This window comes from Vibrio maerlii, from assembly GCF_003415655.1.
Lineage (GTDB): Bacteria > Pseudomonadota > Gammaproteobacteria > Enterobacterales > Vibrionaceae > Vibrio > Vibrio maerlii.
Genome location: NZ_QRHC01000006.1, coordinates 57,672 through 115,342 on the forward strand (window position 1 = coordinate 57,672; position 57,671 = coordinate 115,342).

Here is a 57,671-nt window from a genome sequence, read left to right on the forward strand (position 1 = left end):
CTGCGAGTTTACAGGGCGGAATACTATATCTAGATGGCATTGCTTTAGATATAGTTGATGGCAAGGTGACTATAACTAACTTAACCGTTGATGTGGGCAACCCCCTGCTTGTTGTTCCCGATGGTGTATTGACCTACAGACCTGCAGAGCATCAATCTAACACCACCTTAAATCCATCGCCAATCTCTTTGATAGTAGGTGCGGTTATCACTGCGGATAGCGGAACTCGTGATTTAAGCGAGGATTTGGATGTATCAGTATTACCCGTTGCTGACACACCAGAGTGGGGAAGTTCAACCTTTACCTACGAAATGATTGAGGATGATGAGTCTGGTCTCAATCTTGATATTACCGCGAATTTAGTCGATGCAACCGACGGTTCGGAAACGTTGAAGTACTCGATCTCAGGTGTCCCTGAGGGCATTACTATTTTCATCGATGGCCAACCGATTGAAGAAGGTAAAAACTACTCCCAGTCCAAACTGGACAAGATGGTGATCAAAACGGATGAAAACATCGCCGGCCAGTTCACCTTTACGATCACTGCAATTGCTATTGAAGATGGCAATGAATTTGCTTCCAATGATGACAAGCGCGCAGAGACGACTGAAACAGTTATCGTCAATGTACGTCCGGATGTAGATGAACCTTTCTTATCTGTAAAAGATATCAAAGGGCTAGAAGATGAACCGATCAACCTTAAAGATCATATTTTTGCTCACCTAACCGATACCGATGGCTCTGAAAGCCTCAGGATTCTTATTGAAGTTCAGGATGGCTGGGAAGTGATAGGTGGTGCTAAGACAGGTGCTAATTCCTACACTGTCACCGCTGAAGACCTTGAAAGCGGCTCGGTATTTTTGGTACCGAAGGAAGATATAAGCTCATTTACCGAAACCTTAGAGATCCAGGTTTCCGCAATTGCAACAGAGTCGACGCAAGACGGGTTGATTCCAAATAATCCGCAAGCGATCAGTCCAAAAGAAACGATCACGATCTTCTTAAAAGGTGTGGTTGATGAACCTACGGTTGTTGATGGTGGACAAGGGCATTGGCAGTACGATGATTCAACTAAGGTGATCAGTAACCTTGCTGACCTCAATGAAGATGAGCTTATTGCTTTAGATTTTGTTGTTCAAACCAGCGATGATGATGTGTCGGAAGAGATAAATATCCTACTGACTGATATCCCAGACGGTACTCAACTGGTGGATTCGTCTGGATCTCCAGTGGTACTCACTATCGCTTATGTTGATCCTATTACAGGACCAGTTTATCAGGTTTCAAACGCTGATCTCGCTAATATATTCCTCAAACCACAACAAGATTTTAGTGGCAATTTAACCTTAGATGTCATCGCTATTTCTACTGAACCGGACGGGGATTCGGGTGAGTTCCCAATGACGGTTGAGATTGAAGTGCTTCCTGTCGTCGATCAGAGTGATGGTGTTGCTGTGACAACATCGGGCGTTGAAGATCGTACCATTGGCCTTAATCTGATGCCTAGTATCAATGCCGATATCGATGGTAGTGAAAGCTTAACCGGCTATACGATTGTCGGGCTTGATGCAGACTTAACCCTGCTGTTTGATGGTGTTGAAGTAGCGGTAGAGGCTGGTGGTTTAGACTTATCAACGCTGCTTGATACCACATCCCCAACTCTTGAAGACCTCTTGCTAAGCGGACGTTTGAGTGTACAAGCGTCCGAAGATTTAAGTGGAACGTTTAATCTAGATATTAGCTATCAAGTTACCGATACATCGCCAACAGGTGCTGTGGATGTGAAGGATATTTCCGGTACATTGACCGTTGATGTTGCGGGAAAAGTTGAACTAGATACACGCCTCGAAAGTTCTGGTCAAATCTACACCAGTGATGATGGCTCACCGGTGAATATTTCTGATGCCGTTACCTTTTATGATGCGGATTTAGATGGTTCAGAATATCTCGATTACATCGTTATCTTTGTCCCCGACGGCGTCACTCTTATTGTCGACCACCCAAATGGCGCGAGCCAGAATGCGAATGGTGATTGGATTATCCCAGCAGATGGGCTAAGTAGTGATTCAGTAAAAGAAACGGCGGCTCGAATCTTAGAGAATGCCACAATCTCGAGTCCTCAAGACACTGAACTACTTGATATATTAGTGCGTGCTCGTGTAATCGATGATGAAGATGCTCGTTTTATTGATGCCACCTTCCAATTGCAGATTACCGGTCATTCAGGCGGTGGTGGAAGCTGTGATCCTGTTGGATCCCCTGGCGATATTCAATCAGATGACATTAAGCAACCTGAGGGTGAAGATATTGATCTTTCTGGGCTGCTTAATACTAATGTGGGTAGTGACCCTGACAACGAACTTTCATTCTACATTCCTGCAGATTCATTGCCTGAAGGCGTGACCATTGAGGGGGATGGCGTCACTGTTGAGTATGATCGTTTGGGTAATGTTATCGGTTACTCCATAACCCCTGAAGCATTGGGTAACCTAAAGCTTACCGGTATGGACGAGGACTTTGCTGGTTGCTTAACCTTTACGATAGAAACGATAGAAACGTCACCATGTAACGGTGATAGCGTCACAACAGAACAGACGATCACTATTCAAGTCACCCCGGTTGTCGATGACATCTCTATAGGTGCCGACTCGCTAACCATCGAAGAAGACACTCAGTCTAATCTCAACCTATCGTTGATTTTGGGAGATAGCGTTGAAGATGGGCAATTGATTACCGGAGAAGGTAACTCAGCGACGGGTAAAGAAACCGTGAACTCTTTGACGGTTTCTATAACTGCAGGTGCGAGCTTAGTCGGGCCTAATGACGTTCTTTCAGATAATGGGGATGGCACTTGGACCATTCTTGATCCTGCTCGATTAAATGAAGTTGAATTAGTACCCCCACTTCATTTTAGTGGAGAGCTGACGTTAACCTTTAGCGCCAATATTACGGATGCTGCTGATTGCGTCACGGAAACTGACACCCAAGATAAAACCACATCTATCACCATTGATGTTGCCCCCGTTACCGATTTGGCCAATCTCGTGACCAGTGATGTATTAGGGAATGAGGATGAGTATATCTCGCTATCTTCCATGACGGCAGAGCTGATAGACCAAGATGGCTCTGAGAGTATGTCGTTAAGCTTGAAAGGAGTACCGGAAGGGGCTGTTGTTGTCTACAAAGTGGGAGAAAGCTATGAGTTAGCACCAAACAATGGCGCTGATGGTGGCAGCTTCAATGGGGCAAATACTTATGAGTGGCAAGTCGATCCATCGCGAATCGCTGATCTATATATATTGCCTCCGCTAGACTTTAGCGGAGATATTCCACTGGCTTTAGAAGCCATTACTCAAGAAATTGAGAGTGGAGAGGTGAACTTTACAGAGTCTGAGTTTGTTGTTGGTGTATTACCCATTGGTGACAGAGTCGAGCTCGTCGACTTACCAGAAACAATTACTGGTGAAGAAAATGATGGTGTTGCGATTAACCTGGAAGCGTCTAGCTTTGAGACAAACAGTGACGAATATATTTCATTGACCGTTATTGTGAATGCGACCTCAGATTCAACCGCTTTATTCGGCTTAGATAAGATTCGTATAGGTATCAGTAGCGCCGCTTTTGTCACAAATTCAGACGGTAGTGCATCTGCGTCATTATTAGTTAGAGCCGATGAGATAGATAAGATCACCTTCTTCCCTGGTGATGCATACGGAGAAATGGATGTCACGATTCAAGCTCGTAGCTACGACGAAAATACTGTATTGGGTAATCTAGAGTTCGATTATGGAGATCCAGTGAGTGAAGACCTCACTATCATTATTGAACCAGAGCCAGATGAACCCATTCTGACAGTGGATTATGCGTCGATAATCTCAGAAGCTGACGGTGCGATACCACTAGGGTTGGATCTGTCCTTAATCAACCCTGCTCCGGACGAATCTGGCTTTATTGTTCTGTCTGGCTTGCCATCTAACTTGGAACTTAACGCTGGAGCCAAGAGCAATGGTAAATACACGGTTGATCTGGCTGATATTGAGGACCTTGCGATTATTAGTGGATACGATGGTGCTGACAGTTTTCAGTTGACTATCGAGCCAAGCGCCACGCTGGGAGGCTCAGAGGCGACAGGTATTGCACAAACCGTTGATGTGACATTGTTAGTGCCAGGAACCGACTCGATGGGCACCGGTGACAATGATCTATTTGTTATCAATAACAGCACGGGAACTGACAATATTGTGGACTTCGACTTCTCGGCTAATAGCGATGCCATAGATATCAGTGCGATTGTGAGTGGTGTAACGAACGGAACAAGCGCCGACGGACAAATTGATCTGGCTGAATCTGGTGCAGATGTGGTGATCTCTTTGAAACCCGATAGCAGCAATGTGCAACAAGAAGTGGTACTGAAAGGAGTGACCTTAGATAACCTCTATGGCGCAAGTGCGAATGGAGTCAGCGAAGCTGATATTTTGCAAAAGATGATTGATGACCAAAACCTAATCGTGCAGTAAGAGATGGAATCAATACATGGAAGGCAATGAAATAAAAGATCCTTGGATGACGAGCTTAATGTGGCTCAATGATCATTTTGATGTGCGTATGCATCAAGATAAGCTGTTGTCTGGCTTGCCATTATCACAAGGTCAGCTTGATCAATCTCTATTCCTAAGAGCGGTAGAGCGTTTGTCTTTAAGCGTCGTAAAAATTGATAGGAAGAATCTTGCGGAGGCCCAGTTTCCTGTCATCGTCTCTCTGCTAGATACAGGAACACCCATCGTAGTCACGTCACATCAAACGGGTACATTCCGTGTGATCGGAAGCAATGGACAAAGCGCCGAAATCGCCGACCTGAGTTCTCAAGTGGAAGAGTTTGGTTGGCAGATCGGTTGTGAAGCAAAATTGGATGCTCGAGTCGAACACGTAGAAAAGAAAAAAGGGCATTGGCTTTGGTCAACGGTTAGAGAGGTGAAACCTTGGTATCGAGACCTTCTTGTCGCGTCGTTAATGATTAATGTCCTTGCCTTGATTGTGCCTCTGTTTACCATGAATGTTTACGACCGCGTGGTCCCTAACCAAGCTTTTAATACCTTGTGGGTGCTCGTGATTGGTGTCTCCTGCGTGATAGTTTTTGACTGGTTACTGAGAGAAGCGCGAAGCTCCGTCACTGACTCTGCAGGCCAATATATCGATAACAAATTGTCATCCGTGCTTTTCAGTAAAGTACTTGGCATGAAACTGGAAAACCGTCCTCAATCGGTTGGGGCATTTGCTCGCCAAGTACAAGATTTTGACAGCGTTCGAGATTTCTTTACCTCAATCACTTTAGTGACCCTGGTTGATTTACCTTTTACTCTGTTATTTCTCGCGCTGATTGGCTGGTTAGGTGGGGCAATGATGTTCGTTCCTGTCGCGGTTATGTTCGCCTTGCTGCTTCTCAGTTTGACGATGAAAGGAAAAATAGAGCAAACCCAGACAGAGAGTGCTCAGTTATCCACTCAAAGACAAGCGCAACTCTTTGATTGCTTGAGCTCTTTGCCGGAGATTAAGCAGGGTAATGCACAGGGGGAGATGCAAAAGCGTTGGGAGCAAACCTCCGCCTCGTTATCCAACTGGCAAAATCGTTCCCGTCACTACTCAAACTTAGTTTCTCATTCGATCCAGTCCAGCCAACAGATTGTGACGATCTGTTTGATCGTGTTTGGTGTCTATCAGATATCGGAGGGTCTGCTTAGCATGGGGGGATTAATTGCGATTGTCATGCTAAGTGGCCGAGCAGCGGGTTCTATTAATCAACTCTCTATCCTGATGCTTAGGTACCAGCAAACTAAGACGGCAGTAGAAGGTTTAACCAATATTATTGAATTGCCACAAGAAGATGAACTTGGTCATCAGCTATCAAGTGGCTCTTTTAATGGCTCAGTGCGATTCCAGGATGTGAGCTATCAGTATCCTGATAGCCAAACTTTGAGCCTTAATTGTATTGAATTGAATATTCGTAGCGGAGAACGTGTTGGGGTTGTTGGTGCTGCGGGCTCAGGGAAATCGACTTTGCTATCCCTGATGGCAAAACAGTTGTCTGCCGAACAAGGTCGAGTGTTATTTGACGACATTGACGCTCAACTGTGGCCAAGCAGTGTGCTGAGGGCTAAAACTGGTTGGGTTGGACAAAACTCACAGCTTATCTACGGCTCTGTGATTGAGAACATTACCTTGGGTGATAAGTACATCGATCAGGAAAGAATCACTCACGCGGTTAACTTATCTGGGCTCAGTGGTCATATGGAGCGTCTAGAAAATGGTTTGGAAACTCAGGTTGGCGAGGGAGGCCGTTTTCTATCGGGTGGGCAACGCCAGTCTGTTGCCATCGCGAGAGCTCTGTACCGACAACCTAACCTGCTTTTAATGGATGAGCCAACGTCTTCTATGGATAAGGTGACAGAAACTCGCCTTTTCAATGGGCTGCAGAGTATGCCGAGGGATATCACTATGGTGATTACCTCTCACAAACCTTCGTTCCTTGCACTCTGTGACCGAATAATTGTGATGGATAAAGGCAAGATAGTTGGTGATGGTTCTCCATCTGAAATCTTCACATCATCGTCAGCTAAACAAGGCGGGCGTAGTCGAGTGCGTTCTATTTCCGTCGTTCAAGGTGGTCAAGTCGCTCAAAGCAGTCAAGATGTGCTGGGAGGTCAGAATGAGTAGTACGGCTTGGAATCCAGCATACGCTGCTAAGAAATCACGTAAGCTTATTTGGTTAAGTGCTGCGCTGATCGTTGCTGTGATTGGTTGGGCAACATGGGCAAAGCTTGAAGAAGTCGTCGTTGGGGAAGGTAAGGTTGTACCAAGCCTATCCGTCCAAACGATTCAAAGCCTTGAAGGTGGCTTAGTGAAAGAGTTATTGGTCAAGCAAGGCGAACGTGTGAAAGCTGGCCAAACTATTGCGGTTCTTGACGATACTCGATTTAGAGCTAGTTACTTAGAGACCGCTCAGCAAGCGGATTCGTTGTTAGCACAAAGAAAACGTTTAGAGGCGGAACTTGCCACGATTGTTGTAGAGCCGCTCAACGAGGCATGGCGTGAACAAGTGACAATTGTTCCTCAGAGTTTTGAACTGAATGAAAACAGCCACCCGGCGCTCATCAACGCCTGGGCGAATTATCAAGAACGCTTGGGACAACTGAAAACAGAGCTTGAGGAGTCTCAATTACGTATCGAGCAACAAGCTCAAGCATACAACGATACTCAACATTCGCTACGCACGCTTCGTAGCAGCCTCAATGTGGTTAATAAAGAACGAGATATGCTCAAAACGGTTGTTGAGAGTGGGGCGGTAGCTGAAGTTGAATTACTCAAGTTGAATCGAGATGTAATTAAGCTGGAAGGTGATATCGCTAGCTCTCAAGCCTCAGCACAAAAGCAGCGCGCGGCCTATTCAGAAGCAATTGCTGACCGACGCAGCACCGCTATCGATTTCCGAACCAAGGTGCAGGGCCAGTTAAATGAAGTGACAGCACAGTTGGCTCAACTTGGAGAAAGCCGACAAGCCATTGCTGATCAGCTGCAGCGAACCCAGCTTATCTCTCCAGTAGATGGACGTGTAAAAGAAGTCTTTGTCCGTACTATCGGTGGGGTAGTAAAACCCGGCGAACCTATCGTTGAGTTGGTTCCGGAAAACAGTGCGCTGATTGTTGAAGCAAAGATCGCACCTCAAGATATTGGCTTTGTCTCACCTGGATTAGAGGCAACAGTAAAATTTTCTGCCTATGATTTCGTTATATACGGAGGCGTAAAAGGAATCGTGACCTATGTCAGTGGGGATGCACTGCAGACGGAAGATGGTCATGCCTATTATCGCGCACATATTGAGTTAGATGGTGACACGCAACCGGAAGCTTTCACAGTTATTCCGGGTATGCAGGTCGCGGTCGATATTTTAACTGGGGAAAAAACGGTACTTAGCTACTGGCTAAAACCAATTCTGCGAGCGAAAGAGAGTGCTCTAAGAGAACGATAAAATAAGGAAGTAGAATGCGTTCTAAAACATTGTTGTTGGCGAGTATGTTGCTGTCCGCGCATACTCAAGCCGTTTCTCTGGAGGAGTCGGTTGCGTACGCTATCGATTACAGTCCAGAGATATTGGCACAATACTCGCGTTATCAATCTGTAGTAAGAGATGGAGATGCTGCTAGTGGGGATTATTTACCTCAGGCAAACCTCTACGGTGCGATTGGTTATCAGGGGACGAGATATGATAGTGATAACTATATCGATTCCGGAGACCGCAACGAAACCCGTTCAGAATTGGGATTAAGAGTCTCTCAACTTTTATTTGATGGCTTTGGTACCAGCGCCAATATTGATCGACTTACTTATGAAGCAGAAGCAGAAAGGCTTACGCTGATTTCTCGTGCAGAGAATGTTTCGCTTGATGTCGTACGTATTTACTTAGATCTACTCAAAGCGCAGACCTTATTAGAGCTCTCTGAACGAAATGTACGTGAGCACCAAGAAATCTATCAAGATGTGTTTGATAAGAAGCAGAAAGGGTTAAGTAGTAACTCGGACCTAGCACAAATTTCGGCTCGTGTTGCGACGGCGCAGTCATCGCTTATTTCAGCACAAAATAATCTCTATGATTTGCAGGCTCAGTTCTTACGCCTTGTCGGTAAAACACCAACGGATCTCGTCTATCCGATTTTCGATCAAGGTTTGTTACCGAGCAGTGTTGATGTCGCGAAATCTCAAGCTATTAATAACCATCCAGAGTTAAAAGCCGCGATGCTTGATCTTGACGCTGCTCGTAAAGAGGTACGTCGAGAAAAAGGGGATTATTACCCAGAGGTGAAATTAGAACTCGTTGCGAACAAAACGGATGATGTGGGTAATCAATCTGGTAAAGATGAAGATGCCAGAATTATGTTGACCGTTGACTATGACATCTTTAATGGTTTCTCAACCAACTCTCGAGTGGAGTCTTCCGCATGGCGTGTTGAAGAAGCCCGTGCGATTCGCTTAAGAACAGAACGAGAAATCGAAGAAGGGACGCAACTGGCGTGGAATGCTTATGACATGCTCGAGCGTCAAAAGGGTTTACTACAACAGAACGTAGACTCAGCAAAAATTGCCGAGCTTGGCTATATTCAACAGTTCCAAGTTGGCCGAAGAAGCTTATTGGATGTACTTGATGCGAAAGTCGAGGTATTTCTGGCGCGCCGGAATTATGTCAACACCCAGTATGACCATACGTTAGCTGCGTATCGACTATTGAATGCAATGGGAATGCTCACCTACGCATTGCGCATAGAGCACCCAGACGAGTGGCAGGAGAGTAAGTGATGAAGTACAAAAATCTAATGCTAGTGCTCTTTTCGCTCATCCTTCTTGGCTGTGCCCAAGAACCTGATTTAAATACGCATCGTCATCAGATTGATGATTTATCTGATGATGACAAAGATGGTGTGATTAATCAGCGTGACCTCTGTTTTGGTACTCCTGATGGTGTGCGCGTAGACACACAAGGTTGTGCAGATTGGGAAGTGAAAGAGCAAGCGAATGTTATTAGCTTCTTTTTCGCGATGGACCAAGACAAGGAAACGGTAGAACATCAGTCACCGCTCGAAGAGCTAGTGACGTTATTGAACGATAACCCAGAGGCAAGTGTCGTACTGATTGGCGATACTAGCCCTGAGGCGAGCTTAGCGTACAACCAAGCTCTGGCTGAGCGTCGCACTCATACCATTCGAGACATGCTTATTCGAGAGGGTATTGACCGTAACAGAATCTCAGAGCAAGAGTTTTCTCAAATTACCAACCTAACTTCCCATCTACATAAACGTAAGCGCCGCGCGATTGCCGTTGTCATGACAGATGATATGAGCGTCAAACCAAGTTGGACGATTTTTAGCTCGGAAGAGGTTCTAACCCCTGGCTCTCTTATTGAGAATCAAACATTCGTGGAGATTGATGATGAGAAGTAAACAATCAGCCTTAATGTTAGGGGTAATGCTAAGTTTATCGACATCAGTTTTTGCTGATGAAGAGCGAATTATAAGTTCTGTTGCCGTTGAAGAGTCCTTGTTACCTCTCATGGAGAATCTGGTTTCTGAAAAGCAAGCTGGTTTGGACCTAGTTGGAACTCACAATATCCCGATGATGATGATTAACGGCCAAGTACAAGTTGGGATCAGTTCGCGAAAATGGACGGACAAGGAAGTAGCAAAGTTCCAAAATGAAATGGGCTACAAGCCCACAGAACTTTATTTCACCGCTGACGTTGTAGCGGTTCTCGCGAACAAGGACAATCCCAACAATTTCGTTACCATGGATGAGGTGATTGATGTCTTTGGCTGTAACAAAGAAATTATCCCAGTTCGTTGGCAAAAATGGCAAGAGGGTGATTCACCCGTAATGGAGCCATATGCCATTGATGGTGGTTTAAAGCTTCATCAAAAAATGAATCAATGGGTGACTTGTAAGCCGGATTATTATGCCGCTACACAATATGTCGTTGATGGCGATGAGCTGGTGGAGAAAATGGATAGTTCTGAAGCTTCAATCGCTTATGTTACCTATTCAAGTGATTGGGATGAATATAAGCTTCTATCGATTGTAGATAAGCGTGGTGACCGATTCAGCGTTAATAAAGAAACCATCTTATCGGGTCGCTACCCACTGTCGAGCGTTTACTACATGTACCTCGACTTACCGCCGCATCGTAATTACTTCTCTGATAGTGAAAAGCTATTTATTAATTTGGCTTTGAATAGTGAGCTCAAAGCACAGCTTAATGAGTACGGCTTTATTAGCTTGCCTGAAGAAGCAATACGTCGAAATAAGGTACGACTGGGCTTGGAGCAACCAACCATTGAGGGTGGGTATAAGTAACAAAACTAGAGCGCTTCGCGTCTAGATACCTAGATAACGAGATCGCTTCGCTGCTGGAGATCTAGATATCGATATTTTCAGAAGCGTCGATAGTAAAAAGGGTTGACGTCCTAACGTCAACCCTTCAACATTCTCTAGCTCTCTAGCTCTCTAGCTCTCTAGCTCTCTAGCTCTCTAGCTCTCTAGCTCTCTAGCTCTCTAGCTCTCTAGCTCTCTAGCTCTCTAGCTCTCTAGCTCTCTAGCTCTCTAGCTCTCTAGCTCTCTAGCTCTCTAGCTCTCTAGCTCTCTAGCTCAATCGCCATATTGGCTGTGAATAAACTTGAGCTTACGCCACCCCCGCCTGCGATGAACACGCGTTGACAGTCCATGTCGAGGATATTAATACCTTGATTATCCAGTACGTGGGTGATTTCGTTAACGATACCAGCGCGATCATTGGAGTCTAAACGCACTTGGAATACTTGGTCTGGATTATGTGCTTTTGAGTCGCTATCGACAAACTGAACCATCAAACCATCTTGGGTTTCAAAGGCTTGTTTCACGATGGCTTCATTGTGTTTAGGGAGTTCTACTTTAATCACCGCGGCTACTTGGTTTTCAATAAAGTTTACTTTACTGATCAACCATTTACCGTCGTTTTCATGAGTGATAGCAGAAAGTCGTTTGATGGTAGATGGAGATGCGGTGCCGACAAAGTTCACAATAAAAGTGCTGTTCATAACGATAACCTCCAAAGGAAACACATTCACGTGGGTATATTCTCAGTTTAGGAGTTAGCGCAAAACAATGTTTGATGAGAGTCAACTTTCTGAACTAAGAATTACATGAAATCCTAAAAATCAAAGCCTTAGCACAAAAAAGGCGACCTTGAGGTCGCCTTTGACATGAATTTGGTGTTTAAAACGATATCTTCAGGGTCGCACCGTAGTATTGAGTGTCGTAATCAGCGCCAGCATTGAGTGCGTATTGCGCGGCATCTTGGTTGCCGTACCATGGGTCGAGATTGAAGTTTAGCTCGGCCTCACCGCCCCATGCATCCGTTACCCAATAGTGAATGTGTCCAACAGGGTTTAAGAAAAAGAGAGACACATCACCCATGGTGCGAGAGCCCCAAACTTCACCACCAGAGGCGATGAGATCTTGCTCTGCTTCAAACATCATTTCACCCACAACGGCACCGAAGAATGGTGTGATGAACAAGTCCTGCCAAGATGGAACTTCAGCGAAAGCTTCTACACCGTATTCCCAGAAGAAAGCAGACATGGTGAACGAGTACAGGAATGAGTCGAACTCATCGTAGCCCGCATGACGAGCTGCCGTATAGTAAACGCCACCAAAATAAGGGTGCATGATATAGTTTAGGAAGTGTTCATCGCGGTCCCAAACAGGGCCGTCTGATACGTTATCTTTCCATTTTTTACCTAATTTACTTAGGTCACGCTGATCCTCATCCCATTTTGTGATGCTTTCAGGTAAAAAGGTCATTAAACCTACGGTAGCGACACTAAGGCCTAAAATGGTATAGGTTTGTCCCATTAGGTAATCCCAGTCTTCTTCACTGCTTGGATTAAGGTGAAGTGGCATTGGGTTCGCATCTAGGTCTAGGTTATTATCGTCAGACAACGATAGTGTGGTTGCTTTGTAGCTGTAGGTACTGTCTGAGATACAATACTCAAGATTACAATTACTTAAGCTATCAAGGTTTAGAGGCATTGTGTTGTCTAAAGTGATAGCACTTGCAGCGCCAGAGGCTGCAAATAATGATGTAGCAATGCATCTTTTGAGCACTGTGTTCTCCATTAACAATACAAAGAATGATCTAGCGCACAATTATCTACTAAACTGTGCGTTAAGCAAAGCTAAGATATTAAAAAACAAATGATAGTTGCCTGTTTTTCTGATGTTTAAGCGCAAAGTTCTCCAAATCCTATTAATTGTAGGTTAGATTTTAGTTTCGTTGGAACCAACAACTAAAAATGTGCACTAAGTAGTGACTCGCACTCGATGTCTTGAGGTTTAAGAATGACAAAAATAGCAATGCTAAGTACCGGTGAAGAGGTGTTACTGGGTGATATCGTCGATACCAATGCGTCTTGGTTATCTGCGGAGTTTTATCAACAAGGTTATGCATTAAATAAACGTTCTACAGTTGGTGATAAATTAAGCTCTCTAGTGGAAGAGATGCTGAGCCTGAGTTTCAACCATGACGTAGTGATTGTGAACGGCGGACTAGGCCCTACGAGTGATGACATTACCGCCGAAGCTGCTGCTGTACTGTTGGAACAAGAACTTGTGCTTTTTGAGCAATGGTTAGAAGTGTTAGAAGAACGCTACAAAGCTTCGGGTAAAATCATGCCAGAAAGCAATGTTAAACAAGCGATGCTGCCAGAGAGTTCGGTTTTGATTGATAACCCAATTGGGACAGCCTGTGGATTTATGTTGGAGATCAACGATGCTCGCGTCTATTTCACACCAGGCGTGCCGAGCGAATTTAAGTTGATGGTCAGTCAGCAGATCCTGCCGGATGTGAAAGAGCATTTCCCAGTGAAGGACGAACCGTTGTGCAGCAGACTTTATACGTTTGGCCTCTCCGAATCAGGTATCTCGGATGTGTTGAATAAGTTCACTCTGCCCGATGGGTTTGAGTTTGGATATCGCTCATACCTTCCATTTATTGAAATTAAGCTATTTGGACCAAAGTCGGCAAATGATGAGCGTTTGCAGCTAATGAAGTTGATCTATCAGCACTTGCAGCAAAATGTAGTCAGTATTGATAAGCCTATGCTTGAACATGTGGTCAATTTGGTTGAACAATCTAAAACGACCATTGCCGTTGCCGAGCAATCTACAGGTGGTTGGCTCACCTCTTGGCTGCATAGCAACGAATCGCTAGAACCTTATTTCCAACAGTCTTGGTTTTTAAGCCATACGCTCGATAATTCTTTAAAAGAGAAAGATACCCTAGCTTCAGCATTTGCTTTGGCGGGTGCAACTCGCGAGAAGTGCAGTGTAGAGATCGCTGTCGTGACTGGGCAATGCGAGAACAATCAGTTCAGTGTTGCCATCTCAACCTCAAAAGGAGAGTGGGGCAGAGTGATGGAGTTCTCTCGTCAATATTCGCGTGAAAATCAACGCATGCTCATTTCTACTCTAGTTGTCGATATGATGCGTCGTTATCTGGAAGGTAAGGCCGTGTTTGCAGAGTATTCTTCATTGAAGAGTATTCGTGACATGCATATTCCGGTAACAAGTTTGGTTGACTAGAGTTATGAGCCTGAAATAACCATAAAAAAAACCAGCGAACAATCGCTGGTTTTGAGTCTAGATTGTGAGTTCTTGCTTAAGCTCGGCGCTGTTTCAATGAATATTGAACCTTATCGATTTCTATATCGGTTTTCGCTTTGCTGATGCAAGGTAAGATCTCATCTGGCTGAGTGTATGCCATAGCAAAACCAACAGTCTCGGTCTCTCCTGAGATAAGCTTACAGCGACAAGCGCCGCAATGCCCATCCCGGCAGTGATATTCTGCCTCAAGACCATTTGTCTCCATCGCATCCAAAATCGTCTGAGATGGGTTAGTGACGATCGTCACTTGACCGTTGATTTTTACTTGGCTCATTACAGCTCGAATCCTTCGAAGTCGTCTGCGTTTACTTCGTTGTCAATCTGGCCAACTAGGTAAGAGCTGATTTCCGCTTCCTGTGGTGCAACCTGTACGTTATCAGAAGACAACCAAGCGTTGATCCATGGGATTGGGTTCGACGTTGCTTCTGGGTAAGCCATTCCTAAGCCAACCGCTTGCATACGGATGTTAGTGATGTATTCAACATACTGACAAAGGATGTCTTTGTTCAGGCCGATCATTGAACCGTCTTTGAATAGGTATTCTGCCCACTCTTTCTCTTGCTCAGCGGCCGCTTTGAATAGGTCGAAACACTCTTGTTTACACTCTTCCGCGATTTGCATAAAGCTAAAGTCATCTTGACCGTTGCGCAGTAAGTTGATCATGTGTTGAGTGCCGGTAAGGTGTAGCGCTTCATCACGAGCGATCAGCTTGATGATCTTTGCGTTACCTTCCATCAGCTCGCGTTCGGCGAAAGCAAATGAACAAGCAAAGCTCACGTAGAAGCGGATTGCCTCCAATGCGTTCACTGACATCAAACACACGTAGAGTTTTTTCTTCAGTTCGTACAAGCTTACCTTGATTGTCTCGCCATTGACTTCGTGTGACCCCTCGCCGTAGCGGTGGTAATCGTTTGTCAGCTTGATCAGGTCATCGTAGTAGTGTGCGATATCTTTTGCACGCTTTAAGATGTGCTCGTTTTCTACGATGTCGTCAAACACGATTGCAGGGTCGTTCACGATGTTACGAATGATGTGCGTGTATGAACGTGAGTGGATCGTTTCTGAGAAAGACCACGTTTCAATCCATGTCTCGACTTCTGGAAGAGAAACCAGTGGAAGCAGCGCAACGTTCGGGCTACGGCCTTGGATTGAGTCCAGCAGCGTTTGGTATTTTAGGTTTGAGATGAAAATGTGTTTTTCATGCTCAGGCAGCTTGTTGTAGTCGATACGGTCACTAGAAACATCGACCTCTTCTGGACGCCAGAAGAACGACAGTTGTTTCTCGATCAGTTTTTCGAAGATCTCAAATTTTTGTTGGTCGTAACGAGCAACATTGACTGGTTGACCTAGGAACATTGGTTCCTTGAGTTGGTCGTTCTTTGTTTGAGTAAAAGTACTGTATGCCATGATACCTTAATTCCTTTTATACTCTTCATTCTAGAAATCTCAGCGTCGTTGACTGCATCAATTCGCCCTAATCAAATAATGGACTATGTTCAGAGGGCCGAATTGTCTTGTCGCCTAGCTGAGACTCCTATTATTTTGAGTATCGCCTTCTTAGTTACCTGCAACTGCAAAGGCTGATTAATTACATCTAGTTACGTTGAGCGTTAACTAGGTGATTAAATTTTACAACCGCCACCTGCGCAATCGTCATCTTGTGCTTGTACAGACTCGCCTTGCTCATCTTTCGCACCGTCACGGGTGTTGTGGTAGTACAGCGTCTTAACACCGAACTTGTATGCTGTGAGTAGGTCTTGAAGAAGCTTCTTCATAGGTACTTTACCTGACTCGTATACGCTTGGATCATAGTTTGTGTTTGCTGAAATCGCTTGGTCAACAAACTTTTGCATGATGCCCACTAGGTGCAGGTAACCGTCGTTAGAACCGATATCCCACAGTAGTTCGTAGTTATCTTTCAGGTTTGCGTAGTCTGGAACCACTTGCTTCAAGATGCCGTCTTTCGATGCTTTAACCGATACATAGCCACGTGGTGGCTCAATGCCGTTGGTTGCATTCGAGATTTGAGACGATGTCTCAGAAGGCATTAGTGCCGTTAGTGTAGAGTTACGCAGGCCGTGCTCTACAATCTCGCTGCGTAGAGCATCCCAGTCGTAGTGCAGTGGTTCTTCACAAACAAGGTCGATATCTTTCTTGTACGTGTCGATTGGCAGTAGGCCTTTCGCGTAGTTAGTTTCATCGAAAGAAGGACACTTGCCTTGCTCTTTCGCTAGACCCACAGACGCTTTCAATAGGTAGTATTGAATCGCTTCAAAAGTACGGTGAGTAAGACCGTTAGCGCTGCCGTCAGAGTACTTAACACCGTTCTTTGCTAGGTAGTATGCGTAGTTGATAACACCAACACCTAGAGTACGACGGTTCATTGTTGACTTGTACGCGGCTGGCAGTGGGTAATCTTGGTAATCAAGTAGTGCATCCAGTGCACGAACCACTAGCTCAGACAGCTCTTCTAGGTCATCCAGAGAATCGATAGCGCCCAGGTTAAACGCAGATAGAGTACATAGCGCGATTTCGCCAGAGTCGTCTTCAACGTTCTTCAGTGGCTTGGTTGGCAGTGCGATCTCCAAACATAGGTTTGATTGACGAACTGGCGCAACTTTAGAATCGAATGGGCTGTGTGTATTACAGTGATCCACGTTCTGGATGTAGATACGACCCGTCGAAGCGCGCTCTTGCATCAGTAGCGAGAATAGCTCTACAGCACGAACCGTTTCTTTCTTGATTGACGGATCGTTTTCGTATTGAACGTAGAGTGCTTCGAACTTCTCTTGGTCTTCGAAGAATGCATCGTATAGACCCGGTACGTCAGATGGTGAGAACAAAGTAATGTTGCCACCTTCTACAAGACGTTGGTACATCAGCTTGTTCAGCTGTACACCGTAATCCATGTGACGAACACGGTTTTCTTCAACACCACGGTTGTTCTTAAGAACCATCAATGACTGAACTTCGCCGTGCCATAGTGGGTAGAATACCGTTGCTGCGCCACCACGAACACCACCTTGAGAACAACATTTTACCGCTGTCTGGAAGTATTTGTAGAATGGGATACAACCCGTGTGGAATGCTTCACCGCCACGAATTTCAGAACCTAGAGCACGAATGCGACCTGCGTTGATACCGATACCCGCACGTTGAGAAACGTAACGAACGATAGAGCTTGCTGTCGCATTGATAGAATCAAGGCTGTCGCCACACTCAATCAGTACACATGAGCTGAACTGACGAGTAGGAGTACGTACACCCGACATGATAGGCGTAGGTAGAGAAATCTTGAACTGAGATGCTGCATCGTAGAAGCGCTTAATGTAATCAAGGCGCGTCTCTTTTGGATACTTAGCGAATAGGCATGCAGCAACCAGAATGTACAAGAACTGAGCACTTTCGTAGATCTCTTTCGTTACACGGTTCTGAACGAAGTATTTACCTTCAAGTTGCTTCACCGCGCCGTATGAGAAGTCTAGGTCACGCTTGTGGTCGATAAAGCCATCTAATAGGTCAAATTCTTCTTTGGTGTAATCTTCAAGAAGGTGCTGATCGTACTTGCCCATATCAACAAGTTTAGCCACGTGATCGAATAGTGCCGGTGGCTCATATTGACCGTAAGCTTTTTTACGAAGATGGAATACCGCTAGCCGAGCTGCTAGGTATTGGTAATCCGGTGTTTCTTCTGAGATAAGATCCGCTGCTGACTTGATAATCGTTTCATGGATATCAGTCGTCGTGATGCCTTCATAAAATTGGATGTGAGCTTTAAGCTCAACCTGAGAAACTGAGACGTTTTGAAGACCTTCGGCAGCCCACGTGATGACACGGTGGATTTTCTCTAGATCAATACTTTCTTTGCGCCCGTCACGCTTAGTGACAGTGAGTTGTTGGTTCATTCTGTTTGATTTCCCTAACAAAGCTGGGTAAAGCCGCATTTTGGTGTAATTTTTGTAAATCGTACGCTGGCTTTGTGATCCAAGTCGACCTATATCTAGGAGGGTAAACACTACATATAGGGGTGCTTTACATTTCGGATTACAAGATAGTGGTTAGACCGCACTTTTTCAAGTTTACGAATTGTGCCTACTTGTGGATAACCGTTGGAAAGAAAAAAATCAGTTAGTGTTTACTTACTGATGGCAATAGTTGCGAATTGATTGTAAGAAATATCGGCTTTGAGATCGGTTTAGATTTAACCGCAGCGAAAAATATTTTTCTTGATCTTTGACAAAAATTTACCTGAAAAATTGGCAGTTCAAAAATTGAATCAAGCGCACAGTTACAGCACAAAAATCGGTGTAAAAGTGTGCTTGCTAACATTTTATTTACTTCTATAGACGTTCAATAACGTTCGGTTCGGAAGCTGACTATTCAGTTAATGAATGTACTTATTTCATCTATCTTTTTTACCTGATAAACAAAAAGGCCAAGCACCGATAAGATACTTGGCCTGGAAAACGAGTTGAGCGACTAGTGAGCGTTAACTTTGAATGAAATGACTCTAGCCAAGGTTACTTCGGTAGTTGAGTATGCACGATGTAGTTGACATCGACATTGCGACCAAGTTTGTACGTGTCGGTCAACGGGTTGTAGTGCAGACCCGTGATACCAAGCTCTTGTAGTGGAGTAGCATCGATCATTTTCATCATCTCTGCTGGGCGGATGAACTTGTCGTGGTCGTGCGTTCCTTCAGGGACAATCTTAAGTAGTTTCTCGGCACCCACTATAGCAAATAGGTACGACTTGATGTTGCGGTTCAAGGTTGAGAAGAAAACTTGGCCACCTGGCTTGACCAACTTAGCGCAGGCTGCAATCACGGATTGAGGGTCGGGTACATGCTCAAGCATTTCCATACACGTTACCACGTCGTAGCTGCCAGGGTGTTCTTCAGCGTGTTGCTCGATGGTGTTTTGAATGTAAGTCACATTCTTAGTCCCAGTTTCTAATGCATGCAACCTGGCGACCTCTAATGGCTCTTTGCCCATGTCTAGGCCAGTCACTTCTGCACCTTCACGTGCCATGCTCTCTGCTAAGATACCGCCGCCACAGCCAACATCTAGCGCCTTTTTACCAAATAGGCCATTAGCCTGTGAAAGCACGTAGCCAAGACGCAGCGGGTTAATTTGATGAAGGGGTTTAAACTCACCCTCGAGATCCCACCAGCGAGAAGCCATGTCTTCGAATTTCTTGATTTCTGCAGGGTCGACATTGTGTTGTGTATTGGACATAGTGCTTTTTCTCAATGGGTGCTTCTTGATTACAAAGTTTTCTGCATTATAACCAGTTCCTAATATGAGACAAACTAGACTTTTTCTGGCTGAAAATTAGCCGTTTATCAGGTGGATATGTATTGAACGTGCAATTTCTCATCAATTGATTCACAACCAAGGTCACAACCTGATAAAAGGAGAGGGAAAGTGATGCCGTAAGGCTGGATTGTGTGTTATATTTTTCCGACTTATACGTATCGAAATAACGATCAAACTATAGAGGGACAATGGCTCTATGAGCGATCTAGCTAAAGAGATCACGCCCGTAAACATTGAAGATGAGCTTCGAGGTTCATACCTAGACTACGCGATGTCAGTTATCGTGGGTCGTGCTCTTCCAGATGTGCGTGACGGCCTAAAGCCAGTACACCGCCGCGTTCTATTCGCGATGAATGTACTTGGTAATGATTGGAACAAAGCATATAAAAAATCTGCCCGTGTGGTAGGTGATGTAATCGGTAAATATCACCCACATGGTGATAGTGCGGTGTACGACACAATCGTACGTATGGCTCAGCCATTTTCGCTTCGTTATATGCTGGTTGATGGACAAGGTAACTTTGGTTCCATCGATGGGGATTCAGCGGCGGCAATGCGTTACACCGAAGTACGCATGGCTAAAATTGCTCACGAGCTTTTGGCTGACCTCGACAAGGAAACGGTGGACTACGTACCAAACTATGATGGTACTGAGCAAATCCCAGCCGTTCTTCCAACAAAAATTCCTAACCTATTGGTAAACGGTTCCTCTGGTATCGCAGTAGGTATGGCGACAAACATTCCACCTCACAACCTTACTGAAGTTGTTGAGGGCTGTTTGGCGCTGATTAATAACGAAGACATCACTATCGATGAGCTCATGGACTACATCCCTGGTCCAGACTTCCCGACAGCTGCACTGATCAGTGGCCGTAAAGGCATTATCGATGCATATAAGACGGGTCGCGGTAAGGTTTACATGCGCTCAAAGGCGGATATCGAAGTAGAGAAGAACGGTAAAGAAACTATCGTTGTTACTGAGATCCCGTATCAAGTGAACAAAGCTCGCCTCATCGAGAAGATTGCAGAGCTTGTTAAAGATAAGAAAGTAGAAGGCATCAGTGCACTACGTGACGAGTCTGATAAAGACGGTATGCGTATTGTTATTGAATGTAAGCGCGATGCAGTGGGCGAAGTGGTTCTAAACAACCTTTACGCTAACACTCAGCTTCAAACGACTTTCGGCATCAACATGGTTGCGCTAGACAATGGCCAGCCTAAGCTATTCAACCTAAAAGACATGTTGAAGTGCTTCGTTGATCACCGTCGTGAAGTTGTAACCCGTCGTACTATCTACGAACTAAGAAAAGCACGTGATCGTGCACACATCTTAGAAGCGCTATCTTTGGCTCTGGCTAACATTGATGAAGTTATCGAGCTAATCAAGAATGCGCCAACGCCAGCTGAAGCAAAAGTTGGCCTAGTGTCTCGTGGTTGGGATCTGGGTGATGTTGCTTCTATGCTTGAGCGTGCAGGTACTGACGCAGCACGTCCAGATTGGCTAGAGCCAGAGTTTGGTATTCGTGACGGCAAGTACTACCTGACTGAAACACAAGCGCAAGCAATCCTTGAGCTTCGTCTACACCGTCTAACGGGCCTAGAGCACGAGAAGATCTTAGACGAATACAAAGCACTTCTTGATGAGATCGCTGAGTTAATGCATATCCTTGCAAGTACTGAGCGTCTAATGGAAGTGATCCGTGAAGAGCTAGAGCAAGTTCGTGACACCTATGGCGATGCTCGTCGTACTGAAATCACAGCGGCTAGCCATGATATCGATCTTGAAGAGCTGATTGCTCAAGAAGACGTAGTGGTAACGCTATCTCACGAAGGTTACGTCAAGTACCAAATCCTAAGCGACTACGAAGCACAGCGCCGTGGTGGTAAAGGTAAGAGTGCAACGAAGATGAAAGATGAGGATTACATCGAGCGTCTACTTGTTGCGAATACTCACGATAATATCTTGTGTTTCTCTACGCGTGGTAAGACTTACCGCTTGAAGGTATACCAATTGCCTCTCGCGAGCCGTACCGCTCGTGGTAAGCCGATCGTTAACATTCTTCCTCTAGAAGAAGGCGAGCGTATTACGGCTATCCTACCTGTTTCTGAGTTCAGCGATGACAAGTTCATCTTCATGGCAACAGGTGACGGTACCGTTAAGAAGACGTCTCTGGATCAGTTTGCAAATGTTCGTGCAAACGGCCTGATTGCGCTTAACCTGCGCGACGACGATGAGCTAATCGGTGTAGACATTACTACAGGTGCAAGCGACATCATGCTGTTCTCGAAAGAGGGTAAAGTAGTTCGCTTCAATGAAGATAAAGTACGTGCGATGGGTCGTACAGCGGCAGGTGTTCGCGGTATGAAACTAGCAGAAGCTGACCAAGTTGTTTCACTGATTGTTCCTTCTAACGAAGGTGACATCCTAACAGTGACGCAAAATGGTTACGGTAAGCGTACTGAGCTTGCAGAGTACCCAACTAAAGGTCGTGCAACTCAAGGTGTTGTCTCTATCAAAGTCTCTGAACGTAATGGCCCAGTAGTTGGCGCTATTCAGGTTGAAGAAGGCGATGAGATGATGATGATCACCGACGCAGGTACGTTGGTTCGTACTCGTGTAGCTGAAGTTAGCCAAGTCGGTCGTAACACTCAAGGTGTAACACTTATCCGTACTGCTGAAGATGAAAATGTTGTTGGTCTGCAGCGTATCGAAGAAATTGAAGAAGCTGAAATCATCGACACTGAAGTAGCAGAAGGCGAAACAGCTGAAGCGCCAGCGGCGGATGACGCGGCAACAGAAGAGGGTGGCGAGGAGTAATCTTCCCACTTCCAATCTGAATAATAAAAGCCGAGCAGTAATGCTCGGCTTTTTTGTAGGGAGCGCTTACGCGTTCGACTCGCACTCATGAATCTAGGCTGATGTCTGAACTGGTTGTGATAAGGTGGCCAATCATTCTTTACCTTGCCACCCAAATGTTACTTCAACTGTTCAACTCTATGATTTCGTATGAATTAATGACTTTTTTAGGCTCTGCCATTGTATTGTTCGCGAGCTCTAGGGCGAGTGTTGAGAGTGTGTCGCCGGCCAAAGAAAAGTCTTGGTAGTAACATAAAACCGGGACATCGAGCATTTGTAACAGGTTCAATGTCGCGGTAGAGGTACAGATCGTGATGTCCTCGCCGACTTTTTTTCCCTGGGCAATTGCTGCTCTTTTGAGCTGATGGGTGAGATGAACCGAAACCGTGATCACCGCATCACTAGTTGCTACGACCTCGTTGAGCGCTGATTCCACCTTGGCCTCGTCGGCTAAATCCAGCTTTATTGTGTTTAGGCGGATCCCTTGTGCAAGTTTGTTGTTTGAGGCTGCCTCAAACCCTGCTAGCTGGTTGATATAGTGCATATAATTATCATTAGCAGAGATGTAAGTGATGGACTTCTTTCCTTGGCTAATCAAATGTTCAACTGCTTCTTTGGTAAAAGCATAGTTATCGAAATCGAATTGATGGGTTGGGATTTTGAGATCACTTTGCCCAAAAGTCACCATCGGGATCTGCTTGTTCGCCAGCTTTGAAATCCTAAAATCTTTTGGCTCTAGTTGGGTTAAAACAAAGGCGTCAGGTCGAAATTTTGCCAGGTAACTCTCAAATACATCCTTCATCTCTTTGCGGCTGGTATAGGGCAGGAGTTTCATATTGTAACCGCAACTGTGAAGATTGCTCGAAAAGCCAGCGATGAGGTTGTACTGTGCGGCACCCATAGTCGATGCAGCACCTAGTCGGTCAAATGGGAGCATAATCGCAATCTCATAGGACTTGCCTGTTCGAAGAGCTTTTCCGGCCAAATTAGGTTGATAGCCTAGCTCTTTTGCGACTCCCATTACTCGTTCCAATGTATCTGGCTTTACCTGTTCAGGGGAAGCGAATACGCGGCCTACGGTAGCCACTGAGAGGTTCGCTTGGTGAGCGATTTCTTTGATGGTAACTCTTTTCTTTTTATTCTCTGACGTCATAAAAACTACTTATTGATCACACATTTAAAGATTGATAGGGGACGACAAGTTGACAGTCAAGATTATACAGAATATTTTTACAAAACAAATGAGAACGTTATCATTTTTATGAGTTCTCGTTTTTTATGATGATAAATGAGAACGTTCTCATAATAACTATTTAATTTAACGTGAAACATTACTCTACGTGGAGAAACCAATGAAAGGGAAAATGACCAAGCTTGCACTTGCCAGCCTCCTTGCTTCTAGTGGCATGAACGTATTTGCAGAAGAAGTATCAGTTGTTCATTTTTGGGTAACAGGAAGTGAATCCAAAGCGCTATCTGTGATATCGGATGATGTAAAGGATCAGGGCTTTGAGTGGAAAGACATATCGGGTAATAACCGCAGTACGGCGATTTCACTGTTTAACAATATGCGTGCAGCCAACCAACCTGTAGAAGCGGTAATTTGGCAACCAGGCCCTGGTCTTCATGAGATGGTTGATGCAGACCAGGTACGAAACCTTGATGGGCTTGCAGAAAGGCTTGCGTGGGATGAGAACTTCTACTCTTCGGTTCAAGAGTTAAGTAAGTACAAAGGATCATATTACTCCGTGCCGACCAACATTCATGGTGCTAACTGGATGTTCTATTCAAAAGAGGTGCTAGAAAAAGCTCAAGTAGAGCCACCAAAGAGTTGGCAAGAGTTTATGGAAGCTGCCCCTAAAATTCAGAAAGCGGGTTATATCCCACTGGCTTTAGGGGGCGAAGCTTGGCAAGAGCGCATTTTGTTCATGTCTCTCGCTTTAGGTGAAGGCGGTAAAGCTTGGTTCGATGATGTTTTCCTCAACGGAAATATCGAACAGCTTGACAGTGAAAAAGGTCGAAAAATCGTCTCCATGTTCCGCGACTTGAATCAATTTGTTGATAACGGCTCTCCGGGTCGAAACTGGAATGATACGACGGCGTTGTTAATTCAAGACAAAGCCGCGTTCCAATTCATGGGCGATTGGGCAAAGGGTGAATTTGCCGCTGCAGGGCAGAAAGCTAATGTTGATTATGGCTGTTCGGTCGCTCCTGGTTATGAAGCGTTAATGGTTCAGGTGGATAACTTTATTGCACCTGTTGGCGCAAATCAAACCGCTCAAGATGCATTTATCAAAGCCGCAACTTCAGCGGAATCTCAAGAGCAGTTTGCGTCATACAAAGGCTCGTTGCCGATTCGAAAAGATGCCAGTGTCGACCACTTAGATGCATGTGTCGGTTATGCCTTCAACTTACTTGAAGACAGTAACAAGCAAACATTGAATCCAACTCAGGTCATGTCGCCTGATGCGATGGGTGCCCTAATGGATGCGGTGACTAATTACTGGAATAACCCTCGTGTATCCGTAGACCAGGGTGTTAGTTCTATCATCGCTTCTGTAAGGATGGCTCAGTAATATGAAACGCTATTTAAAAAGCCAACATGTGGTTTTAGCCCCCATCATAATTGCCATAGTTTTGGTCTTTTATGGTCCGCTTTTGTGGACGCTGTTGATTTCCTTTACTTCATCTAAAGTATTGCCGACATATGACTTTGTTGGGTTTGCACAGTATGAGAGGTTGCTAGCGAATATCCGTTGGCAGACCGCAGTCGACAACATGTTCATATTCGGATTCTTATATGTGTTCTTTTGTCTAGCTATTGGCTTTTTTATAGCGGTTCTCATTGACCAGAAAATTCGAATGGAATCGGGTTTTCGCACGGCTATGCTGTATCCACTTGCCATTTCATTCATCGTAACGGGTTTGGTATGGCAGTGGATATTGCATCCTGAAATAGGCTTTCAAACGATTGTAAGGAGTATGGGTTTTGAATCCTTTACGTTTGATTGGTTAGCAAGATATGACAAGTCTATTTATGTCGTCGTCATTGCAGCAGTCTGGCACTCAGCAGGGTTGGTGATGGCACTCATGTTAGCGGGTCTACGTGGTGTTGATGACGATATATGGAAAGCCTCACAAGTGGATGGTATTGCTCGTTGGAAGATGTACCTTTTTATCATCATTCCAATGATCAAAGGCATGTTTATTACCGCCACGATCATACTTATTACGCACGTATTGAAGTCTTATGACCTGGTTGTGGCATTGACTAAGGGTGGCCCTGGGTTCTCCTCAGACATACCGAGCAAGTTCATCGTTGATCATTTATTTGATAGGGCAAACATCGGTTTTGCCAGCGCGGCAGCGGTATACATGTTGCTTATTATGGTCGCGATACTGACACCTTTCGTTTTAATTAAAAAGCTAAAAAGGGTTTAATGCATGAGCACGATATCTTTAGCGTCATCCGAGGCACCCATTGCCGTTCCGAGGAAGAAGAAGAAAATAACCACTCAGAAAGTGGTGGTGTATATTTTCTTATTCCTGTGCTCTATCTATTTCTTATTGCCTCTTTACATCATGGTCATTACATCATTTAAGGAGATGGAAGAAATCAGGCTAGGCAACATCCTTGCATGGCCACAAGAGTTTTCATTTTATGCGTGGGATAAAGCATGGAACAGCTCCTGCTCAGGCACATCTTGTCAGGGGATCAAGGTTGGGTTTATCAACTCATTAAAGATTGTGATCCCCTCGACTATTATTTCGGTTGTCCTTGCTGCAATCAGTGGTTATGCACTGGCACTTTGGAAAGTTCGATGGGGGAATTTGATTCTTTCCGCCTTGATGTTAGGCGCATTTGTACCGTATCAAGTCATCCTATATCCGTTGGTTAAGTTGATGGCGCTAACCGGACTCTATGGAACACTCCCTGGTGTGGTGCTTATTCACGTGATGTTTGGTTTACCCATTCATACGCTTATTTTTAGAAATTACTATGCAGCACTGCCAAGTGATTTGATTAAAGCGGCTCTCATTGATTCCGGGGATTTCTTTAAAATTTTCTTCCATATTATTTTGCCTCTGTCATCCAGCATCTTAATCGTCAGTACTATTTTGCAGGTGACCGCAATCTGGAATGACTACCTGATTGGTCTTACGTTTGCAGGTATAGATAACTTACCGATGACCGTGATGCTGAATAACATTGTTAATTCAACGTTTGGAGTAAAAGAGTACAACGTCGATATGGCAGTGACGATGATTACAGCTTTGCTGCCACTTGTTGTGTATTTATTTGCGGGCAAGTTCTTTATCAGAGGCATTACCAGTGGCGCAGTGAAAGGTTAGATAAAAATTATGGCAACTATAGAACTCAAAAACATCGATAAAATATACGCTGGAAAAACACACGTACTAAAAAATATCACGCATACGATTAAGTCCGGTGAATTTACCGTTTTGCTGGGGCCTTCTGGCTGTGGAAAATCAACGCTGCTGAATATTATTGCGGGTTTGGAAGAGGTGGAAGGAGGTTGTGTTTATATTGATGGCAAAGACGTCACAGACTTGCCCCCTAAGGAACGAGACATCGCCATGGTGTTCCAGTCCTACGCTCTATATCCGACCAAAAGCGTGAGAGGCAACATGGAATTTGGCCTCAAAATGGCGGGGGTTAAGAAAGAAGTGAGAGAGGCAAAGGTAAAGGAAGTGGCTGAGTTACTTCAGATCACCGAATTGCTTGATAGAAAACCCTCTCAACTTTCCGGTGGGCAAAGGCAACGTGTCGCCATTGGACGTGCATTGGTTCGGGATGCAAAGGTCTTCTTGTTTGATGAGCCGCTCTCGAATCTTGATGCGAAACTGCGAGCAGAAATGCGCAGTGAAATTAAGCTCCTTCATGAAAAGCTTGGGAAAACGATGATCTACGTGACTCATGACCAAGTGGAGGCAATGACGATGGGAACGAATATCGTTGTGATGAATGAAGGCATTATTCAACAATCAGACAGTTCAAAAAATGTCTACATGCAACCAGAAAATCTTTTTGTTGCAGGCTTTTTAGGGTCGCCTCCGATTAACAAAATTAACGGCCAATTTATCAAGGAAAAGCAGAACAAGTATTTTGAATTTGGCAATGGTACGCGCATTGAATTGTCCGGTTATGACTTTTCGAGAGAACCTTACGATGGCGAAGAGTTGGTACTTGCGATACGACCAGAGAATATTAAAGAGCCCGATAGTGCGGAGAAAGCAAAGACCTTCACATTTGATGTAGAACTGGCCGAGCCTCTGGGTTATAGCGCATTAATTAAATGCAATTTGGGTCAAAATAAAATCATATCGCGCGTTTCATATGATTACTACGAAAGTGTTCAAGACAGTAAAAGCATCGACTTAGCTTTTGACTTGGACAAGTTACTAATTTTCGAATCTCAATCTGGAAAGCTGTTGAAAGCGAATCTGGCATAAATCATAACTATAGGCTAATTATGCAACCGACTATTATTACCGATATTGAAGTAATTTTTACTAAACCTAAGGACCACAATTTAGTGGCGGTGAAAGTCTACACGGCAAATGATGTGTATGGGTTAGGATGTGCGACCTTCCAACAACGCCCTCTAGCTGTAAAAAACGTTATTGAGGAGTATTTGAAGCCACTCCTGATTGGCAGAGACGCCAACAACATTAGTGACCTGTGGAATATGATGATGGTCAATGCGTATTGGCGAAATGGTCCAGTGCTCAATAATGCCATCAGTGGGGTTGATATGGCGCTGTGGGATATTAAGGGTAAGTTGGCGAATATGCCGCTGTATCAACTGTTGGGTGGTAAAGCGAAAGACGCCATCGACGTTTACTATCATGCCGACGGCGCGACACCAGAAGAAGTGGAGGCCAATGCTAGAGCGTTAATGGATAAGGGCTTTCGTCATATCCGTTGTCAAATGGGTTTGTATGGGGGGAAAGCAGCTATCCCTCATTTGAATAAAGAACAAACCCATGGCGCTTATTATGATCAGAAGACATACATGCGCAGTGTTGTGACCTTATTTAAGCACCTGCGTGAAACATTGGGCTACGAGGTTGAGTTGCTTCATGACATTCATGAACGTTTACCACCTATTCAGGCCATCCAATTGATTAAAGATCTTGAACCCTATAAGCCGTACTTTATTGAAGATCCATTACCTCCTCACCAGACGGAATGGTTGGAAAATGTTCGAAGCCAATGTGCGACGCCGATTGCAATTGGAGAACTTTTCAACAATCCAATGGAATGGAGAAGTATCGTTGAGAAACGTCAACTGGATTTCATGCGTGTACATATTAGCCAAATTGGGGGGATCACTCCCGCGCTCAAGCTTGCAAATTTATGTGAGAATTATGGCGTCAGAATGGCTTGGCATGGCCCGCAGGATATGACTCCAATCGGGCATAGCGTTAATCTGCATTTGAATATTGCTCTATCGAACTCTGCCATTCAAGAATGGGATGCCCCGAACGACAACTTACGTCAGATCTTCCCGGGAGTGGTAGAGGCGGAGAATGGCTACCTATACGCATCTGATATACCGGGTATTGGTGTCGATCTTGATGTAGAGTTAGCAAAGCAGTTTGAACTCGATTGGGGAGTACAAGAGTGGACTCAATCCCGAACTCCAAATGGTGCGATACATACTCCATAATTGTTGTTTGAGCCGGAGTTAACCTCAGCTTGCTTTCAGAAATGCTTGGCATTAATCATGGCATGACTGGAGGCAAAGCTCGGCTCTATCAGCATGTTTTTTAATTGCCTACCTGATCTTGATTTCATTATAAAGCGATCATATAAAGGGTTTGATGATGCATCAGACTCTTTTTATCCCGCGGGCCTTCTAGCTAATTTTTCTCACTCCGAAATATTCCTTTTTATGCCAGTAGTTCATCAAAACTTTTATGCGGCCTAGCAATAAAAAGCTTCGATATCGCGACATAAGCTACACTTTTACCGTAAAACTGAACCCTAATTTCTAGAGGCTAGTTAATGGACTATCAGAGTAAAACATATAAAGAAGTTTACTTTTGGGCTTACGCTAATTTGGCAATGGCTCATATTGCATTGAAGGAATCGGCTGTTGAGTATCACCCACGGCATTATGGTCTTAGAAAAAAAATTTACAATGATTTATCAAATAGTCAGATCAGAATTCGTTCATTGTTTGATGATGAAAAAGCAAAAATAATGCAATCGAATATTTGTAGCTACTGCGGCTGTAATGAGTCCATAGCGATTGACCATTTATTACCTAGAGACAGAGGTGGTTCTGATTCGGGTGACAACTTAATACCGGCCTGTAAATCGTGCAATAGTTCAAAAAGCTCGAAAGATATGTTGAGTTGGGTTAGAGCAAGAGGAAAGAAACCTTCCATATTGCTCTATAGACGATATTTGAAGTTAGCTATTTCATACTGTAATGACCATAATTTGATGGAAAAGGCCGTATCTTCTTCAATATCGATCCCGTTTGACATTGAAGCGTTGTACGAAAGTGAAATACCGTTGTTAGGTTTAAAGCTTGAGAGTTGTTCCGATGAGAGAGCGGAGAACCAACAGCTTCTGGGTATTCCAATGCGAATAGCAAACTGGAACTTAGAGCGAGCCAATAATAAACGGCAACTCGTTCGAGCTCTTGAGCAGATAAAACTGATTGATGCCGCAATTATTGGATTAACGGAGTTAACGCCAAGCGTTGAGTGTCCTGATTATGAATACTCTTTGCTCTCTATCCCCTTTGAATCAGAGCCGTCAGATATATCTGCTGGAATATTTTCAAAATGGCCCATAGTTGAACCCATAGATACATATGATTCAAGGCTAGCTGTTTGCGCAAGGATCAGAACTTCGTTGGGCGACATATTGGTTTACGTGTGCATTATTCCATATGCTATGTCTGCTGTGCGTGGTGGGAAGTTCGGTAATCAAGGTTACAAGCCATGGCAAATGCATCGCGAACATGTTGATATGCTAAATAAAGACTGGAGAAAAATTCAACGTGAGAATAGTGATGCTCCATTGATTGCTTTAGGGGACTTTAATCAAGTTCGTGATGATATGCCTGGCGGTTATGGGCCCCAAGACTGCAGAGACAAATTAACCACTGTATTAGAAAACAACGCATTGGATTGTTTGACAGATATTAATTTTGCAGAGTTGGGTTATCTGTCACCTGATCCAAAGACCGGAAAAATAAGAAGGAACATAGACCATATATGTGTGCCAAAAGCGTTAGTCGATGAGTTAAAGAAAATCGAAGTTGGGGCTTGGGATCACTTCAACGAGAAAATGCAAAAGATGTCTGATCATAATGGTACTTATGTCGACCTATTTATCGATTAAGGTTAGTGTCTATCACAAGGGCTCATTACCGCAAAAGGAATAAGCGTGCGTTACATGGCGTGCAATGCGTCTGTTTTGCCCACATAAATGTTCTTCGATGGTTAAATCACGAAATTGTGAAATGCTTGTATTTTTATCCAACTAATACTACCTACGTAGTTTTTACACATCTATGTTGGTCTTTGATTATTACTCATTGATTTTAATGCCTTAATTTATTGGGAAGCATATTTCCTACGTAAAACTACGTAGAACTAAGGTCTAATGCTGTTTGCATTTACATCGAGATTGTCGGTGTTAGTGCTGATGTTAAATTGCTTTTCTTTGTCCATAGTGCATCTTGCAAGCCCGAGCAGGCGACTTGGGATAGTCATAAATGTAAATGGACGATAACGATGAATGTAATCAATAAGACAGTAGCGCGCGCGTTTAAACGTGTAGCGATTACCGCAGCAACATGTCTAGCACTAGTGAGTACCGGTTCTGTAGCAGCAGACAAGGTATACCGGTTAAAGCTTGCAGAGACCTGGGGGCCAAACTTCCCTATTTTTGGTGATGCGACCAAAAATATGGCGAAGATGGCGGAAGAGATGTCTAACGGGCGTCTACAGATCCGAATTGACTCAGCAAATAAACACAAAGCACCACTGGGTGTGTTTGATATGGTGAAATCGGGTCAGTACGATATGGGTCACTCGGCGTCTTACTACTGGAAAGGTAAAGTACCTAATACGCTTTATTTCACATCTATGCCTTTCGGTATGCTACCTACAGAACAATACGCATGGTTCTACTACGGTGGTGGTATGGAGCTAATGGAGAAGGTGTACTCTCCACACAATCTAATGTCATTTCCTGGTGGTAACACAGACGTACAGATGGGTGGTTGGTTCCAAAAAGAGATCAACTCAGTCGAAGACCTTCAAGGCCTTAAAATGCGAATCCCTGGTTTTGCGGGTGAGATCCTAGCAGAGCTTGGTGCTAAACCGACTAACATCGCTCCGGGTGAGCTATACACCTCTCTAGAGCGTCGTACCATTGATGCACTAGAATGGGTAGGCCCTTCACTTGACCTTCGCATGGGTTTCCACAAAATCGCACCTTATTACTACACAGGTTGGCATGAGCCGGCGACTGAGCTTCAATTCCTTGTGAACAAACGTACTTGGGATCGTCTACCAGCAGATCTTCAGGCTATCTTAAGCGTCGCGATGAAAACCGCTGCTTACGACATGTACACACAATCTAAGCATGAAAGTGGTAAGAACTGGGCTTCAATCCAGTCTGAATACCCAGATGTGAAGGTTAAGAACTTCCCTGATGAGGTGATGAGTGCACTTCGTGAAGCAAATGATCGTTTGCTAAAAGCGCACGCAGATAAAGACGCAATGGCGAAAGAGATCCAACAATCTCAAGCGGACTACCTAAATCAGGTTCGCCCATGGTCCGACATTTCTCACCGTGCGTACTTAAACAGCCAAGCACAGTAACCCACAATCCAACAGCAGAGTAAGTCCAAAGTGGATTTGCTCTGCAAAGCCCAAGAAAATTCATATAAAAACTAGCGCCACCTGTTTGAGTGGCGCTTTATTCAAATTCCATGGAGTAGGGAATGAGAAGCCTAATCTATATTGAGCGCCTATTTAATCGCTTTGGTGACTTCCTCGGTTGGTTATCGAGCATATTATTTATCTTGCTGCTTGCAAATGTCGTGTATGACGTAGTCATGCGTTACGTGTTTAACGATGTATCTATTGCATTCCAAGAAATGGAATGGCACTTGTTCTCTGCAGTATTCTTACTTGGTGTTCCTTACGCGATTAAAGCGGGTGGCCACGTGCGTGTGGACCTATTTTATGAGCGCTTATCAAATAAAGCTCAAGCTATTATTGATGTGCTTGGCACCCTTTTCTTTCTTCTTCCATTTTGTCTATTGGTCGCTTACTACGGGATTGATTTTGCCAAAGAGAGTTACGCACTGGGTGAAACGTCGGGAGATCCAGGCGGCCTACCTTATCGCTGGATAATCAAAGCGATGATCCCTCTTTCGTTTCTCTTTATGGCGTTAAGCGGCATTGGATTGCTTCTTCACTCTATCAACAAAATCGTCAATCCACATTTAATCTACCAACAAGAGCAGAAGTAAGGAGGCAGGGAAATGGTCGGTATTGTAATGTTTTTCGTAGCCTTGTTTGCTTTGCTACTTGGCTTTCCTGTGGCGTTCACCTTTGGTGGTATCGCTCTGATATTTGGAGTTTGGGCAGAAGGCATGGATATGTTTGCCTTCATGCCATATCGCATCCAGTCGATAATGGAAAACACCGTGCTAATGGCGGTGCCTTTGTTCGTCTTCATGGGTTTAGTTCTGCAAAAGACCCGTTTGGCAGAGCAGCTATTAGAATCCATGGGTAAGTTGTTTGGTGGCGTCCGAGGGGGAATTGCGATCTCGACGGTGCTAGTAGGCGCGCTTCTAGCTGCATCGACGGGCGTAGTTGGTGCATCCGTTGTTGCAATGGGCCTTATCTCATTGCCTGTTATGCTCAAGTACAACTATGATAAGGGCCTTGCTTGCGGCACCATCTGTGCGTCAGGGACGCTGGGTCAAATCATCCCTCCTTCTATTGTACTTATCTTATTGGGTGATGTGTTGGGAGTGCCAGTAGGAGACCTTTTCCAAGCCGCTATTTGGCCGGGACTTGTACTGGTTGGCGCTTATGTAATTTATATCCTTATTTACGCAAAGCTCAATCCCGAAGCGGCGCAACCAATTCCTGCTGACGAGAATATGGATCGCAGACAAGAGGTGATAGCGGCGCTGAAAGCTGTGATCCCGCCTCTTGCACTCATTGTTGTCGTACTCGGTTCTATCTTCGCTGGTGTGGCAACGCCAACGGAGTCAGCGGCATTGGGTGGTGCAGGTGCGATCGTTCTTGCGCTCCTTTACCGTCAATTCAGCTGGTTAATGGTGTATGAGGCAGCAAAAGAAACGGTGAAAGTGACCGCGATGGTGTTTGCCATCTTACTTGGTGCAACCGCGTTCTCAATGGCCTTTACTTATACGGGTGGGGATTACCTGGTTGAAGAGTGGATGCTGCAGATTCCGGGTGATAAATGGGGCTTTTTGATCATCACCATGTTGGTCATTTTAGTCCTGGGTTTCTTTATCGATTTCGTAGAGATTTGTTTCATCATCGTGCCAATCATCGCTCCGGTTGCCGAACTCATGGGTATAAACATGACTTGGTTTGCGATTTTGGTTGCAATGAACCTACAGACATCATTCTTAACACCACCATTTGGCTTTAGCTTGTTCTACTTGAAAGGGGTTGCACCAGATGGCGTCACAACACGCGATATCTATCGTGGGGTTATGCCATTTATTGCTATTCAAATCCTGGTGTTAGCGTCACTGCTTGTTTTCCCTGGATTCTACGGAATGTGATCACTTAGTTACGTTTTCTTTACAACTCTTGATAAAGTGAGGCTGTTTACGCACGAGTAAACAGCCTTTATCGTTTTTGGGAGGAAGGGAATGCCTCTACAAGCTAAATTAATCTTGCTCAGCCTGTTGCCCTTACTGCTGGTGACTGCACTGACAAGTTGGCTTTCAATACATCAAAGTAAGACACTGGGCGATCAGGAGATACAGATCTTTGAAGATGGTTTGATTCGCTCGAAAGAGACTGCGCTCAAGGATCATGTTGATCTGGCGTTTGATGCTATCTCACATATCTATAATGACGACTCTTTGCCTGAAGAAGTGGCCAAGCAGCGCGTGCGCGAAGTAATCTCAAAACTTCGTTATGGAAAGGACAGAGACGGTTACTTTTTCGTGTATGACCAGTCAGGTGTGAACCTAGTCCACCCAGTGATGCCAGAACTCATTGGTCAAAACCTACTGCATCTTCAAGACGAGAACGGCGATCATCTGATTGAGGCTTTGTTGTCTCAAGCACAGAGCGGAGGTGGTTTTCATCGTTATTTATGGCGAAAGCCTTCGACAGGAGAAAATGTGCCAAAGCTCAGCTATGCCGCTTGGTTAAGTAAGTGGGACTGGATGGTTGGAACTGGCTTATATATTGAAGATATCACCTATGAAGTCGCCAAGCTTAAGTCTGAGGTGAACAAGAACATTGAGACTACATTTTTCTCTGTCATCGTCATTGTTGTGGTGACTGTAGGGGTCATTGTGGTTATCACTCTTGCTGTGAATCTACATGAACACCGCTTGGCTGATCGCAGCTTAAAAGAGTTGGCCCACAAAACGGTGATGTTTCAGGAAGATGAGAAGAAGTATCTGGCTCGTGAGCTCCATGATGGTATTAACCAACTGCTCGTCTCCAGTAAGTGTCATTTAGGCCTTTTAGGTGAAGCGCTTAGTGACAATGATATTCCAGTCAGAGAAACCGTCACCAATCATTTAGAACAATCCAAGCATTCTTTGAGTACGGCGATCAATGAGGTTCGTCGGATCTCACATAATCTGCGACCAAGCGCACTCGATGATATCGGTTTGGAAGCAGCGCTTGCCACACTCTTGCAAGACTTTAAACAACACTCGGCTATCGAAGTTGAGGCAATTGTTAAAACACAAGGTGGAAAGCTGCAATCTGAAATAGCGACTACGCTTTATCGTGTTACCCAAGAGTCATTGACCAATATTGAAAAGCATGCCAAAGCGACGGCTGTGATGGTTTCACTTCAGCAACTAGGCAGGTCACTGCAATTGATCATCCGAGATAATGGTGTGGGCTTTTCGCCTAACGCGCAGAAACAATCATCCGGGATAGGGTTACGCAATATGCGAGAAAGAGTCGAGTTCATTGGTGGTGAAATCGAAATCAGTAGCGATATCGGACTAGGGACGGAAATAACCGTATTACTTCACTTAGAGGAGTTAGCGTAATGAGCGATGGAATTAACATTGTTATTGTCGATGACCATCAAGTTGTGCTCGATGGATTTCTTGCCAGGCTCGAGAAAGAGCCTGAAATTAATGTCGTGGGTACTGCCAGCAATGGTGTCGAAGCGTTAGAAGTGATTAAACACACCTCACCAGAGGTGGTGTTGATGGATATTAGCATGCCTATTATGAATGGCATTGAAGCGACTCAGCAACTGCAAGAAGATGGTACCAATGTAAAGGTGTTGATGCTCACCATGCATGACAACCGGGAATATATCATGAAGGTGATGCAAGCTGGTGCGGTAGGCTACATGCTCAAAGATGTCTCGGCGGACAATATGGTGCAAGCGATTAAAACCGTTCAGTCTGGTTCCACCTATTTTTGTGAATCGTCCACCCAGACTCTGTTCTCTCAACAAGTGATCCCTAACTCTTTTTCTAATAACCCACTTAGCCGCAGGGAAGAGTCGGTACTTAAGCTGATTGCCCAAGGAATGAGTAACAAAGCGATAGGTAAGCTATTGAACATTAGCTGCCGAACTGTGGAGACACATCGTCAAAACATCAAGCATAAACTTGATATTCATTCGATAGCAGGTTTGGCAAAGTACGCGTTGGCTAATGGGCTGGTGGATTAGCATAGGCTGTCGTGATGCCCTACCGGCTACGGATCGAGTCGAGAGTGTTTTAAACTCCGTGCAACGCTTTCTTTGCTACCCAGTAGGAAAGGTTCGTCAAAAGGTTGGTCTGTATCTTGGTAAGTTCGACAACGCCTCGAGAGTTCTCAAAGAAAGTAGAATAGTGAGGAAAGTTCTCTAGTTCCTTAGTCACCTGATTTGACGGCGTTTTCGTCGAAATCATTTTGGCGAGGTTCTTATCTTTGAGCCTTTTCTCCCATGCTTCGCTCCGACAGTTATACACCCAAGTGATTTCAACTTTATGGCCGGCTCCAATGCCATAGTGTCTATTCTCGATGGTGACTAGGTTAGTTTTGGCAAACAACGCGGTTGTTGCGACGTGTTCTTTATTACTCGTTCCAGGTTTTACTTTTTGTGTAAATTGCACAATCAATTTTCTCAATTCTTGCTTACCGTTTTTAAACACCACATTGGTTGAAAAATCTTCTTTCTTGAACAAATTGTCGATCGGAATAAATAGAGCTTTCAGTGATTTGTTGATGTGACTTTCCATCACTTTTTTCTCTGGAGAAAAGGGTTTTTTGGTATTAATGAAGACGACGATTTTGTTCATTTTTCGAGCCAGCAATGGCATGATCCCAAGATTTTCCAGGTGACCACCGTCAGAGTGCGGATATTCCTCGGCGACGGTGTTATCACCAGGTTTGGTATTTAAAGGTATGTGATAGAACTCGGGAAACCCGAGAGCTCCTAATCCTATATTTGATGTGATCTCTTGAGGAGCTGCGCCGGTGCTGGCGATGATGTCATTAAGAGAAAATGCTTTTTCATTCGTAATATCCAGACTGAGCACGGGTGCTTGTTTTACAAGTAGATGCTCACGGTCATCAATTACGCGTTTATTGTAAGGGCCTATACAATCGTACCCGCAACTGGTTATGTAGCCTCCCCCAAAACAATCATCACTAGTCCACGTATCCTTATCGATATGGCTAACCCTGACTCCCGAGTAAAAAGGTGTGTATTCTACATGGTACTTTTTGTCGGACTCGATGCCATCCTCATTAAGTACGGTGGCTCCGAGAATCAGATACGGTGCTTCATGGCGGACGTGGTAAAAAGTCGGTTTATAACCAGAAGGAAAGCCCTGGCGTGCTAATGTTTCCGTTTCTTCATTGAAGGTAAAATAACGACTCGGATCATGTAACCCATAGGGTTTAAGGAAAACTTTCCCAAGTGAATAAGCAAAACTCTCATCACCTTTGAGTTTAGTACCCGCCAAGATAAGGTGTTTGATGAGCGATGCATTCGTGATCGTGCTTTGAAATGATTTGGGAAAAACAGTTTTACTGTTCGTTTCTGTGATGGTCTCAGGATCACGTATGTCTCCAAAAAACTGGTCGGTATCGTTTGTGTAGGTGAAGGGTGTAGATGCCCAGCCGCCGCCAGAAACCGCGGAGATATACTTCACCCTTGGCAGTAAACCGAGTTCATTCAATGCTTTTAATTGACCGAGAGTACATGCTGCAGAACGAGTACCTCCTCCAGAAAAGGCGATGCCAAGATCTCGATGAGCGTAGTGCAGCTTAAAGCTATTTAAGTTCGTTTCAGGGAAACTATTTTGTTCAATCCACTCACTCGTCCAATAGTCCACATAAAACCTAGTCATCGTTACGTTCTCATCAGCCATTGACCTGAATAAATTTAGTTAAGCCTTTCATGATAAGCAAACCAATCATCCCCAGCCTCTCAAATTCCAGCATCGTGGTTGTGTTTGCTATCTATTCGATTCAAACCGTGATACTGCAGGTGAACGCACTCCCGGTTTGTTTCAAAAATGACCTTTTAGGAACGTCGCATTCTGTGATGATGCTTCCAAAGACTGAGCAAATAGTAGACTACTTTGAAAATGGTCATATGGAACAAAACACATATCTAACTCGGAGAAGGACTACAAATATGAATAGATTTTTAGTGTTAACCCTTGTTGTATCGATTGTTTTAAGTGGCTGTGTCTCAAAGCCAAACTCCATCGGAGCTTTTGGCAAGGCTACCGAAGACATTACTGAACAAGTGGATCAGGTGCTTGTTGATTTGATTGATGGCGAAGTAGAGAAAGATCTAATCGGTGTTGCGAGCAGAACAGGAGCGGGTGCTCAGAAGTTGGTTAGCTCTGACTTTGACAATATTGGTCCAGTCTTCGATGAAAAAGCAAAACAAAAACTAGCCTTGTATCAAGCCAATACAGCACTAACGAAATACGCAAAAGGATTACAAAATTTAGCGGGAGCGTCATCTCAAAACGACATTGATTTGGCTGTCGCCAATCTCTCACAGTCCATGGAGTCTGCTAACGGAAGTTATGTCGCGCTCACAGGTGAAGATGATGACCTATTTGCTAAAGAAGATGTAACGTTAGTGTATACAGCAATTGCTGTCATCGGTTCGAATTAAACAGAAAGAAAACGTCGGAAAGCCTTAAAGGACATTATCCTGAAAGCTGATCCTAAAATCATAACCATTACGAATAAACTGGTTGAGCAACTTGAGGATACTGGTATTCAAGACGCTTTAGTCTCACAGCGCGCTGAAATACTGGCGCAAATGATTAGAGCTTACAATAAACAAGCTGCGAGTAAACCGCTAACGTTAAAGGAAAGTGAAGCTTATACGAAAGATATTTTTGCGGTCTACACTAATATGGCATCCACCAAGGTAGATTTATCTAAATCCATTAAGGCACTACTTAGTATTCAAGCCGCCCACTCTAAATTAGCGTCTGAAGTCACTAATGACAAATTTGATGGACCTAAGATCATGGAGATAGTGGGTGAGTTACAAAACCAGTGGAAACATTATGGAGGTTACCGGGATTTAGTCAGTGAGTGCAATGGGAAGTGGGAGTTAGAGGAAGCAAAATCAGAGAATGAAAAGAATAACAAAGGAACCACCGGCAAAGTACTTATTTGTAAAATAGAAGAAAGCTAGATTCGAATGAAGGAGTGAACGCATGAGTACGTTACCTGGCAAAAATAAGCTTGTTCGTGAAGCGCTTTTGAGATCTATCAAGGAGTTAGACAAGCTTTATGAAGTCGAACTGGATGATGTGAAGGCCAACCAGCATCCTTGATGCTAGACAAGAACTACATGAGACGCTACTGGTGGCCGTTAAGCATGAATTAAGTGGTACTTCTGACGAGTTGGTCGAGGCGTTGGAGGCACTTAATCATTTAACCATGGTTTGCAAACAAGCCCATCAAGATATGGCAAAAGTGTCTGCAGCGGTCACTAAGGTTGCGGAAACCTTGGACAAAGTAGCAAAAGTGGTTAAGAAAACATCTGAGTTGTTACCTTTTGTCGTCTAGTGAGAGTAGATCTGAAAGTTCATTGGAGGTTGTTTGGAACAACTGTTTGTTCTTGGGATTAAGGCTTGGCATTGTCTCGAGGTTGAGGTTAGCAAAATCTGCGTAAACTATCGCCTGATAAGGGCGGTCAGTAATCACCGCGACGGTGTAGTAAATGCGACTAATTTAAATGCCGACAAATCTGAGCCTATCTCAATCCAACCTTGGAAATGTACATGGGGGTGATGTTTCAAATTGTGAACACAAAACTTTCTAAGGTGAGCAGAGGCCATTGATATACAGTTTTTCATGTGTTGTTGGATGTTTAAATCAATCAAAGACTTGAAGCTGGAACTCATTTATGCGTTAAAGTCGATAAGGTAAGAAAATGAAATACATCACCATTATTTTTTTCTCTTTCGTGATTGTGGGTTGCGCCACAATGTCACCCGAAGAAACAGAGGTCACGGTAGAAAAGTCAATAGAAAAGATCTCTATTCTTGTCAATACAATTGATGAACAGCTACCACAAGACATGAACCTGAGCGTTGAAAAGGCTTTGATTACACTGCACGCGCGACAGTCTGTTAAGGCTTCAGGCAAACTGGACGTTGTTGCCTCAGGACAATTAGAGAGCGGTACAGCGAATTCAATGCGATTGCAGTTTACTATAGAGCCAACAGCCACTGTAAACACTGAGGATGACAATGATGATATCAATGAAGTTATCAAGCATGTTATTAAAGCGGTAGCGGTTATTCAGAATGATCCGACATTCAAGCTACAACGCCTCTCCGTTCAGTTAGCAATGAAAATAACGAAAGGTGTTGATGGTGGTGTCAACATTGAATTCTTGGGTTTTGGATTTGGAACACAAGTCGAAGAACTCTATGAGTCGGGTAATAGTATCGACATTGTATTCACGTCACCACCTATGTAACAACGAAGACCATTCATCTTGATTTGGCTTAGGGCCGTCATTCGTGCTTTGACGTTGACACTTTGGTGAAGAAAGTAAGCCGAAGCGCCTATTGACTAAATTGAGACAGATGATATTGAAATCGCTTCTACAATACCCTTAGTGAAATGTTCAACGGCAGGGAATATTGACGTAATTAGTAGAGCTAATAGACAAATAGCCAGAGACATTTCAAGAACAGAGTGACCAGAATGTTTTTTCAAGAGTAGACCTATTTGCAATAAACCAAAGAACCAGTCCTCTGATACTTTGATAAGTAGATACCAAGCAACTCCTATGCTCAAAAAATGAGCGAGAATATTAATGGATAATGTTCATAATATCTACAGCTTTATTGTTGATTCATTGAATAATGGTGCTCTGACCCTAATCAAACTTGCTTTTAAATATTTGCATAGCCCAAAAAGCACGAAGGTGGCAGTGCATTACCATTAAGCTAGCTGTCGAACGCTAGAAACACACCGTCAAAACATCAAGCATAAACTTGATATTCATTCGATTGCATTTTTGGCAAAGTACGGCTTGGCTAATGGGCTGGTGGATTAGTCAGCGTTCAAATGAGAATGTTAGAAAAATCTGTCTGTATTTTGCACAAAAACAGAGGCTTAGCCGAATAGACTGAATATCCATGCTACACTTACTGCCATGTACCTAACTCCCTCAATGTGAAACTTAGGTGAACACAAACGTAGTGACCATGGTTGCGCTACAGGAAAAGAACTGGGCGGGTGGAACCGCCTAAAGTGAGGAGTCATGACAAAAGGTGTAGATAAGTACAGTATCGATAGTACCGATTATACAATCGGACAAGATAACGTACAGAAGTGGGGATTTGATGTACATAATGCCGTATTTGGCATTAGTGCAGGTTTGATTATTCTATTCTTGATTGCAGCAATGGTGTTGGATGCCAACACGGCTAAAGCGTTTCTTGATGGACTTAAGTGGCAGATTATTGGCTCTTTTGACTGGCTGTTTATTTGGTCCGGTAACATTTTCGTGGTCTTCTGCTTGGCATTGATTGTGAGCCCTTACGGTAAGATTCGTTTGGGTGGTAGCGACGCTGTTGCAGACTACTCATTCCTATCTTGGCTATCCATGCTGTTCGCAGCAGGTATGGGTATTGGCTTGATGTTCTGGAGTGTCGCAGAGCCGGTCGCCTACTTTACGGGCTGGTATGAAACTCCATTAGGCGTAGAAGCAAATACACCTGAGGCTGCTCGTTTAGCTATGGGTGCAACTATGTACCACTGGGGTCTTCACCCTTGGGCTATTTATGGTGTTGTTGCGCTTTCACTAGCCTTCTTTGCGTACAACAAAGGCCTTCCGCTTTCTATCCGCTCTATTTTCTATCCAATCCTTGGTGATCGTGCTTGGGGCTGGGCAGGTCATATTGTTGATATTCTTGCGGTTCTAGCTACGCTCTTTGGTCTCGCGACATCTTTGGGGCTAGGTGCTCAGCAAGCGGCGAGTGGTATCCACCACGTATTCGGTATCGATTCAGGCATTGGTCTGCAAGTGATTGTCATCGCAGTCGTAACGGGCCTTGCAATGCTATCTGTTATCCGTGGTATCGACGGCGGTGTGAAGGTTGTTAGTAACATCAACATGATTGTGGCGTTCTTGCTACTTATCCTTGTTGCTTTAATCGGTTTTGCAGTGGCGTTGGGTTCAATTCCTACAACATTAATGGCTTATCTAGAAAACCTGATCCCATTAAGTAATCCTCATGGTCGTGATGATGAAGCGTGGTTCCAAGGTTGGACGGTATTCTACTGGGCTTGGTGGATTTCTTGGTCACCATTCGTAGGTATGTTTATTGCTCGCGTTTCTCGTGGCCGTACCGTTCGTGAGTTCATCACTGCAGTTCTGCTGGTACCGACAGCCGTGACATTGATTTGGATGTCAGTATTTGGCGGTATGGCAATTGATCAGGTACTGAATAATGTGGGTGAACTAGGCTCGAAAGGTTTGACCGATGTGTCACTGGCCATGTTCCAGATGTTTGATTCATTGCCATTTGGTACCATGCTTTCAATCATTGCTGTTGTTTTAGTATTGGTATTCTTTATTACCTCATCGGACTCAGGTTCATTGGTTATCGATAGCATAACTGCTGGTGGTAAGGTCGATGCGCCAATCATGCAGCGTGTATTTTGGGCCTTCCTTGAAGGTGCTGTTGCGGTCGCTCTGCTGTGGGTCGGTGGTACTGAAGCGATTCAAGCTCTGCAAGCAGGTGCGATTTCAACTGCGTTGCCATTTACCTTTGTGTTACTGGCAATGTGTGTCAGTTTGATAATGGGTATGCGAACAGAGAAGGTTTGATACCAATCGCATCAATTATCTAATCATTCTTGCTTGTTAAAACCGCTGATAACTGCGTTAAAGATCTTGTAGGTAGAACAACTAGCTAGCTGCAATCTTCGCCTTGTTCTAAGCGGTTTTTCCTACGCAATTTTCTGAACATCTAATTAATGTGATTGGTATATTCAACTGATCGATTTGGTAAAAAGGTGAGCATTTGCTCACCTTTTTTGTGTTCATTGGTGTGGTTGAGTCTGAAATTTAGAGCCAGAAATCCCGCACTGGTAGGTCACCATCGTGATGATAGGCAATCTGAGCCTGTAGAAGTTCAGCTGTGGCAATGGCATCCGTAAGAGCATGATGCGGTGTGTAATCGGGTAGTCCATAACGGCGGCGGCTTTGAGCAAGCCTCACCGAACCAGGTTGTGCTCCCTTTAAGCGGTTCAGAATACCGCCCGTAACTTTTTTCTGAATGATAGACTCAATTTCCATGGTATCGAGCACTGGGAACTCAATGCCTTCTTTATAACGCTCCATCAGAGCATGCGCCAGAAACTCTCGCTCGATGCGCTGATAGTGCACCACCATGATTTTCCCAGACATCTCATTGAGGACTTCTTCAATTACTTCAGACAAGTCTGGTGCATCAAGAATGTCATTGTGGGTGATACCATGAATGACGACTGATTCTTCATCAAGTTGCTGACGTGGTCTTACTGTCCAGTGTTTTGCTCGGTTGAGGAACACCCGATTGAGATTAAAAGGCACAGTGCCAATAGTTAGAATCCCATCCTTTTTTGACTCTAATCCAGTAGTTTCAAAATCCATTGCGATGAATTCAATCTCAGATAGCGGTGTATTAGGAGCAGGCAATTCTTTGGAATAGAAATCGACCAATAAAGGATGCTTAGCTCTATCTTTCAGCGTTTTTTGCTTCTGGTTCCAAGCAATGCTCGGGCTTTTAAATAGTCTTTTCATAGTCTTTGCTCACTATTAGGCTATTTGAAGCTGTTGCTCGCTTGGTAGCGGAACTTCAAAAAGTTTTGCGCATTGCTCAGGATTTGGAACGCATCTTTGAGGTTGCGACGTTCAAAGTCTGACAAATTCTCGGGTTCGATATTGTTGTCTGGCTCAATCTCATTTTCGACATCTAATGCTTGGTGGCGAATACGCACCATAGATATAAACTCCATTGCATCTTTGATGTCTTGGGCACGTCCTTTAGGCAAGATGCCTGCATCAATAATGTCGTCTAGGCGCTCAAAGGAGTTCTTAGATCGGGATGCTACAGCCAAAGCGTGCACACGAACTAAATCGACGAGAGGGGCGGTACCACGGCGTTTAAGGTTGATGGAGTTCTTATGCTGGCCATCTTTCTCAACCACAAAACTTTGAAAGAAACCAAGTGGCGGAGTACGATTCAGCGCGTTACGCGCGAGGCATGCTAAGAAACGATTGTTTTTGCGAGCACGTCGCACGATGAAGCTGTTGAGTTGCTCTGCCCATTTTAATCGGCCATACACACCATCTAAATCGAAGAAGATAGACGCATTGAGCAGTGCTTTTGGATTTGGATCATCAATCCAATCTGCAAAGCACGCTTCCCATTCAGAACGTGTCATGCGCCATTCAGGGTTAGTCGCCATAATGTCACCAGTACAATAGCTATAGCCACATTGGTCGAGACCATCACAAACGAACTTGGCTAAGTCGGCGAAGTATTTATCATGGCGATCTTTCTTAAACGTGTCATCGAGAATGATAGCGTTGTCTTGGTCGGTAACGATGAGTTGTTCATCACGTCCCATTGACCCAAGAGCTAAGAAACAGTACTGAACCGGCGGTGGACCAAGCTTCTCTTCAGCAAGCTCAATAATACGTTGCTTAAAGCTACGCCCAATTACCGACATCGCACTGCCGACCATGTGCGAGTTTGCGTCTTCATTGACCAAACGCACAAAGCTATCTTTTACTTGCTCAGAGAGCGTCGCAAGTTCTTCGATCGTCTGCTGCTGGAAGATACTGCTTACCAGTAATAGAGAGTTTTGAGACTCGTAACGAACGATGTCCGTCGCTTCGATGATACCGATAGGTTTCTTATCTTTTACTACTGGTAGATGGTGCACGTTATATCGAAGCATGGTTAGCATAGCTTCATAGACATAGGCGTTATGATCTAGAGAAATAACCTCTGCTGTCATCACTGTAGACACTTCGTCTTCAGGGTTTAAACCTTCAGCAAGAACGCGAGTACACAAATCACGGTCTGTAATGATACCAATGACTGCTGATGAGTCATCTTCGTCATCTTCTACGATTTCAGGGTCGATGATCAGTAGTGAAGAAACATTTTCTTCTGCCATGATTTGCGCGGCATGTTGAATAGTTTGACCACGGTTGATGGTTGGTGCTTCGCGAGTGAGGAGTGTGCGTACCTTAGAGGTGGTAAGGTCGTTGGCATCGTTGTTGTCAGAGACAGCCTGACGCAGGCGTGCGTTGTCTTCAACTTCCACAAAGTCAGCAAACGAATCGTGGTTTTCATAAAGCTCTTGGAAAATAGCCTCTGGAATACAGTAAACCAACGTGTCTTCAATGGCTTTAACCGGGAAACGAACCTTGTTGTTGGTCAAGAGGCCCATTTGGCCGAACAGGTCACCTTCATCCATTCGGTTGTAAAGCTCGCCTTTACGTCGATACACCTCGACAACGCCACTTCGGACCATATATAGATCATGAATTTCATCACCAAAATGAATGATTGGTGTGCCTTCACGGTAGTATGAGATCTCAATACTTTTGGTTACCGTTTCAAGGGTTTCTTCGGGCAGCTCATTAAAAGGAGGGTATTGCGCGAGAAAGTTTTGAATTTCGAGTAATTCAGCTTCCATGTGTTCTTTTCCAATTTTGATAACACCTTGATGCTACCGCAATTTATAGTCGATAGATATGATTAACCTTAGCTAAGACCGTAGAAAAGAGTAGGGAAAACGATAAAGTTTTATGATGGTTCTCCCCAACAAAAGAAAGTGTAAAGAAAGAGCCAGCAAACGCTGGCTCGGAATCTTAAATTTGGTCGTTAAATGTTCTTAGGATTAAAGAACCGCTGCGATGCCCTTACATAGAGGGCCCATGTTGTTCTTGGTCATGCCTGCAACGCTGATGCGGCCAGAGCCTACAATGTAGATGCCAAACTCTTCTTTTAGGCGAGTTACTTGCTCTTTAGTTAGACCAGAGAATGAGAACATACCGTTTTGGCGCTCAATGAAGCTAAAGTCTGCATCCACACCTTCTGCTTTTAGTGTTGTAACGAACAGCTCACGCATCTCTTGGATACGGTCGCGCATTTCAGCAACTTCAGCTTCCCATTCAGCGCGTAGTGCTGCATCACCAAGGATTTGAGTGACGACTGCGCTACCGTGTGCTGGTGGGTTTGAGTAAATAGAGCGGATAATACTTTTTACTTGAGAGAATGCGGTTGTTGCTACTTCTTCGCTCTCAGCAACCAGTGTGAATGCACCCACACGCTCGTTGTAAAGGCCAAAGTTCTTAGAGAAAGAACTCGCAACTAGGATTTCTTTGTTGTATTTCGCGAATGTACGTAGACCCTGAGCATCTTCTTCAACACCTTTAGCGAAGCCTTGGTATGCGAAATCGAATAGTGGTAGTAAGCCTTTATCTGCAACCAGTTTTGCCAGTGTTTCCCACTCTTCAGCCGTTGGGTCGATACCTGTTGGGTTATGGCAGCAGCCGTGTAGCAGAACGATGTCACCTGCAGAAGCATTCTCTAGGTCTGCAACCATACCAGCAAAGTCTTTGTCTTTCGTTTCAGCGTTGTAGTAGCTGTATTGAGCTGTTTCGATACCCGTCGCAGAGAACACGCCATTATGGTTTGCCCACGTAGGGTTACTGATCCAGATTTTAACCTCACCAAGTTGACGCTTGATGAATTCACCGGCAACGCGAAGTGCACCCGTGCCACCAGGAGCTTGAGCTGTTTTCGCACGCTTTTGATTAACGATCTCTGCATCTGCGCCGAACAGCAGTTTTTGTACTGCTAGGCCATACTCAGCAGTACCTTCAATCGTTAGGTAAGATTTTGTTTTCTCGTTTTCTAATAGAACCGCTTCTGCTTTCTTTACGGTATTTAGAACAGGCGTTTGACCGTCTTCGTTCTTGTAAATACCAACACCTAGGTTGATCTTTTCAGCGCGAGAGTCTTTTTTAAACTCTTCAGTTAGGCCAAGGATAGGATCGGCAGGAGCCGCGAGTACTTTTTCAAACATAATCTTCGTCCGTGCAAAATTTAAGAGGGATAATAACTAGTTGTAGTTATACCTGTCTGAAAACGGGCTGACAACAAAAAGTATGAAAATAGTCGCTAGATGCAGTTTTACTCTTAGGAAACGAATTTGTGATGCTTAATGTGGGGGAAAAGTAAGGAAACTTCTGACTTTACATGTACTTTGCACGCTCAGTATCCCAATCTACTGGTTGGGTTAGGTCAATGCGACCACTTGCTTTTAAGCCAAGAAAGGAATCTAAATAAAAGTAGGGAGCGTTAGAAAGGTCACCATCAATAAAGTAAAAGTGGCAAACTCCCATGTTTGCAGCGTTCATTGGCTGATGAATAAATACAGGATAGCTATTGTTTAATGCATCTTGAATAAAGTTAGACGTAAGACTTCCTGAAGAGTTATTGGTGCCACCTTCATTTCCGTCACTCCATCGAGCCGAGTAGGTCAGCCCACCAAGTAGGTCGGTATTTGCAAGATCATTGATGGTGTGAGAGCAGGCCGTCACATTGTGAATGCCTGTTTTACTGCGGCTAAAATTGGGTTTGGGGTAGCATGAACCGTTGTTGTCGGTATAGATACCATTTGCGTTAAAACTGGTGTCACCAGCTCCATCTCGAGCTAAACAAACTGCATGAAAAATATCGATAGCAGAGCCAAAATCAGCAAACACTGCCGCTGCCGACTCGTTACCTGCCTCGCCAGACAGATTAATAAATCGAGGTGCTGCGAACACACTCAAAATACCGAGAATTACAATAACAACCACTAACTCTACAAGAGTAAATCCATTGTGTTTTCTGATTGTCATATTGAAATCCCTTTACGGCGTACTGCATAACGTAAGGTGACAATTTATTTACTTTTTGTCAACAACTCTAAGTGAGTTAATCCTCAAGGCTTGTATCCCAGGTAAAGCCGTTCGAGATGTCCTTACGACCATTGGCCATTTCACCGATATTGGCATCATAAAGTAAGAAAGGCGCTTCAGTAGTGTCTCCGGAGATAATATAAATTTGGCACGCAGCTTGTGCACCAGCATTTGGCCTTTGTACAAGTATGTCAAAGCCACTATCAATCTCGGTTTGCAAGGTGGCAGCTGTTACTCTTCGCCTTGAAACGTATGTGACGTTGTCGTCACGAAAGTAGTCGCCATCGACAAGAGATTGGATCATGTCATAACAGGAAGCTGCGCTATTGATTGTCCTTCTTGCGCGGTTGCTGTGCAGTACGGGATAGCAATTTCCTGCGTAACTAGAGTAGATGCCATCGATATTGAAGGCATCAGGTACGATTTGAGTCCGTGGATTGCTGGTATCTCCTCCTCTTGCGTAACAAACACCTTGAAAGAGGCTTACAGCTGAAGCAAAGCTACTTAATGACGCTGCGCCTACCTCATTATTTGCGCTGGACGAGAGGTTGATGAATCGGGGAGCGGCAACAACGGCTAAAATACCCAAGATGACAATAACGACAACCAGTTCTATCAATGTAAAACCAGTATTTGTTTTAGTAGAGTTTCTAAGATAGATAGGCAAGATATTTAACCACTTATTTACATCATCTGCATGAATCTAAAATAGCACTATAATTTTGATTTGTAATGAGCAGGCATAAAAAAACCTCCACAAGGTGGAGGTTTTTATCAACTAATTCATGTAATTAGAAGTTAGCAGAGCGTGGTGTACGAGGGAATGGAATCACGTCACGAACGTTACCCATACCTGTTACGTAAGACACTAGACGCTCAAAGCCTAGGCCGAAACCAGCGTGAGGCACTGTACCGTATTTACGTAGATCGCGGTACCAGCTCATGTGCTCAGGATCGATACCCACTTCACGCATACGCTCGTCTAGAATGTCTAGACGTTCTTCACGCTGAGAACCACCGATGATTTCACCGATACCAGGTGCCAGTACGTCCATTGCCGCTACTGTCTTACCGTCATCGTTAGCACGCATGTAGAATGCTTTGATGTCTTTCGGGTAGTTCTTAACAATTACTGGCGCTTTAAAGTGCTCTTCCGCTAGAAAACGCTCGTGCTCAGAAGACATATCGATACCCCATTCAACTGGGAATTCGAACTCACGACCTGAATCTAGAAGGATCTGGATTGCGTCCGTGTAGTCAACTTGTGCGAAGTCAGAAGAAACAAACTGCTCTAGGCGAGTGATTGCTTGTTTGTCGATGCGTTGAGCGAAGAACTCAAGGTCATCACGACACTCGTCAAGTACTGCTTTGAATACGAACTTAAGCATATCTTCTGATAGCTTAGCCACGTCGTCTAGGTCTGCGAATGCTACTTCAGGCTCAACCATCCAGAATTCCGCTAGGTGGCGGCTAGTGTTTGAGTTTTCAGCACGGAACGTAGGACCAAACGTGTAAACTTTGCTTAGTGCACAAGCGTAAGCTTCTGCGTTTAGCTGACCAGATACGGTTAGGAATGTCTCTTTACCGAAGAAATCTTCGTTGTAATCAACATCGCCTTTGTCTGTGCGAGGTAGGTTTTCCATGTCTAGCGTAGAAACGCGGAACATTTCACCAGCACCTTCTGCATCAGAAGCCGTGATCAGTGGAGCAGATACCCAGAAGAAACCTTGCGCGTGGTAGAAGCGGTGAATCGCTTGAGACAGACAGTTACGAACACGCGCTACTGCACCGATTACGTTAGTACGTGGACGTAGGTGTGCTACTTCACGTAAGTATTCGATAGAGTGGCGAGTTTTTGCCATTGGGTAAGTTTCTGCATCTTCAACCCAACCTACAACTTTAACGTCAGTCGCAGCAAGCTCGAAGTCTTGACCTTTCGCAGGAGACTCAACAATCTTACCTGTTACTTCGACAGAGCAGCCAGTGGTTAGCTTTAGTACTTCGTCTTCGTAATTATTAAGATTATTAGGGACCACGGCCTGAATCGGGTCGAAACAAGAGCCGTCATAAATGGCAAGGAAAGAGATTCCAGCTTTGGAATCACGACGTGAACGGATCCAGCCGCGTACAGTTACTTCACTGTCTACCGCTAGCTGACCTTTCAATACGTCTTTTACAGGCGCGTAAGTCATGTTGATTACATTCTCCATTGAGGTACAAAACACGTTATCTAGCGATCAAAAGGACGATCCCTAAACCCAACGTGCACAAAAATTTGGATTTAAACGAACATATTACCTGTCAAATGAATCGCTTCAACCTTTATTCTTGAGTTGAGTTGAATAATTGATCTAACTGGGTGCTTTTTCGACCACCTGACATTCGATGATTGTGTTTCGGTAGGATATCGGCGGGTTTTAGCTAATAATACCCGCGCGGAGATAGCGAGCGATGACTACGTAGAAATAGCGTCTCCGCACATAAGATAAAAATGTTTCAGGAAACCATTATGAAAACTGAGTTGTACAAAGAGTTTATGTTTGAAGCGGCGCACCATTTGCCAAATGTGCCAGAAGGGCACAAGTGTGGTCGTCTGCACGGGCACTCTTTTTTAGTTCGTCTTTATGTTGAAGGAGAAGTTGATCCACATACAGGTTGGGTGATCGACTTTTCTGAGATAAAAGCGGCGTTCAAGCCTATTTATAATCGCCTTGATCACTATTACTTAAATGACATCGAAGGGTTGGAAAACCCGACTAGTGAAGTGCTGGCAAAATGGATTTGGAATGAGCTAAAACCTTCTCTACCTTTATTGAGCAAGGTAGAGATTAAAGAAACCTGTACAGCAGGATGTATTTATAAAGGCGAGTAACAGGCTAGGGGGTGTTGTAGCTTCACTCACATGAGTGGAATACACTACAGCGCCCTTCTTAATACGTGTTGCAAACCGTAATCTCCACCCGAATACAGCTTGTTAGTATCCTCAAACCCAGACGTAACATATAAGTTGTAGCCCGCTACATTTTTCTTGTTTACCGTCAAGCAGAGTGTGCGGTATTCCGGGTAGCGCCCCTGAGCAATCATAGCCATTCGCTCTAACGCTTTTCTGCCATATCCCTTTCTTTGATGACCTTTGCCAATGAGTAAGTTTCTGACGCCCAAATCTTTAGGGTTAGCAAAGGTGTGGGTGTGAGAGTAAGCACGGTCAAAATAGAAAAAGCCGACAAGCACTTTATCAACCTCGATACAAAAGTAATCTTCATGAGGTTTTCTATTTGGGTAAGTCGACTCAAAATTGGAGGCAAAATGCTTTTGGTTGGGAAGCGGCTCTAAATTCATCAAAGCAGCAAAGTCTTTCAATTTAACTGGTCGAATAATCATGAATCTTCCCTCAACCGGAACGCATAAAAAAAGCGGCAGAATAGCCGCTTTCTATTATACGTATGATGTGCTGAATTAACAGACTACTTTTATCGCTAGGCCGCCTTGAGAGGTTTCTCGGTATTTAGCGTTCATGTCCTTGCCGGTTTCAAGCATGGTTTCAATAACTTTATCTAAAGAGACCGTTGGTGCTGAAGAGCGGCGCAGTGCCATGCGAGTCGAGTTTATTGCTTTTACCGCTGCAATACCATTGCGTTCAATACAAGGAACTTGCACCTGTCCAGCTACTGGGTCACACGTCAAACCGAGGTTGTGCTCCATCGCAATCTCTGCAGCCATGCAAACTTGTTCAGGGCTACCGCCAAGAAGCTCTGCCAAGCCCGCTGCAGCCATTGAGCAAGCAACACCAACTTCCCCCTGACAACCTACTTCAGCACCAGAAATAGATGCGTTTTGCTTGTATAGGCCCCCGATAGCACCAGAAGCTGCAAAGTAACGAATGTAATCTTTTTCAGTGACTGTCTGGATAAACTTATCGTAGTAAGCGAGTACTGCAGGGATGATTCCACATGCGCCGTTAGTTGGTGCAGTAACCACACGGCCACCTGCAGCGTTTTCTTCGTTGACGGCAAATGCGAACATGTTAACCCAATCGACCACTGCCATAGGATCGTTACTGGTTGACTCGGATGCGAGTAGTTGTTGGCGGAGAGCTGCTGCACGGCGAGGTACACGCAGAGGACCTGGAAGCAGACCTTCTTTGTTCATGCCACGCTCCATGCACTCACGCATGGTTTTCCAGATGTTAGCGTAGTTAGTTTTGATTTCGTCTTCTGCACCAACAGCTAGCTCGTTTGCCATAACCAAGGTACTGATTGATAAGCCATGCTCTTTACATTGTTCAACAAGCTCTGCTGCACTGTTGAAATCGTAAGGAACCTTAACTGGGTTCTCATCTTCTTTGCCGAAGTTTTCCTCATCAACAATAAAACCACCACCAATAGAGTAGTAGGTTTTTGAGTACGCTTTTTCGTCATCGATCCATGCATGGATCTGCATGCCATTCTCATGAAGCGCTAGGTTTGATGAATGGAAGTTCATACCCCCTTCACGAGGGAAAGAGACGGTATGGCAATGCATGCCTACTGGTAAACGTTCAGTCTCTTCAACTCGAGCGATAAAGCCTGGGATTGAATCAATATCAACGCGCTCAGGGCTATTGCCTGCTAATCCCATAATAATGGCGATATCTGTATGGTGACCTTTCCCGGTCAGTGATAGCGATCCATATACATCTACAGTGATCTTGGTGATATCACGCAGTTTACCCATTGCGCGTAGATCATCAATGAACTCTTTGCCGGCCTTCATTGGGCCAACGGTGTGAGAGCTCGATGGGCCAACACCTACTTTGTAGATATCAAAAACACTAATCATGTTGATTACCTCAGAAAAGAAGCCTCCCTCGAAGAGTGGGGAGGCTTTGGGGGCTTATTATTTTTATATCGTTTGGAGCGTCGAGATTACAGCGCGCCGTACACTACTGAAGTGATAGCTGCGACACCACATATTGCAGTGAAGATCTGTACTGGCGCAGATGTTTTGTACTTCGCCATTGCAGGTACCTTGTGCATCGCGATGACAGGCATTAGGAACAGGATTGCTGCAATCATTGGCGCGCCCATTGTCTCGATCATGCCTAGGATGCTTGGGTTAACAATCGCCACGATCCAGGTAGTGATAACGATGAACAGTAGTGAACCTTTTTCAATCTTGCTAACTGGTGTTTCAGAGCGAGATTTGATTAGACCAACTAGACCTTCATGAGCACCTAGGAAGTGACCAAAGTAGCTAGACGTGATTGCTGCGAATGCTACCAGTGGACCCATGTAAGAGATCAGTGGAGATTCATGTACGTTTGCTAGGTAAGAAAGAACAGAGATGTTCTCAGCTTTTGCTTGTGCGAGTTGCTCTGGAGATAGAGATAGTACAACAGAGAATACGAAGAACATGACAAAGCCCATTAGCATCATCGCTGCACCGCCAGTGATTGCGTCCGTTTTTTTAACGGCGTTCTCACCGTGTTGCAGACGCTGCTCTTTAGCAAACTGTGAGATTACTGGGCTGTGGTTGAAAGAGAACACGATGATTGGAATTGCTAGCCAAACAATTGAAGGCATAGAAGACCAGTCTGGTGCAACAGACATCATTGAGCTGTTCCAATCTGGAATTAAGTAGAAAGACAGTGCAAGCAGGATAGCCACCAGTGGGTAAACTAAAGCAGATGTCGCTTTAAGCATCAGCTCTTTACCAAACACAACACCAGCAGTCATAGCAGCGATCAACGCGCCAGATAGTAGCCAGCGAGGAATAGATTCCATACCTACTTGGTTGACTAGGAAAGAATCAACCGTGTTTGTGATGCCTACACCGTAGATAAGAACGATTGGGTAGATAGCGAAGAAGTATGCAAAAGTGATGATGTTTGCGCCGGTTTTACCAAAGTGTTCTTCTACTGTGTCTGTAATATCAGCTTCAGGATTTTTTGCAGACAGAACAAAACGTGCTAGAGATTTGTGTGCAAACCAAGTCATAGGTGCAGCAATTAGCGCTAGGATTACTAATGGCCAAAAACCACCCGCACCAGCTTTGATTGGTAAGAATAATACACCAGCACCTACAGCGGTACCGAACAGAGACAGACACCAAGTAAAGTCTTTATAAGTGAACTTACTAGAGGATTGTGCGGACTGAGCCGCGCTTGTTGTTGTATTCATTTTGTTAACTCATATTTTGGGAACAGGAAATAAGTCGACGTGGATTTTGCAAAAGAATTCAGAAGAAAAATACGATCCAAGTCATATATTACTTTGGTGGTAATTATAACCGTTGATAAACCTAGATTTGATCACGAAAAACATGTGCCACACACGATGAATTATAATGTTTCGGATTAGATTTATTTATCCTAATAGGGTGAGGTGTTATTTAATCGTTTGCGTCGAAAGGTGTGGTTTTGATGGCTTGAGCAAAGATTTATCTAAAGTGGGTAAAAATGATAGAAAACGCGGTTGGGGGATTAACTAAGTATTAACAATAAGGTGTGAATTAAACTTGAAACAAGTTAAGGGATAAGACTAGATCTGGGAAGTTTGTGGCCGTTAATCTGATAAAGGGCAATGCACTGGAGTGAGTTGTTTTTGAAATGCTTCGATTATTTGTCCGGTGACTCCCCAAATAAAATGTTCTTGGTACGGAATAGCGAAGATGCGGTGAATATGTTCGTTTATTTCGAACTGTTGGCTAAACAGGTTTTGCTTGTTAAACACAAACTCAGCAGGCGCTTCGAAAAGTAACTCGACTTCGTTGGCATCAATGACGGGTTGATAATCAGGGTTTACAAAAGCAATGATTGGCGTGACCAGGAACTGGCTGATAGTAGGTAATGTTGGTAATTGACCAACGACTTCGATCATCGAGGAGGGGATACCGACTTCTTCCTCTGCTTCGCGTATGGCGGTGTATGCTAATGACCCGTCGGTTTGCTCAAACTTTCCACCTGGGAAGCTGATTTGACCAGGATGATGGCGAAGGTGGCTAGCTCGCTTAGTAAAGATAACTTGTAAGCCATTAGGACGTTCAACCAGCGCGATTAAGACCGCAGCTTGGCGCATAGCGTCGGTTGGCGTTTTCTTGAGGCGGTTTAGGCTTTCTTGGTGATAAGCATGAGGAAGGGATAAATTGAAACGATGGAGAAATTGTTGTTTGTTCATTTTACCCCTCTTTTAAAATCTATTAGCTCTCTAGCTCTCTAGCTCTCTAGCTCTCTAGCTCTCTAGCTCTCTAGCTCTCTAGCTCTCTAGCTCTCTTTCTTTTCTAGTATAGGCAGAATTCGTGAGAGCTTATCAAATGTTTCTTGATACTCTGCATCACACTGGCTATCTGCGACGACGCCACCGCCAGCCCAAGCGAACAACTGGTTATTGTGTGCCACTAGCGTTCGAATGGTAATGCTGGTGTCCATGCGCCCACAACGACTGATGTATCCTATGCTTCCGCAATAGGTGCTGCGACGATGGGGTTCAAGCTCTTCGATGATCTGCATTGCTCGCACTTTAGGGGCGCCAGTAATGGATCCTCCAGGGAAGCATGCTCTCAAAAGATCGGTGGCATTGTATTCATCATCAAGCTTTGCTCGGATTGTGCTCACAAGGTGGTGAACGGCAGGAAAGCTCTCTATGTCAAATAGCTTTGGTACATGAACCGTACCAGGCTTAGCAACCCGACCGATATCGTTTCTCAACAGATCGACAATCATCAAGTTTTCAGCCTGATCTTTTTCAGCGGCTTTTAATTCGTTCGCACTGTTTTCATCTAGCGCAGGATCAGAGAAGCGTGGTCTCGTGCCTTTGATGGGCTTGGTTTCGATCTCGTGCTTATCGAGTAGTAAGAAGCGCTCTGGTGAAATACTTATTATGCTGCTTTCTTCTGTGCGAATAAAAGCAGAGAAAGGCGCTTTGTTTTGTTCATTCAGGCGATTGAAAGCATCCCACTCACTGCCTTGATATGACACGTTAAAGCGTTGCGCGAGATTAATTTGATAACAGTCTCCACTTAATAAGTACTCTTGAACCTGATCAAAGCGTTGGGAATACTCTTGCTTTGACATGTTTGATGTCCAATCAGAGGTCAATCCGAAATTAAGTTGAGGTTTCTTTTTCTGGTTATGTAACCACAGCATGAACTCTTTAGGATAAAGACCAATGCAATAAGCCGCTTTATCTTGATGGTCAATAATCACAGCCGTCTCATAGAGGCCAACAGCCATATCTTGATTATCAATATCATGCTTTGCCAGATTCGGTAGCGTTTCTACATGACGTCCCAAATCGTAAGAAAAGTAACCCAAGATCCCCCCGACAAATGGGCAATCTTGTGGGAGCACATACTTTGAAGTATCAATTTCGGCTAATTGTTCATCCATCACGCTTTCTATCGTGGTAAACGGGTCACCTTGGTGAGTGACTTTTTCTTCTAACGTTCTTTCGAAAGGTGAGTCTTGTTCGAAACGATATACAGAGGTAGTGGTATCGGTACCTTTCGTTGTCACAGTGGCTAAAGGGTTCGCAACGAGGATATCGAAGCGACTGTCAACATGCTCATTCGAAGACGAGCAAAGAAGCATTGCCCAAGGTAGTGCTTCAATAGGTTCAAATAACGAATAAGCTAACGTTGGCTCATAGTTAAGTGGAATGTATGAGAGGGCAGTCGGTTGTTTGTTATTCATTTGTTTAAATTTGTGACAAAGAAATGATTCGCTGCATAGCGCGTGATGGCGAGCAAGAGTATCATAAATAAATTAATGGGTTGCAGAAAAATCAACATGTGTAATCGATAGCCTATACCCAAAATAATTGGAGTTGCGGCGCGGCAGCAAGACAATTCAGCCCTATGAGCATAGATGCTCTATGTGACTAGGCTGCATTGACGCAGTTAGCAAAGCTGCGACTTCAAGTATGAAGAGTATAATCGGTATGCACCGACCCAGCCATGCACACGGACTAATGAGGCAAGCGATGACAGTCATTCGTAAACAGGATCTAATCAGCAGTGTAGCTGATGCTCTTCAATATATCTCTTATTACCATCCTTTGGATTTCGTTAAAGCGCTAGAAGAAGCATACAACCGTGAAGAGAGCCAAGCAGCGAAAGATGCTATCGCTCAAATTCTGATTAACTCACGCATGTCTGCAGAAGGCCACCGTCCTATCTGTCAGGATACCGGCATCGTGACTTGCTTTGTGAACATCGGTATGAACGTTCAGTGGGAAACCGATCAAACAGTCCAAGAGATGGTAGACGAAGGTGTTCGTCAAGCCTACACCAACCCAGATAACCCATTGCGTGCTTCGGTTCTGATGGACCCAGCAGGCAAGCGCATTAATACTAAAGACAATACTCCTGCCGTTGTGCACATCAATATGGTGCCAGGCGATAAAGTTGAAGTTCAAATTGCGGCTAAGGGCGGCGGCTCAGAGAACAAAACCAAGATGGTGATGCTCAATCCATCTGACGATATTGCAGAATGGGTAGAGAAGACACTACCGACGATGGGCGCTGGTTGGTGTCCACCGGGAATGCTAGGTATTGGTATTGG

Annotated in this window: 44 protein-coding genes and 2 pseudogenes (2 of these 46 cut by a window edge); 27 read left to right on the forward strand and 19 right to left on the reverse strand. The window is 44.4% G+C overall.

All coding sequences use genetic code 11. From position 1 onward, the window contains the following. The 6 genes in view from DPF91_RS11640 to DPF91_RS11665 are tightly spaced (at most 16 nt apart) and all read left to right on the forward strand, a layout consistent with a single transcriptional unit that may run on beyond the window. Nucleotides 1-4,517, forward strand: partial view of a T1SS-143 repeat domain-containing protein gene (locus DPF91_RS11640; RefSeq protein WP_117234609.1) — the 3' portion only. Its footprint begins 4,600 nt before the window's first position; the window shows 4,517 of its 9,117 coding nt (coding positions 4,601-9,117); the start codon falls outside the window, past its left edge; its stop codon occupies nucleotides 4,515-4,517. 16 nt (nucleotides 4,518-4,533) lie between these two features. Further along, entirely contained in the window at nucleotides 4,534-6,711 is a 2,178-nt protein-coding gene (locus DPF91_RS11645) for a type I secretion system permease/ATPase (RefSeq protein WP_117234610.1), read from the forward strand. Beyond that, nucleotides 6,704-8,023, forward strand: coding sequence for an HlyD family type I secretion periplasmic adaptor subunit (locus tag DPF91_RS11650; RefSeq protein WP_117234611.1), 1,320 nt, complete (start codon nucleotides 6,704-6,706; stop codon nucleotides 8,021-8,023). The genes DPF91_RS11645 and DPF91_RS11650 overlap by 8 nt, the downstream gene beginning before the upstream one ends. A 14-nt stretch (nucleotides 8,024-8,037) precedes the next feature. Continuing rightward, nucleotides 8,038-9,345: a TolC family outer membrane protein gene (locus DPF91_RS11655; protein WP_117234612.1), complete on the forward strand. Its 1,308-nt coding sequence runs from the start codon at nucleotides 8,038-8,040 to the stop codon at nucleotides 9,343-9,345. After that, the gene (locus tag DPF91_RS11660) at nucleotides 9,345-9,986 is read left to right on the forward strand and encodes an OmpA family protein (protein ID WP_117234613.1); all 642 of its coding nucleotides are present in this window, start codon (nucleotides 9,345-9,347) and stop codon (nucleotides 9,984-9,986) included. The genes DPF91_RS11655 and DPF91_RS11660 overlap by 1 nt, the downstream gene beginning before the upstream one ends. Beyond that, entirely contained in the window at nucleotides 9,973-10,893 is a 921-nt protein-coding gene (locus DPF91_RS11665) for a PstS family phosphate ABC transporter substrate-binding protein (protein WP_117234614.1), read from the forward strand. The genes DPF91_RS11660 and DPF91_RS11665 overlap by 14 nt, the downstream gene beginning before the upstream one ends. A gap of 287 nt (nucleotides 10,894-11,180) precedes the next feature. Here the strand turns inward: DPF91_RS11665 and DPF91_RS11670 are convergent. Continuing rightward, a pseudogene (locus tag DPF91_RS11670) lies at nucleotides 11,181-11,612 on the reverse strand (glycine cleavage system transcriptional repressor); the annotation flags it as partial. A gap of 178 nt (nucleotides 11,613-11,790) precedes the next feature. Continuing rightward, complete coding sequence (locus DPF91_RS11675) at nucleotides 11,791-12,606, reverse strand: DUF3943 domain-containing protein (RefSeq protein ID WP_338116881.1); 816 nt, start codon at nucleotides 12,604-12,606, stop codon at nucleotides 11,791-11,793. Nucleotides 12,607-12,915: 309 nt separating this feature from the next. Here DPF91_RS11675 and DPF91_RS11680 point away from each other — a divergent pair, with 309 nt between their 5' ends. Next, nucleotides 12,916-14,157, forward strand: coding sequence for a CinA family nicotinamide mononucleotide deamidase-related protein (locus DPF91_RS11680; RefSeq protein ID WP_117234617.1), 1,242 nt, complete (start codon nucleotides 12,916-12,918; stop codon nucleotides 14,155-14,157). 76 nt (nucleotides 14,158-14,233) lie between these two features. Here the strand turns inward: DPF91_RS11680 and DPF91_RS11685 are convergent, their stop codons facing one another. The 4 genes from DPF91_RS11685 to ubiG form a co-directional block, all read right to left on the reverse strand. Beyond that, entirely contained in the window at nucleotides 14,234-14,512 is a 279-nt protein-coding gene (locus DPF91_RS11685) for a 2Fe-2S iron-sulfur cluster-binding protein (RefSeq protein WP_117234618.1), read from the reverse strand. Beyond that, nucleotides 14,512-15,645 carry a class Ia ribonucleoside-diphosphate reductase subunit beta gene (gene nrdB / locus DPF91_RS11690; RefSeq protein ID WP_117234619.1) on the reverse strand — a complete coding sequence of 378 codons (1,134 nt, stop codon included), beginning with the start codon at nucleotides 15,643-15,645 and terminating at the stop codon, nucleotides 14,512-14,514. The genes DPF91_RS11685 and nrdB overlap by 1 nt, the downstream gene beginning before the upstream one ends. Before the next feature lie 215 nt (nucleotides 15,646-15,860). Then, nucleotides 15,861-18,143, reverse strand: coding sequence for a class 1a ribonucleoside-diphosphate reductase subunit alpha (gene nrdA / locus DPF91_RS11695; protein ID WP_117234620.1), 2,283 nt, complete (start codon nucleotides 18,141-18,143; stop codon nucleotides 15,861-15,863). 615 nt (nucleotides 18,144-18,758) lie between these two features. Next, nucleotides 18,759-19,475 (reverse strand): bifunctional 2-polyprenyl-6-hydroxyphenol methylase/3-demethylubiquinol 3-O-methyltransferase UbiG, encoded by a 717-nt coding sequence (gene ubiG, locus DPF91_RS11700; RefSeq protein WP_117234621.1) that lies wholly within the window; start codon nucleotides 19,473-19,475, stop codon nucleotides 18,759-18,761. A gap of 277 nt (nucleotides 19,476-19,752) precedes the next feature. Between ubiG and gyrA the strand changes: the two genes are divergently transcribed. Further along, nucleotides 19,753-22,374 (forward strand): DNA topoisomerase (ATP-hydrolyzing) subunit A, encoded by a 2,622-nt coding sequence (gene gyrA / locus DPF91_RS11705; protein WP_117234622.1) that lies wholly within the window; start codon nucleotides 19,753-19,755, stop codon nucleotides 22,372-22,374. Nucleotides 22,375-22,537: 163 nt separating this feature from the next. On the opposite strand, the gene DPF91_RS11710 is transcribed toward gyrA, so the two are convergent. Next, a complete protein-coding gene (locus DPF91_RS11710; protein ID WP_117234623.1) occupies nucleotides 22,538-23,566 on the reverse strand; it encodes a LacI family DNA-binding transcriptional regulator in 1,029 nt (342 codons plus the stop codon). A 199-nt stretch (nucleotides 23,567-23,765) separates the two neighbouring features. Here DPF91_RS11710 and DPF91_RS11715 point away from each other — a divergent pair, with 199 nt between their 5' ends. From DPF91_RS11715 to DPF91_RS11765, 11 genes are all read left to right on the forward strand, one after another. Beyond that, nucleotides 23,766-24,989, forward strand: coding sequence for an ABC transporter substrate-binding protein (locus tag DPF91_RS11715; protein ID WP_117234624.1), 1,224 nt, complete (start codon nucleotides 23,766-23,768; stop codon nucleotides 24,987-24,989). Nucleotides 24,990-25,275: 286 nt separating this feature from the next. Then, nucleotides 25,276-25,854: a carbohydrate ABC transporter permease gene (locus DPF91_RS11720; protein ID WP_241033809.1), complete on the forward strand. Its 579-nt coding sequence runs from the start codon at nucleotides 25,276-25,278 to the stop codon at nucleotides 25,852-25,854. A 3-nt stretch (nucleotides 25,855-25,857) separates the two neighbouring features. After that, nucleotides 25,858-26,766: a carbohydrate ABC transporter permease gene (locus DPF91_RS11725; RefSeq protein WP_117234626.1), complete on the forward strand. Its 909-nt coding sequence runs from the start codon at nucleotides 25,858-25,860 to the stop codon at nucleotides 26,764-26,766. Nucleotides 26,767-26,775: 9 nt separating this feature from the next. Continuing rightward, entirely contained in the window at nucleotides 26,776-27,888 is a 1,113-nt protein-coding gene (locus tag DPF91_RS11730; protein WP_117234627.1) for an ABC transporter ATP-binding protein, read from the forward strand. A gap of 20 nt (nucleotides 27,889-27,908) precedes the next feature. After that, nucleotides 27,909-29,108, forward strand: coding sequence for an enolase C-terminal domain-like protein (locus tag DPF91_RS11735; protein ID WP_117234628.1), 1,200 nt, complete (start codon nucleotides 27,909-27,911; stop codon nucleotides 29,106-29,108). 338 nt (nucleotides 29,109-29,446) lie between these two features. Then, nucleotides 29,447-30,799 carry an HNH endonuclease gene (locus tag DPF91_RS11740; RefSeq protein WP_117234629.1) on the forward strand — a complete coding sequence of 451 codons (1,353 nt, stop codon included), beginning with the start codon at nucleotides 29,447-29,449 and terminating at the stop codon, nucleotides 30,797-30,799. A 395-nt stretch (nucleotides 30,800-31,194) separates the two neighbouring features. Continuing rightward, entirely contained in the window at nucleotides 31,195-32,289 is a 1,095-nt protein-coding gene (locus DPF91_RS11745; protein ID WP_117234630.1) for a TRAP transporter substrate-binding protein, read from the forward strand. A 122-nt stretch (nucleotides 32,290-32,411) separates the two neighbouring features. Further along, nucleotides 32,412-32,945 (forward strand): TRAP transporter small permease subunit, encoded by a 534-nt coding sequence (locus DPF91_RS11750; protein WP_117234631.1) that lies wholly within the window; start codon nucleotides 32,412-32,414, stop codon nucleotides 32,943-32,945. 12 nt (nucleotides 32,946-32,957) lie between these two features. Further along, nucleotides 32,958-34,241, forward strand: a complete 1,284-nt coding sequence (locus tag DPF91_RS11755) for a TRAP transporter large permease (protein ID WP_117234632.1) — start codon at nucleotides 32,958-32,960, stop codon at nucleotides 34,239-34,241. A 90-nt stretch (nucleotides 34,242-34,331) separates the two neighbouring features. Continuing rightward, a complete protein-coding gene (locus DPF91_RS11760; protein WP_117234633.1) occupies nucleotides 34,332-35,705 on the forward strand; it encodes a cache domain-containing protein in 1,374 nt (457 codons plus the stop codon). Continuing rightward, entirely contained in the window at nucleotides 35,705-36,343 is a 639-nt protein-coding gene (locus tag DPF91_RS11765; protein ID WP_117234634.1) for a response regulator transcription factor, read from the forward strand. Before DPF91_RS11760 ends, DPF91_RS11765 begins: the two co-directional genes overlap by 1 nt. Nucleotides 36,344-36,392: 49 nt before the next feature. Here DPF91_RS11765 and DPF91_RS11770 read toward each other — a convergent pair whose 3' ends face one another. After that, the gene (locus DPF91_RS11770; RefSeq protein ID WP_241033810.1) at nucleotides 36,393-38,033 is read right to left on the reverse strand and encodes a patatin-like phospholipase family protein; all 1,641 of its coding nucleotides are present in this window, start codon (nucleotides 38,031-38,033) and stop codon (nucleotides 36,393-36,395) included. Nucleotides 38,034-38,302: 269 nt separating this feature from the next. Here DPF91_RS11770 and DPF91_RS11775 point away from each other — a divergent pair, with 269 nt between their 5' ends. From DPF91_RS11775 to DPF91_RS11800, 6 genes and pseudogenes are all read left to right on the forward strand, one after another. After that, nucleotides 38,303-38,797, forward strand: coding sequence for a hypothetical protein (locus DPF91_RS11775; RefSeq protein WP_117234635.1), 495 nt, complete (start codon nucleotides 38,303-38,305; stop codon nucleotides 38,795-38,797). Between the two features lie 150 nt (nucleotides 38,798-38,947). After that, nucleotides 38,948-39,331 carry a hypothetical protein gene (locus tag DPF91_RS11780; RefSeq protein ID WP_117234636.1) on the forward strand — a complete coding sequence of 128 codons (384 nt, stop codon included), beginning with the start codon at nucleotides 38,948-38,950 and terminating at the stop codon, nucleotides 39,329-39,331. A 173-nt stretch (nucleotides 39,332-39,504) separates the two neighbouring features. Continuing rightward, nucleotides 39,505-39,708 carry a hypothetical protein gene (locus DPF91_RS11785; RefSeq protein ID WP_117234637.1) on the forward strand — a complete coding sequence of 68 codons (204 nt, stop codon included), beginning with the start codon at nucleotides 39,505-39,507 and terminating at the stop codon, nucleotides 39,706-39,708. Between the two features lie 367 nt (nucleotides 39,709-40,075). Further along, the gene (locus tag DPF91_RS11790; RefSeq protein WP_117234638.1) at nucleotides 40,076-40,627 is read left to right on the forward strand and encodes a hypothetical protein; all 552 of its coding nucleotides are present in this window, start codon (nucleotides 40,076-40,078) and stop codon (nucleotides 40,625-40,627) included. Nucleotides 40,628-41,104: 477 nt separating this feature from the next. Beyond that, nucleotides 41,105-41,212, forward strand: a pseudogene (locus DPF91_RS11795) (DNA-binding response regulator); the annotation flags it as partial. Nucleotides 41,213-41,419: 207 nt separating this feature from the next. Next, nucleotides 41,420-42,991, forward strand: coding sequence for a BCCT family transporter (locus DPF91_RS11800; RefSeq protein ID WP_117234639.1), 1,572 nt, complete (start codon nucleotides 41,420-41,422; stop codon nucleotides 42,989-42,991). A gap of 240 nt (nucleotides 42,992-43,231) precedes the next feature. On the opposite strand, the gene DPF91_RS11805 is transcribed toward DPF91_RS11800, so the two are convergent. The 6 genes from DPF91_RS11805 to asnS all read right to left on the reverse strand — a co-directional run bounded on the left by DPF91_RS11805 (nucleotide 43,232) and on the right by asnS (nucleotide 50,325). Next, the gene (locus DPF91_RS11805) at nucleotides 43,232-43,948 is read right to left on the reverse strand and encodes a 3'-5' exonuclease (protein ID WP_117234640.1); all 717 of its coding nucleotides are present in this window, start codon (nucleotides 43,946-43,948) and stop codon (nucleotides 43,232-43,234) included. Between the two features lie 20 nt (nucleotides 43,949-43,968). Further along, entirely contained in the window at nucleotides 43,969-45,858 is a 1,890-nt protein-coding gene (locus tag DPF91_RS11810) for a DUF294 nucleotidyltransferase-like domain-containing protein (RefSeq protein WP_117234641.1), read from the reverse strand. Nucleotides 45,859-46,062: 204 nt separating this feature from the next. After that, nucleotides 46,063-47,253: an amino acid aminotransferase gene (locus DPF91_RS11815; RefSeq protein WP_117234642.1), complete on the reverse strand. Its 1,191-nt coding sequence runs from the start codon at nucleotides 47,251-47,253 to the stop codon at nucleotides 46,063-46,065. 169 nt (nucleotides 47,254-47,422) lie between these two features. Next, on the reverse strand, nucleotides 47,423-48,073 hold the full coding sequence (locus tag DPF91_RS22330; RefSeq protein ID WP_206355564.1) for a prepilin-type N-terminal cleavage/methylation domain-containing protein: 651 nt from the start codon (nucleotides 48,071-48,073) through the stop codon (nucleotides 47,423-47,425). 76 nt (nucleotides 48,074-48,149) lie between these two features. Further along, entirely contained in the window at nucleotides 48,150-48,800 is a 651-nt protein-coding gene (locus DPF91_RS22385; protein ID WP_420855597.1) for a type II secretion system protein, read from the reverse strand. A gap of 124 nt (nucleotides 48,801-48,924) precedes the next feature. Then, a complete protein-coding gene (asnS, locus tag DPF91_RS11830) occupies nucleotides 48,925-50,325 on the reverse strand; it encodes an asparagine--tRNA ligase (RefSeq protein WP_117234643.1) in 1,401 nt (466 codons plus the stop codon). Between the two features lie 317 nt (nucleotides 50,326-50,642). On the opposite strand from asnS, the gene queD reads away from it, so the two are divergent. After that, the gene (gene queD, locus DPF91_RS11835; RefSeq protein WP_117234644.1) at nucleotides 50,643-51,005 is read left to right on the forward strand and encodes a 6-carboxytetrahydropterin synthase QueD; all 363 of its coding nucleotides are present in this window, start codon (nucleotides 50,643-50,645) and stop codon (nucleotides 51,003-51,005) included. 44 nt (nucleotides 51,006-51,049) lie between these two features. Here queD and DPF91_RS11840 read toward each other — a convergent pair whose 3' ends face one another. The 5 genes from DPF91_RS11840 to pabB form a co-directional block, all read right to left on the reverse strand. Further along, nucleotides 51,050-51,514: a GNAT family N-acetyltransferase gene (locus DPF91_RS11840; RefSeq protein ID WP_117234645.1), complete on the reverse strand. Its 465-nt coding sequence runs from the start codon at nucleotides 51,512-51,514 to the stop codon at nucleotides 51,050-51,052. A gap of 75 nt (nucleotides 51,515-51,589) precedes the next feature. Then, entirely contained in the window at nucleotides 51,590-52,951 is a 1,362-nt protein-coding gene (locus tag DPF91_RS11845; protein WP_117234646.1) for an L-serine ammonia-lyase, read from the reverse strand. Between the two features lie 86 nt (nucleotides 52,952-53,037). Beyond that, nucleotides 53,038-54,291, reverse strand: a complete 1,254-nt coding sequence (locus DPF91_RS11850; RefSeq protein ID WP_117234647.1) for an aromatic amino acid transport family protein — start codon at nucleotides 54,289-54,291, stop codon at nucleotides 53,038-53,040. A gap of 384 nt (nucleotides 54,292-54,675) precedes the next feature. Continuing rightward, nucleotides 54,676-55,287, reverse strand: a complete 612-nt coding sequence (locus DPF91_RS11855) for a CoA pyrophosphatase (RefSeq protein ID WP_117234648.1) — start codon at nucleotides 55,285-55,287, stop codon at nucleotides 54,676-54,678. An 86-nt stretch (nucleotides 55,288-55,373) separates the two neighbouring features. Then, nucleotides 55,374-56,801: an aminodeoxychorismate synthase component I gene (gene pabB / locus DPF91_RS11860; protein ID WP_117234649.1), complete on the reverse strand. Its 1,428-nt coding sequence runs from the start codon at nucleotides 56,799-56,801 to the stop codon at nucleotides 55,374-55,376. Between the two features lie 289 nt (nucleotides 56,802-57,090). Between pabB and DPF91_RS11865 the strand changes: the two genes are divergently transcribed. Continuing rightward, nucleotides 57,091-57,671 carry the 5' end (the start) of a fumarate hydratase gene (locus DPF91_RS11865; protein WP_117234650.1) on the forward strand. Its footprint extends 934 nt past the window's final position, so the window shows 581 of its 1,515 coding nt (coding positions 1-581); the start codon lies at nucleotides 57,091-57,093; the stop codon falls past the right edge of the window.

Excerpts from the sequence above, each read along its gene's own strand:
- DPF91_RS11645 (WP_117234610.1), top strand. The coding sequence starts at position 4,534 with ATGGAAGGCAATGAAATAAAAGATCCTTGGATGACGAGCTTAATGTGG.
- DPF91_RS11650 (WP_117234611.1), top strand. The coding sequence starts at position 6,704 with ATGAGTAGTACGGCTTGGAATCCAGCATACGCTGCTAAGAAATCACGT.
- DPF91_RS11655 (WP_117234612.1), top strand. The coding sequence starts at position 8,038 with ATGCGTTCTAAAACATTGTTGTTGGCGAGTATGTTGCTGTCCGCGCAT.
- DPF91_RS11660 (WP_117234613.1), top strand. The coding sequence starts at position 9,345 with ATGAAGTACAAAAATCTAATGCTAGTGCTCTTTTCGCTCATCCTTCTT.
- DPF91_RS11665 (WP_117234614.1), top strand. The coding sequence starts at position 9,973 with ATGATGAGAAGTAAACAATCAGCCTTAATGTTAGGGGTAATGCTAAGT.
- DPF91_RS11675 (WP_338116881.1), bottom strand. The coding sequence starts at position 12,606 with ATGCCTCTAAACCTTGATAGCTTAAGTAATTGTAATCTTGAGTATTGT.
- DPF91_RS11680 (WP_117234617.1), top strand. The coding sequence starts at position 12,916 with ATGACAAAAATAGCAATGCTAAGTACCGGTGAAGAGGTGTTACTGGGT.
- DPF91_RS11685 (WP_117234618.1), bottom strand. The coding sequence starts at position 14,512 with ATGAGCCAAGTAAAAATCAACGGTCAAGTGACGATCGTCACTAACCCA.
- nrdB (WP_117234619.1), bottom strand. The coding sequence starts at position 15,645 with ATGGCATACAGTACTTTTACTCAAACAAAGAACGACCAACTCAAGGAA.
- nrdA (WP_117234620.1), bottom strand. The coding sequence starts at position 18,143 with ATGAACCAACAACTCACTGTCACTAAGCGTGACGGGCGCAAAGAAAGT.
- ubiG (WP_117234621.1), bottom strand. The coding sequence starts at position 19,475 with ATGTCCAATACACAACACAATGTCGACCCTGCAGAAATCAAGAAATTC.
- gyrA (WP_117234622.1), top strand. The coding sequence starts at position 19,753 with ATGAGCGATCTAGCTAAAGAGATCACGCCCGTAAACATTGAAGATGAG.
- DPF91_RS11710 (WP_117234623.1), bottom strand. The coding sequence starts at position 23,566 with ATGACGTCAGAGAATAAAAAGAAAAGAGTTACCATCAAAGAAATCGCT.
- DPF91_RS11715 (WP_117234624.1), top strand. The coding sequence starts at position 23,766 with ATGAAAGGGAAAATGACCAAGCTTGCACTTGCCAGCCTCCTTGCTTCT.
- DPF91_RS11720 (WP_241033809.1), top strand. The coding sequence starts at position 25,276 with ATGGAATCGGGTTTTCGCACGGCTATGCTGTATCCACTTGCCATTTCA.
- DPF91_RS11725 (WP_117234626.1), top strand. The coding sequence starts at position 25,858 with ATGAGCACGATATCTTTAGCGTCATCCGAGGCACCCATTGCCGTTCCG.
- DPF91_RS11730 (WP_117234627.1), top strand. The coding sequence starts at position 26,776 with ATGGCAACTATAGAACTCAAAAACATCGATAAAATATACGCTGGAAAA.
- DPF91_RS11735 (WP_117234628.1), top strand. The coding sequence starts at position 27,909 with ATGCAACCGACTATTATTACCGATATTGAAGTAATTTTTACTAAACCT.
- DPF91_RS11740 (WP_117234629.1), top strand. The coding sequence starts at position 29,447 with ATGGACTATCAGAGTAAAACATATAAAGAAGTTTACTTTTGGGCTTAC.
- DPF91_RS11745 (WP_117234630.1), top strand. The coding sequence starts at position 31,195 with ATGAATGTAATCAATAAGACAGTAGCGCGCGCGTTTAAACGTGTAGCG.
- DPF91_RS11750 (WP_117234631.1), top strand. The coding sequence starts at position 32,412 with ATGAGAAGCCTAATCTATATTGAGCGCCTATTTAATCGCTTTGGTGAC.
- DPF91_RS11755 (WP_117234632.1), top strand. The coding sequence starts at position 32,958 with ATGGTCGGTATTGTAATGTTTTTCGTAGCCTTGTTTGCTTTGCTACTT.
- DPF91_RS11760 (WP_117234633.1), top strand. The coding sequence starts at position 34,332 with ATGCCTCTACAAGCTAAATTAATCTTGCTCAGCCTGTTGCCCTTACTG.
- DPF91_RS11765 (WP_117234634.1), top strand. The coding sequence starts at position 35,705 with ATGAGCGATGGAATTAACATTGTTATTGTCGATGACCATCAAGTTGTG.
- DPF91_RS11770 (WP_241033810.1), bottom strand. The coding sequence starts at position 38,033 with ATGGCTGATGAGAACGTAACGATGACTAGGTTTTATGTGGACTATTGG.
- DPF91_RS11775 (WP_117234635.1), top strand. The coding sequence starts at position 38,303 with ATGAATAGATTTTTAGTGTTAACCCTTGTTGTATCGATTGTTTTAAGT.
- DPF91_RS11780 (WP_117234636.1), top strand. The coding sequence starts at position 38,948 with ATGATTAGAGCTTACAATAAACAAGCTGCGAGTAAACCGCTAACGTTA.
- DPF91_RS11790 (WP_117234638.1), top strand. The coding sequence starts at position 40,076 with ATGAAATACATCACCATTATTTTTTTCTCTTTCGTGATTGTGGGTTGC.
- DPF91_RS11800 (WP_117234639.1), top strand. The coding sequence starts at position 41,420 with ATGACAAAAGGTGTAGATAAGTACAGTATCGATAGTACCGATTATACA.
- DPF91_RS11805 (WP_117234640.1), bottom strand. The coding sequence starts at position 43,948 with ATGAAAAGACTATTTAAAAGCCCGAGCATTGCTTGGAACCAGAAGCAA.
- DPF91_RS11810 (WP_117234641.1), bottom strand. The coding sequence starts at position 45,858 with ATGGAAGCTGAATTACTCGAAATTCAAAACTTTCTCGCGCAATACCCT.
- DPF91_RS11815 (WP_117234642.1), bottom strand. The coding sequence starts at position 47,253 with ATGTTTGAAAAAGTACTCGCGGCTCCTGCCGATCCTATCCTTGGCCTA.
- DPF91_RS22330 (WP_206355564.1), bottom strand. The coding sequence starts at position 48,073 with ATGACAATCAGAAAACACAATGGATTTACTCTTGTAGAGTTAGTGGTT.
- asnS (WP_117234643.1), bottom strand. The coding sequence starts at position 50,325 with ATGACTTACGCGCCTGTAAAAGACGTATTGAAAGGTCAGCTAGCGGTA.
- queD (WP_117234644.1), top strand. The coding sequence starts at position 50,643 with ATGAAAACTGAGTTGTACAAAGAGTTTATGTTTGAAGCGGCGCACCAT.
- DPF91_RS11840 (WP_117234645.1), bottom strand. The coding sequence starts at position 51,514 with ATGATTATTCGACCAGTTAAATTGAAAGACTTTGCTGCTTTGATGAAT.
- DPF91_RS11845 (WP_117234646.1), bottom strand. The coding sequence starts at position 52,951 with ATGATTAGTGTTTTTGATATCTACAAAGTAGGTGTTGGCCCATCGAGC.
- DPF91_RS11850 (WP_117234647.1), bottom strand. The coding sequence starts at position 54,291 with ATGAATACAACAACAAGCGCGGCTCAGTCCGCACAATCCTCTAGTAAG.
- DPF91_RS11855 (WP_117234648.1), bottom strand. The coding sequence starts at position 55,287 with ATGAACAAACAACAATTTCTCCATCGTTTCAATTTATCCCTTCCTCAT.
- pabB (WP_117234649.1), bottom strand. The coding sequence starts at position 56,801 with ATGAATAACAAACAACCGACTGCCCTCTCATACATTCCACTTAACTAT.